Raw genomic sequence first — 57,671 nt, 5'->3', positions numbered from 1 at the left:
TAACTTTTGCATCTTATGCAGTAACTGAACCACAAGCTGGATCTGATGTTAGTGGTATTCAAACTACAGCAAAACTTATTGGGAGTGAATATATTATTAACGGTTCAAAACAATGGATTACAGGAGCAAGTGTTGCAAAATGGTTTTATGTTTTAGCAAAAACTGACATGTCTAAAGGACACAAAGGGGTAAGTGCTTTTATAGTAGATGCAGATACTACTGGTATTAAAATTGGTAAAAAAGAAGACATGATGGGGCAAAGAGCTTCTGCTACCCATGCTATTACTTTTGAAGATGTTAAAGTACCTAAGTTTAATCTTTTAGGACAAGAAGGTGATGGTTTTAAGATTGCAATGAAAGCTTTTGATTATACAAGGCCTGGAATTGCAGCAAATGCTGTTGGTGTTGCCAGAAGAGCTATGGAACACGCAATAGAATACTCAAAAACAAGAATCTCATTTGGGGTACCTATTGCAATGCATGAAGGTATTAATTTTCTCATAGCAGACATGGCTTCTGAGATTGAAGCTGCAAGGCTACTTACATGGCAAGCAGCATGGGCACATGACAATAATATTAGAAATACAAAGTTAGCATCTTTTGCAAAAAGATTTGCTGCAGATACTGTTATGAAAGTTACAACTGATGCAGTACAAATCCTTGGTGGTTACGGATACTCAAACGAATATCCTGTTAGTAAACTTATGAGGGATGCAAAAATATTTCAAATCTATGAAGGTACTTCTCAAATACAAAGACTCATTATTGCTAAAGAAATATTTTTAAGGTAATTTTCGCCAGTTCGCCAGTTCGTTCTCTACTAAGTTTGGCTCAAGTAGCTTCAGCAACCAAGTCTTTTTCTTCTTCAATTTTCACCTTGTCATGAATAATTTTTGTAGTCCCGTCAAGGTTATATAGTTCTGGATTATCTAATCTAAACTTTCTTCCAAGCAAAACTTACTTTTTTCACCTAGTTCAAAATTAACTTCTAGCTAGCTCGCACAAGCTCTGAGAACAGTATTATACTGGTGAATACTTTTTTCTTTTAATTCTGTCATATAAGCTGCATCTCTAGCCTGTGCAAACAAATTATCTAAACGATCATCAACAGGAAAATGTTTCCAACATTCTTCCACAACAGTGCTGCTTATTTTTCCTTCTCTGCAAGCAGACATAATGGATTCCCAGTTAATTATTCCTTCTTCAGCAGCTTCGACTGCATCTACCATTGTAATAACCGCATCATCTATTGGAGTACCTACTGTATCCTCCTGTGGGATTTTCCCTTGTAAAAGTTCTACTACCTTTGGTGTTTTTGCTATGTCAAAAGTAACTTTCATTAAATCATCATTTCTTTCTACTACTTGATTAGATGTATTTTCTGTATCTTGAGCAACTTCTACTACTTTTGGAACAAACTTTAGTATAACTGCCTGTTATTCTTCATTATTAACCAGCGAGAGAGGTTCGTTCTCTGAGCTTTCTATAATCAGCGGGCCACCCTGTTCTTTGACCCAACAATTCCATTCTTAGAGCCTGATAAATTATCCAATCAGGTACGTCAATTTCTTCTGCAGTTCTTTTAATTTCTGTTTTAATATCTGCACGATCAGCTATTTCAGGAATCACATCACCCGGGTAATTTTCTTGAATCAGCCTTACAATACCAGGATCACTTTGTTGCAATCCACCTTGAAATTCTATCTCATATTTAAGAGCTTCTTTCAACTGATCCGGGTTTACTCCACTTGTTTTTGCTAGTTCAACCAGATTAAAATCAACTTTCATACTTTCTCCATTCTTTCTTTCTATTTCATCTCTCTTATTTTTTGCATATTCAACAAAGCTAAGTATAACTGGTTCTTCTTCTTCTTCAACTTGTGTTGCAGTATGTTGTTCATGAATTGATATATCTTCACGAACCTCCTTCTGTATTTCTTGTTGATTACTTTCAACTTTCTTAAATAAATTTAATATTGGATGTCGTATACACCAGCTTGCAATTGTCGGATGTAATCTTTCTAATATTCCTTCCCACTTGAATACTTTTTCAGATAGCTCATGAAGCCCTACAAGTTCAAGTAAACTAGATGTCCACGAAAGTCCTGGTATCACTATTTGAAATACTTTTGCGCTTTTTTCTTGTGTAGCTCTTAGTGTTTTATCAACTTTTGCAGCAGCTCCTTCTAAATCTGGATTTAAAGGTTCTAAATCTCCACCATATTCTGAACCATCTTCTTCTTTAGATTTCTTTTTCTTTAATTCCCCAAATCTACAAGCCCATGTTCCATATGAAAACTTTCCAAATGCATTGATGCTTCTTTGTAACCCTTCACCTAATTCTCCCCCAAATAGTTTCACAGTATCTAATCCTCTTGCAATAACATTTGGAATAAAAAGTACTGCATCAAGAAACTCCATTTTTTCTTTAACGCCAGTTTGTTCTTGGTCTACTTTGGCTGGCAATTGTTCACTGCTGTTATTAAACTTTCTTGACAAAAGTTTTTCTAGGTTCATAGAACCAAATATCTGATTTTGATTAAACATTCCTGTTGAATAAACTTTTGCTGATTTGTCAAAGAAGTTATCATCTCCTGTAATTGCTCCCCATAACATTCCAGATGCTCCACCACCATAAAGTGCACTAACTACTGTTCCCATCCCAACTCTAAAATGCTCATTTAAGTTGTATGCTTCTTTTACAAGTGGTGTAGCTTTATTGCCACCTAAAGTTTTTCTATCAGGAGTAAAAGGTCTAAGAGAGGTATAAACAATTGACCAACACACCCCATAAAATGCTTTTGCTAATTTTTGAAATCTTTCACTAAATAAACCAATAATTTGTAGGGGAAGATGCAAACTCCAAATAGATTTTGTAGTATTTAAAATAAGACCATTTGTTTTTATAAAAAGATTTGAATAGCCTTTTTGCTTAGCCTCTTCTGGATTAAATTTTCCATTCATCCACTTGAAGAAGTCATTGAATCCTGGGTGAACTAAGTTGACTGCAAGATTAGAATTATTATTTATCGGGTTAACCCTTGTTGCCATACTTGCTTCCTACCCAGGTTAAGAAGCTTATTATCCGTATAACAATTTCATGAAAATAAATTTTTTCTAAGATTGGACGTAATGAATAGTTAAGGAGCACCAAGGGCTACGTTATTCTCTGAACAAATAGGGGTCAGATCCATGGATCTGACCCCTATGCTATTACTAAAACTTTCTTGTCATCTCCCAATAAAAATAATTTCCTCTTCTTCCTTGATATGTAGTTTTTACAACATCCTTACCAATTACATGTCCAAAGTAAAAAGTAAAATTTAAAAACTTAGTAATTTCATAATCTAAACTTAAATCAAGTAAGTTTATAAAATCACTTTTTTCTCCACTTGGTAATCCACCGTATCCAAAAACACTATTTCTAAATGCTCCCCCACCAAAATACCAAAGATCCTTTGGCTTATTTAAATCAATTTTATGAAAATCAATACGAGTAGTAATTTTTTTTCTTGGATTAAAAACAAGCTGAATAAACTTATCATCTGTATTCATTAAATTAAAAATTGGAGTTCGTGCATAGGTTCTTGGTGTAGGAAGTAACTGAAAAAAAGTATTATGTGTTCCATTTGTTGGATTATTATCGCCAGAAGTAATTGTCCATCCAGCTCTTAGCCAAGGATTCCATGGTAACTTAGGAGGTTTAAAACCACCTTCAGCATCCCATGCATATGCTCTGTGTTTTTGTACTCCCCAGTCCCCACCCTGAAGAGCTCCCCAACTAAGTAAATCAAAAGGACCAAACTTCCGTATATAATGTCCACCTAATGTATGGATATAAAGATCCTGATCATCTAAAGTTCTTACAGGTATTGGACGATTATCAACTTTGAGCACATCATTGCGAGCATCATTATAAAAAATATAATAAAGTCTTCCTTCTGATTTTTCAGACTTATCTTTTTTAGTTAAACCAGTGTACAAAACTCTAACTTTAGGAATATCCTTATGTCCTTGTAAATCAAATATACCTTGAGTTGGAAAAGCTCCAAAAACTGTGGCATTTAAATTAGGATTATCAAATTTTGTTTCAAAGCCATCAAAACTTCTTTGTATGTGAGTAAATCCAAAATTCCCAATTAATCTTTCGTTTATCCGATTTTTCTTAAGCCAATCTAAAGTTTTATCACTGACTTGAACTTCACTGCCATCTCCAAATTCAAACCTGCCAAGCTTTAAGCTAGTATGCTTTTCTGGTATACCTTTAAATTTTACATATGCTTGTTTAAGAAATATATTTGTAAAATTACCCTGGTTTATTCCTCTGTAAATAGCACCTTGTCCTAGAGGACCAAAAGGTGGAAGTCCTGCTGCATTGTTTGGAAGAGCTATAAAATAAGGGATAGAAAACTCAAGAGCAGTATCAGTATATTTTTTTTCATTTAGTGCTTTAATCCTAAATAAATTTCCATTGAAGACATATTTATTATTTCCCCCACTTGTTAATTTCCCAGGATCAAAATAATCCCAATCTTCAATACGACTCCTCCAAGAACCACTCAAAATCCAGCCTTCAGAATTTTTTTGAGTATCTTTATTAACAGCTTGAGTTTGAGCATTAACTTTAGTTGCACTGAATAACCAAAAGATTAAAACAATTATAATAAGTCTTTTCATCTTGTTATATTATAAACAAACAGAGGGCAGATATATAGATCTGACCCTTGTTCTATGTTACGTTAGATAGGCAGCAACATAAATTGTATATTGATTTAACAAATGAACATTGCTTAATTGCAAATTCAGCAAAAGATTTTGCTAGAAGAGAAATCTATCCAAAAATAAAAGAATATGATGAAAACGAAAGTCTAGATCTAAACATAATTAAAAAAATGGGAGCTGCTGGTTTCCTAGGTATATGCATCCCACAAGAATATAATGGACAAGGATTAGATTATATTTCTCTTGGACTTGTTTGTCTTGAGTTTGAAAAAATAGATACTTCTTGTCGTTTTATTTTAACAGCTCATTTAGCACTTAATTCAATTCCACTTCTTATATGGGGAAATGAAAATCAAAAAAGAAAATATCTTATCCCACAAGTAAAAGGTGACAAGATTGCTACCTTTGCAATGGCTGAACCAAATGCAGGTTCTGACATAAATGGTATTCAAATGAGGGCAGAATATAAAAATAATTTTTATATTTTAAATGGAGAAAAAACCTGGATAACACTTGCTAATGTTGCTCATCATTTTTTAATTTTTGCAAAAATAAATAAAGGAATATCAGCTTTTATTGTAGAAAGAAATTTTCCTGGAGTAACAACAAGCACAATTTATGGAAAACTTGGTATAAGAGCTTTAAATACAGGCAGCATTTCATTGCAAGATGTAAAAGTACCTAAGGAAAATTTATTAGGAGAAGAAGGAGAAGGACTTAAAGTTGCAATGAGTGCACTTAATAATGGTTTGTATACAATTGGCTCTGGTTCAGTTGGAATAATTGAAGCATGTTTAGAAGCTAGCATCAAATATGCACACGAGAGGGAAACTTTTGGAAAAGAAATTGGAAGACATGAACTTGTGAAGCAAATGATTGCAAAAATGGTAGCAGCCAGGGATATTGGACGACTACTTATTTACAATACTGGATATCTTAAAAACACAGGAAAAGCAAACACAAGAGAATCATTTTTAACAAAATGGATTAACAGTAACAATGCATTTGAATCAGCTAATGATGCTCTTCAAATTTTAGGAGCTTATGGTTACTGTAATGAGTTTGATATTGAAAGATACTTTCGAAATGCAAGAGGAGCTCTTATTTATGGACTTACAAGAGAGATCCACACATTAATTCAAGCTGAGTATATTTTAGGATATAGAACAAACCAATTAATCTAAACTAACCCAAACACTTTTGACCTGAGTATAAAGGTCTAAAGCATCTTTCCCGCATTCACGGCCATATCCGCTTTGTTTACAGCCACCAAATGGTGAAGCTACATCAAAAGCACAGTAACAATTTATCCAAACAGTTCCTGCTTTTAATGCATTAGCTACTTTGTGAGCTTTTTTAATGTCCTGAGTCCATAAGCCTGCTGCAAGACCATACACAGTGTCATTTCCTTGAGATACTACATCATCTATATTTTCAAATGGAATTGCACAAATTACAGGACCAAAAATTTCTTCCCTGGCAACTCTCATTTTGTTATTAGTATTAGAAAAAATTGTTGGCTCAACAAAATATCCTTTTTCTAGTCCAGGACCTTTTGCTTTATTACCTCCATATGCTACTTTTGCTCCTTCTTTTTTACCAATCTCAAAGTAATTTGTAACTTTTTCAAATTGTTCTTTACTTACAATAGCACCCATGTCTACTTCAGGATCTAAGCCAGGTCCAACCTTCATCTTACTAACAATATCAGTAAGCTTGTCTACAAACTTTTCATATACTGGTTTTTCTATAAAAAGTCTTGAACCAGCACAACACACTTGACCTTGATTAAAAAACACACCACCAAAAGCTCCTTGAACAGCTTTGTCTATATCAGCATCACTAAAAACAATATTTGGTGATTTACCACCAAGCTCAAGTGAAACTTTTTTTAAGTTTCCTGCTGAAGCTTTTACAATCTCACGGCCTGTTGAAGTTTCTCCAGTAAATGCAACTTTATCCACATCTAAATGAGCTGCTAATGCAGCACCTGCAGTAGGTCCATATCCTGGGCAAATATTTATAACTCCAGCTGGAAATCCTGCTTCCATAATAAGTTCACCAAGTCTCAGAGCAGTAAGTGGTGTTTGTTCTGCAGGTTTTAACACAACACAACATCCACATGCAATTGCTGCTGCAATTTTCCAGGCTGACATAATTAACGGAAAATTCCAGGGGATAATTTGACCAACTACACCAACAGGTTCCCGTAAAGTATAACTAAAATAATTTCCACAAGAAACTGGAATTGTCTCACCATGAATTTTTGTAGCCCAGCCAGCATAATATCGAATATGCTCAACTGTAAAAGGAATATCTAAAGCTCTAGCTTCTTTAATTGCTTTTCCATTGTTTAATGATTCAAGCTGTGCAAATTCTTCTCCATTTTTTTCAATTAAATCTGCCAGTTTTAATAAAAGCTGTTGCCTTTGATACGGACTTACTTTTTTCCAAGGACCTTCAAAAGCAGCTCTTGCTGCTTTAACAGCAAGGTCAATATCTTCTTTACAAGCTTCATATACTTTGACAAGAAGCTCTCCAGTTGCTGGATTTATAGTATCTAATGTTTTTTTCGAAATACTTTCTACAAACTTCCCGTTAATTAACATTTTTTTGGGTGCATTGGATAAAAATTTCACTACTTCATGGTTTAGTTCAAGTTGTTTTACTGCCATTATTTTTCTCCTCTAATCTCTAACCTCTTATAGTATACTACTATAATTATTGATGGATTTTGAATTAACAAAAGAGCATTTATTAATTGCAAACTCAGCTAGAGAATTTGCAAAAAGAGAAATTTATCCAGGATTAAAAGAACGCGACAAGAAGGCAGAGCCTGATTACAATGTTTTAAAAAAAATGGGAGAAGGAGGTTTCTTGGGAATTTGTATTCCTAAAAAATACGGCGGACTTGGAATGGATTATATTTCATTAGGTCTCATTTGTTTAGAGTTTGAGAAAATTGATTCTTCTGCACGTGTAGTACTATCTGTTCACACTGGACTAAATTCACTTACTTTACTTCAATGGGGAAATGAAGAACAAAAAATTAAGTATCTTACTCCTCAAGCAATTGGTAAAAAGACAGGAGCCTTTGGACTTACAGAACCTAATGCTGGTTCAGACGTTAGTGGGATTCAAACAACAGCTAAGCTACAAGGCAACTATTATATTTTAAATGGTGAGAAAACATGGATTTCACTTGCAGACATTGCTGATAACTTTTTAATTTTTGCATACACAAATAAAGACAAAGGATACAAAGGGATTTCTGCTTTTATAGTTGAAAGAAACTTACCTGGTATTGTTACAAGTACTATTTGTGGCAAACTTGGTGTTAGAACAGGAAACACAGGAAATATTTCATTACAAGATGTAAAAGTACCCAAAGAAAATCTTCTTGGAAAAGAAGGTGATGGTTTTAAGATTGCAATGAGTGCATTAGACAATGGGCGTTATACTGTAGCAGCTGGAGCTCTTGGGATAATAGAAGCTTGCCTTGAAACAAGTGTTAAATACGCACATGAGAGAGAAACCTTTGGAAAAGAAATTGGGAAACATGAACTTGTTCAACAAATGATTGCAAAAATGGTTAGTGCTCGTGATATTGGACGCTTATTAATTTATAATTCAGGCTATCTTAAAAATCAAGGAAAAAGAAACACCAGAGAGACATCATTAGCTAAATGGATTAATTGTAATAATGCTTTTGAGTCAGCAAATGATGCTATGCAAATTTTAGGAGCATATGGCTACTCAAATGAATTTGATATTGAAAGACATTTTCGTAATTCAAGAGGTGCACTGATTTATGAAGGTACACGTGAAATACATACAATTTTACAAGCTGAATATGCATTAGGCTATAGAGTTGATAAGTCTCTTGAAAAGAACTTACCATCTTGGCCATTTGATGAAGATTAAGCGGACTAAAGAATTAAAAACAAATTTATTTTTTAAGGTATAATTTAATAGTCTAAACAACAAGGAAGACGAAGAAAAAGAGGAAGAAATGGTGGTAGAAAGCATCGCAGAATATTTTAGTAGAGATCATGGTAGATTAGATAACCTTTTTAAAGGTTTTCTAAATTTTAAAAAAAGTGATTTTTCACAAGCAAAAGAACTTTTTAAAGAATTTAAAACTAGTTTACAAAGACACATAGTATGGGAAGAAGATCTTTTATTTCCAGCTTTTGAGAAAAAGACAGGTATGACTAATGCTGGCCCTACAGCAGTAATGAGATCTGAACATATAGAAATAGGTGGATTCTTAGAACAAATACATGAAAAAATTAAAGAGAATAATTTAAATTCTGATTCTGAAGAAAGAAATCTTTTATCTGCTTTATCTCATCATAATTTAAAAGAAGAAAAGATTCTTTATCCGTCCATTGATGGACTACTTAAGGAAAGTGAAAGAAAAGAAATATTTGAAGCAATGAAAAACATTCCGAAAGAACGTTATAAGTGTTGCTGCCAAATAAGTAACCCTTCATGAAAATAAAAAACATATTTGCTATAAAAACCAAAAAGAAGCTATTAGTTTATCTTATTAAACCTTCCAAATATGACGATGATGGTTATGTACTTAGACACTGGAAAGGTATATTGCCAAGCAATACACTAGCATGCTTGTCTGGTTTAACCGAGGATGTTCGTAAGCGAGAAGTATTAGGAAAAGATTTGAAGTGGAAAATTATACTAATTGATGAAAGTGTTCAAAAAGTAGAAGTTAATAAAATTATTAAAGAAAGTAAAAAAAATGACAATAAAGTTATTGTATGTTTAGTTGGAGTTCAATCAAACCAGTTTCCAAGAGCTTCAGATCTAGCACTTGAGTTTAGAAAAGGCAAGGTTGATGTATTAATTGGCGGGTTTCATGTAAGTGGTTCTGTTAGCATGATCCCTGTTCTTCCTCCTGAAATAAAAACATTAATTGATGCTGGTGTAACTATAATTGCAGGTGAAGCTGAAGGAAAGTGGGAATCAATTTTAAATGATGCTCTTCAAAATAATCTAAAACCAATCTACAACTTTCTTTGTACACCTCCAGACATTCGTTTTGCTCCAATGCCTCATGTAAATAAAGAATATTTAAACCGTTTTATTTCTTCTAACTATACAACACTTGACTGTGGCCGTGGCTGCCCATTTGATTGTTCCTTTTGTACAGTAGTTAATGTCCACGGTCGTATGATGCGTTGTCGTGATGTAAATAAAATCATGGACTTGCTCAGGGAAAATTATTACAAGCATAAAATACTTTTTTATTTCTTTACAGATGACAATTTTTCCAGGAATAAAAACTGGGAAGCAATTTTTAATGGATTAATTCAGCTTCGTGAGCAAGAAAAAATCCCAATAGAATTTATGATTCAAGTAGACACTCAATCAGATAAAATCCCACATTTTATAGAAAAGGCAAGGCAAGCTGGCTGTAAACATGTCTTCATTGGAATGGAAAGTTTAAATCCTAATAATCTTCAGTCAGCAGGAAAAAAACATAATCATGTGGAAGAATTTAAAAATTTAATTTCTGCATATAGAAAACATGAGATTGATACACACATTGCATATATTATTGGTTTTCCTTTTGATACTACTGAATCTATTCGCGAAGATGTTGAACGTTTAAAAAATGAATTAGGTCCTGAACAAGCATCCTTTTTTATCATGACTCCTCTTCCAGGATCAAAAGATCACAATCAGTTTAAAAAAGATGAAGTACCAATTGATCCAGACTTAAATAAATATGATTCTTTTCATGTTACCTTAAAGCATCCAAATATGACTAGTGATGAAATAATGGCTGCATATAATAATGCATGGACTTCTTTTTATTCCCTTGAAAACATGGTGGAAATTTTAAAACGTGTCCCTAAGAAAAATTACTGGGAAGTTTTTATGAAATGTCTCTTTTACAAGAATTCTGTCTTTATAGAAAATGGACATCCAATGTTAGAAGGGATTTTTAGATTTAAAGATAGATTACAACGTCGGCCTGGCTGCCAGATTGAACCACCCTTGAAGCATTTTATTAGAAGATTAAAAGATATTTATAGAAACATAAATCTGTGGATAAAACTTGCTCTTGAAATGGAAGAGGTTTGGTTACGTACAAGGCCTAGGAGTAACCTGGAAGAATGCGTAATTAAAGAATTACAAAAACGTTATGCATACACAAAGCAATGGCGTGAACTTAAAATAGAAGAATTAAAATCTGCTTACTGTAGTGCTATTCTTAGTCTCTTAAAAACAAATCCAATTTCAAGTGAATGGAAAAAATTAACTACTTCGCTAAATCTCTGGTTTAAAAAACAAAATATTTTTTCTCAGTCATTAACATATTCCCGTAAGTCATTTGAGGAATTTTGGAAAGAAACAAGAAAACAAATTACAAATGGCAATGTTCTTTACATCAATATAACTAAATTAATCTCTACAACAATTCAAGAGAGCATGCTTTTTGTTCACTTCTCATATTCTTTTCTTATATGGTTAATCCCACATTTATTTCGTGGTCACTTTGTTCTTAGAAAAGAAAAAGCACTGGCAACATCTTTAACTAATTAATGTTTTTAAGGAGAAGATGAAGTGCAGAACATTAAAGCAACAGAGATAGCAACAATAAAAATCCATGTGCTTTTTTTTGCGTCTCTGAAAGATCTTTTTAAAAAAGAGAAAATTGAATTAGTAGTAAAAGAAGGTTCAACAATTAAAACCATTAGAGATCAATTGTTTAATAATATTGAAGGCGTTGAAAAAGCTGAAAAAAAATCACAAGCAACTTTATATGCAATAAATCATAATTATGCTTCACTTGAAGATAAAGTAAAAGAAGGAGATGAAGTTGCTTTCTTTCCTTTTGTATCAGGTGGTTAAATGATAGAGCTTACAGAAAATAAAATTCCTGTTCAAGTATTGTCAGAGAAACTTTATGATGAAACTTGTGGTGGTATTGTAACTTTTGAAGGTCGTATCAGGAAATCTAATCATGGTAAAGAAATAAGCAAAGTTATTTATGAGTGTTATTATCCAATGGCTTTAAAAGTTATGGATGAGATTAAAGCCAGTGCTTTTAAAAAGTGGAATGTAAAACATATAATTGTAGTTCATCGCATTGGAGACGTACCAATTGGAGAAGTTGCTATCTGGATTGGTGTAACTTCTACTCATAGAAAAGAAGCCTTTGAAGCATGTAAGTTTTTAATTGATGAAATTAAATCTAAGGCACCGATCTGGAAAAAAGAAAGTGATTAAGTTTTTTCTCTTTTAGTCTTTAATTTTCCAAATAATAATTTTGGCAACAAGAATTTTTGATTTAAAGCCATTGAAACTTCATCACTTGCAGTAGCTACTTTCTTTACTGCAATATTTGCATTTTTTGTAACATCTTGAATATTTTGACCAACTGTTTTTGAATCAATTTGATTTAAAATCTGACCAACTTTTTCAAGAGACTGAAATGCATCAAATGCAGGTTCACCAAGAACCACCTCTCCATCCATAATGTAAACTTTTGACATTCCTAGAACTATATCTAAATATTTATCACCAACATAACCACTTGTTCTTATATAAACCTTTGAGTCTTTTGGAATATTAACTTTTGGGATTTGAATTCTAGCATCAATCAATACCTTATTATTTTCTGTATCAAGGGTTAATTTATCAACCCGGCCAACTCTTAGTCCATTTATTCTTACAAAAGATCCTTTAGTTAAACCAACAACATCATCATAAACTACTGTAAATTTTTGTTGTACCTGAACTGAAAATTCTCTTAAAAAGGCCCAGCCAAAAACAAGCAAAATAAGACCCGTTATTGCAAATACACCGATTTTTATTTCACTGATATGTCTCATTTTACCTTTATAACAAGCTATTATTCTAGCAAGCTATTAAGTAAAGGACCTTTTACTTCTGCTTTTACAAATTGAGCCACATATGAATCATCTGAGTTTAGAAAGTCTTTTGAAGAACCCTCCCAAACAATCTTTCCTTTATAAAGCATAATAACTCTTTGAGCTGTTCTTTTTATTGTAGAGAGTTGGTGAGTTACTATTAAGTTTGCAACTTTAAATTCATTCGACAACTGATTTATATAATCTTCAATTAAAGTAGAAAGTATTGGATCTAATCCTGAAGTTGGTTCATCATAAAGAATGACTTCTGGATCTGCTGCAAGTGCTCTTGCAAAACCAATTCTTTTTTTTTGACCACCAGACAATTGATCAGGGAAATAATCTATATATCTTTCTAATCCTACCAAACGTAATTTTTCAATTATTTTATTATGTTGTTCTTCCTTACTTAGTTTACCGTTATGAAGTGCTAAAGATATATTTTCACCAACAGTATAAGAATTTAACAAAGCACTATATTGAAAAACCATACTTATTTTTTCAGTATTAAGAGTAACTTTGCCAACATCTGGAATGTCTAATCCAGAAATGATTCTAAGTAAAGTAGATTTTCCTACTCCAGACGGCCCAACAATTGCAACACTTTCACCAGAACTTACTATCAGGGAAATATTACTCAACACATTTAAGTCATCAAAAGACTTACTTACATTTTGCACTTTAATGAGGTGGGTCATTTTACAAATGCTGGATCCAATACTTTACCAACAGAGTATACACTATTTGTAATTAAGAAATTAAATAAAAATATTCCAAGCATTGCCCATACAACAGATTTTGTAGTAGTCTGACCTACACCAGCAGCACCACCAGCTGCTTCCATTCCAAAACTACAACTCAACGTAGCAACTAATGCACCATTTACAAGAGCTTTTAACAAAGCAATTACTATGTCTCTATTTCCAACTACTGATCTAAAAGAATCAAAAAACATATAAGGATCTAACTGAACATATACAATAGCAATAATCATTCCGCCCAAGCTACCAATATAAATTGCAAACACAGTAAGAAGTGGTGTCATTATCATAGATGCAAGTAAGCGTGGTGCAAAAAGAAAGCTTATTGGGTTTAATTTCATAATTCTTAAAGCATCAATTTGTTCAGTTACACTCATTGTTGCAATTTCTGCTGCCATTGCACCACCAATTCGAGCTGCAATCATTACGCCAGCAACAACTGGCCCAATTTCTCTAACTATTGAAACTGCAACAGATGTACCAAGTGAGCTTGTATTTCCAATACCCATAAGTTGTTTTGAAATTTGAAGTGTTAAAGCAAGTCCAATAAAAAAACTTACAACTGCCACTACAGGCAAAGTATCAAACCCAAACTTACTTGCTTGACGAATAAACTCTTTCTTTGAGAACTTATTAGTAAAAATTAAGCCCAAAGCAATTATAAAGAACTTAAACGATTCTCCTAACTCAACAAGCCACATAAGTGGTTCTTTGCCTAATTTTGTAAGTGATTCCATAATTGTTACTGCTTACCTAGAGTAACATTTCAAAGTAAACTATTTACACAGTAAGATTTTATCCCAAAAGTTATAAAAAACTCGGTAAAATCTGAATTGTGTTAGGTATAAGCATACCGAGAGCACTTTGCAAAGCCTGACAAGCGAGGAATGAGCGAGGAAGGCGGTAGGTAAAAACCCATAATTTTTTAAGAAGAGGTTAAGTAAATATTATAAGTGATTTTTTTAACTTAAATTACATACCAGCAAAATATTTGTACTAATCATAACTTTATTTTAATAGTGCTCACATATACTTGATGCTGTCCCTAAAAAAGTAATTAGTACTTTAAAACAAAGGAGAAAAAATTATGTTTATTTTAAATATAAATGGTGCGCAATCTGCTGCCGATGCTATGATAGATACAAAGGTACGAGAAACCTTACAGAAACAGCTTGATGAAGGAATAAAACAAGCAAACATTAAGCAATTCCAGGCTTCGCTCGGTACACTAAGAGCAGTCTAAAGCTGAAATCTTAAAGGTCTATTGAAAACTAAGTCTCGTAGGTCATGTCGACCTTTAATTGACTCTTTCAGTAGATCTGAGTTAAATCCAAGAGCTCGGAATATTAATACTAAAGCCTCTTTAAGATGACAGCATCTTAAAGAGGCTTTAACTTAGTTAAATCTTTTTCAATTCAACTACACATATAAGCTTTTAAATATTTAACCATATAATAACCTCTCAGAATATTTATTTAAAATAACAGAGAAATATAACTATCAAAAAAAGTGTACAAGATGCTTTTTATTTATAGATCAAACTAATATTTAAGAATAAGAAGGAAAATATAATATGGATGGACAATCAATAGCTAACACAGGAAGAGCACTTTTCAATATGGCTTCTCATGAGTTAGTTAATATACAACAAAAGAAATTAAATAAAACAGCAACTCCTCAAGATATGGAAAGAGAGGGTGAGCTTATTTATCAAGCTTTAGAAGGTCAGAAATTAGCTGACTTAGGTGCAGCATTAACTGCAGCTGACATTAAAATCTTTAAGAGCAAGCTACAAACACTAGCAAGTGTTTAAAAAATCTAAAGAAGGTTTACCTAGCTGCTCGTGTACTATCAACGCTTTCCTTCAATTTCTTTGTATTCTCTTTTATTAAAATGTTCCACATGTCAAACATTTGCGAGAAAAAAGCAACTGCACTAACTGCCATAGATACTAAAGGATTTGCAATGTTCAAATTTTGTATTGTTGCAGCTTTCTTGGCTGCATTAGCCGCTTTTCCATATGCAGCTGCTGCCTGCCGTGCTGATGAATGAACATTACTGCCACCACCTGACACTGTTACTGTTTGCGAAATACTACTAAGCTCTGCTTGTACTTCAGCAGCTATCCTTCTATCATCACTATCAGAAGATTGTGATGATGTACCAGCTCTTCCTGCTTGAGAGGAGAGACTAAATTGTGCTGTATCAAGAATCCCATCACCATTCAAATCTCCTTGAATTCCACTTGGTAATCCTAGAATGAAATTATTAACTCTATCTATTTCTAAAATAAACATAGCAAGTTCCTTCTTTTACTTAAATCTCATGGCATTTTCCCCGGCTTCTTTTTGCTGAGAAAGAGCTACACCTGCTTTTAACTGCTGATCAAGCTTTTCAACTTCTTTATCTGCTTTAAGTCTGGCTAACATACTATATGCTGCTGCCTTCATCATACGAACATCTAAACGATTATCATTTTTTATATCCTTTTGTAGTTCTGTTATTTGTGTTAATTTATCTTGAATACCCTTTATCTTTTCTAGAATTCTATCAACCTGGTCTCGTAAATTTTCTTGTTCTTTTCCATAAACTTCTGCTTGTCTTTCTAATTTCTTAGCTATTTCTATAATCTGAGCAGCAGTTAATCCTTTTGGGATAACTATTTTAGCTTCAACCTTATCCTTTATTGTTGGATTAATTGGTTCAAGCGGAGTAATTTCTTTATCTGTATCATTAACGACTTTATTATTTTGTTCTAATTTTTGTGCATAGGCTCTAAGCGCTGCTGCTGCAGCTCTATAGTACTGCTCTAAAAGTTGTGCTTCTTCAGCTTTTTTCTTCTTTTCTTCTGCTTCTTTAAGAAGCTCTTCTTCCTCCTTTTTAAGTTCTTTAGTAGCTTCTTCTAAAGACTCTGCTTCTTTTAACTTATCTTTAGCTTCTACTTCACTAGCTTTTGGAGTTGCTTGTAAAGAAGGAACACTATAATTATTTCCTATTCCATCTAATTCACTCATTGTTATTGCCTCTCTTTTATAAAACAAATCTGAATGCTTTTACATTCAGTAAAGGTATTCAAGCAGAACTTAGTTAAGAAAAAGTTATAAGAAAAAATTATTAGCTGGTTTTTGTTAAGAGCTCCTTAAGTTGAGGTAACCATTCTAAGAGGTACCCTTTGGGATATTTGAGATTCATTAATTCTTACGCCACGTGATAAAGCTACTCTGCCAGTTCTTGCAATTTCTTTAATACCAAACTTACTTAACAAATGAACAATTGCATTTATTTTTCCTTGCTCACCAGTTACTTCTACAATTAAAATATCTTCAGCTACATCAACAATATGACCTCTAAATAAATCTGCTATTTGAATAATTTCTGATCTTGTAGTTGCTGTAGATGAAACTTTTATTAAAGCTAATTCACGATCAACAAAACTAGTTTCAGTAAGATCAGTTATTTTTATGACATTTATAAGTTTATGAAGTTGTTTGGTTATTTGTTCTATTGCAAAGTTACTTGCATTAACTGTAATTGTCATTCTTGCATATGCTGGATTTTCTGTTGGTCCTACAGTTAATGATTCAATATTAAAACCACGTCTTGAAAATAAACCAGCTATTCTAGTTAAAACGCCAGATTCATTTTCTACTAAAACTGATAAGACTCGTTGCATAGATATTATTTTACACTAAATAAATATTAATTCTTAATTAACATTAGCTTTAACCAAATAAAATCTCATTTAAAATTGACACATTAAAAGGAAAAATATGTTAGAAACTACCAAAATCCTTGAAGTTGATAAAAAGTGCAAAGAAAAAAAAGAAGTAATTGAAAATGCAGTTCGTGAAATACTAAAAGTAATTGATAACAAACCCGAAAGAACAGAAATTCTTCTTACTCCAGATAGAGTAGCAAAAATGTATTTAGAATTGTTTTCTGGTGTAAATAAAGATCCAAAAGATGAAATTACAATAACTTATACAGAAAATCATGATGAGATAATTCTTGTTAGAGATATAAACTTTTACAGCATGTGTGAACACCACTTAATTCCTTTTTTTGGAGCTGCTCATGTAGCATACTTACCAAATAAAGGACTTATTACAGGTTTAAGCAAGTTAGCAAGAGTAGTTGAAGTAACAGCAAGAAGACCACAACTCCAAGAAAGAATGACTACTCAAATAGCAGATGCAATTGTAGAAAAACTAAATCCAATGGGAGTTGCTGTAGTAATTGAAGCAGAACATTTATGCATGTCAATGAGAGGGATTAAAAAACCAGGAAGTAAAACAGTAACTTCTGTTTTACGTGGAATATTTAAAACCAATCAGGCATCAAGATCTGAAGTGCTATCACTTATTAGAAAATAGACTATAGACAACAGACTATAGACTATAGACCTTCTTGTAGTCTATGGTCTATGGTCTATGGTCTTTGGTCTTTGGTCTAATAATCAATTTTTCCGCCAACTTAATTGCACTAACTAAACTAAGATTAGATGCTTTACTTTTAAAAGCAATATCAAATGCAGTCCCATGACAAGGAGAAACTCTTAAAAATGGTGCTCCAAGAGTTACATTAACACCACAAAATCCACATACTGCCTTAAAAAGAGGAAGAGCTTGATCATGATAAAAAGAAACATACACATTATATTTTTGTCTTTTGTTATGTAAATAATTTTGCCCGGCTTGTGCTAAAGTTCCATCTGGCGATAAAGGACCAAACAGATTTAAACCAAAAGACTTTAGTTTATTAATTACTGGTGTAATTATTTTCTTTTCTTCCTTCCCAAACATTCCATCTTCACTGGCATGTGGATTTAAACCTAATATAGCTATTTTAGGATATTTTATATGAAACCATTTTTTTAATTCTTTATTTAGTAAAAGCAAAAAACTTAAAAGTTTTTTCTTTGTAATTTTTTTGCTTACATCTTTTAAAGCAACATGCCTTGTAAATAAAGCAATTTTAAAATCGCCTGCAACAAAAAGCATGATTACTTTATCAGGATGAATCTTACAGCTTTTTGCAATTTCTTCAGTTTGGCCTTTAAATTTGCTTTTTGACAAGTTAATTAATTTTTTTGATACCGGCCCTGTAATAAGAGCAGACATTTTTTTATCTTTAGCCAAACTAATTGCTTGTTTTAAGCATCTGTAGGCTATTAAACCAGAATGTTTCGAGGGCTTTTGTTTTTTGCACTTAGGTAAAACATCGGATTCATCAATAATAAGTGGAGTAGGTTTAAACTTTCTTTTTTTCCATTCACCTAATGTTTTACAAAGTATTTCAGGCCCAATACCAGCAGGATCACCATAAGTTATACCTACATATTTTTCTTTAACCACAAAACCAATTTACCATGTAAAATATATAAGTAGGCAAACAAATGAAAATATCTATTGAAGGAAAAAACATTGAACTTACAAAAGCACTTAAAGATTATGTAACAGACAAATTAAAAAGACTAGAAAAACACTATGAATCAATTATAAAAGGACACGAGGTAAAAGTTAAGCTTAGCGTAGCAAAAAACCCAAGAATTACAAATGATAACGTAATTGAAGTAACTATCTTTTTGGATGGAAAAATCATCCGATCAGAACAAGCTAGTGAAGGTATGTATGCAAGCATAGATCTTATTGAAGATAAGCTGGAAAGACAACTTCAAAAATATAAATCCAAAGTTTACAGAAGCTATCAACATAATGAAAGACCACTACCAAATTTAGAATTACCAGAAACTATTCAAAGTAAAACCTTCTCTAATAATAATCAACTTCAGGAAGGCAAAATAATAAAATCAAAAAAATTTCACATCCACCCAATGACTCCTGAAGAAGCTATAACACACCTTGATCTTATAAGCCACGATTTCTACGTATTTATTAACTCAAACACAAATCAAATAAACACAATATATAAAAGAAAAGATGGCAATTATGGCTTAATAGAACCCGTTATATGACTTATTCGAGTTTTGATTTGCGATCTTGTTTCTTGGATAGTACCAGAGTTATTAATAACAAAACTTGCTAACTTGGATTTTTTATTTTGTGGTAATTGTGCTTTTAGTCTTAGATTTATTTCTCTTATTGAAAAACCTTTTTTTATAAGCCGCTTATATTGATTTTTCCTGTCACATACAACACACCATGTTTCATCATAATCATTTTGCTGCTTAGTTTCAAACAAAAGCGGAATTAACATTGCAATGATTTTTTTGTTTGTATTTTTTTTTAACTTAAAAATCTCTTTTCTTACTTCCGGATGAATAATCAACTCAAGTTTTTTTCTTCTAGCCGAGTTATTAAAAACTAGTTTGCCAAGGGTTTTTCTATCTATATATTTACTTTTATTCTTTCCGTTTAGGATCTTTTCACCAAAGATACCTACTATTTTTTTTGTTGTCTTATTTTTTGTTTTTAAAATATTTCTTACTAATTCGTCTGTATCAACAACAGCCACATTAAGCTCCTTTAATATTTTCCCAACAAGACTTTTACCAACACCAAAATTCCCTGTAACAGCAATAAAGTAAGGTTTAGGCTTTTTCATTTCTTTTTACTTATAGGACTTATAGAGAATTTACTTTTGGACTCATCTGGTTTATCTTTAAATGATAGCTGAAGAGGTAAAAGAAATAAAAAAAAGAAATCATTAAAAGAAACAACATTGGATTTAGTCTCATTGAAACGATGGCAGTTATTGCTGTCATTGCTATAGTACTAGGCTTGCTGTATGCATACTCTGATCAAGGCTGGAGATTATTTTACCAAAGTTATGGAAGAGGTTTACTACAAGTAAAAGCAAAAGTTGCAATTAAAGCTATCAGTGAAGAGCTAAGAGAAGCAAATAAAAAAAGAATTGCTATTAACTCAGGCTCTTCTTTTGGTGTGCCTTTACCTGATGATGCAAAAGACAGCTCTCCTTATATTTACTTTACAAAACCAGTAATATTTGAACCTAGCGGAGATGTAATTAGCTATAACTACATACTTTATTATTTTGCAAAACCAAAAAGGTTACAAGAAGACATTATAAAAGGAATTCAACAAGAAGAAAAATATTTAATTTTAAAATCAATTAAGTTTTTAAATCAAAGCAAACATTACACAGAAGATGAAGAAAAAAGCTGGCCATTTCTTCCACCAATTCTAGAAATCCAAAAGTCTTCATTACCTGAAGATAAAGAATTCATAGATTCTCTTAAGCAGGATTTTGCTAATCCTAAAGAAGAAACAACAGTCAATGAAAGTGAAGATGAACTTTTTATAGATCATTTTGCAAAATTAAAAAAAGAAAGTAGAAATATCCCAATTAGTGGAAATTTTCTTGCAAACTCACTTACTGATCCATTTACTACTAATGAAGTAAATATTTATTTTGGTAAAGAATATAAAACTGACAAACCAATAAAAATAAAAGTTTCATTGGAAGAATCATCTGTATTATTTGGCTTAATGGGAGCAATGTCTGAATTTGAAGTAGAAATAACCCCACGAAACTAGTAAAGGCGAGGTTACCTCGCCTTTATTTTTGCCCAATTAATTTATGTACCTGAGGAAGAATCCGAATATAAGAATAATGTTCTAGTAATTTTAAGTGGATGTTTAAAAGATCTTTTTTGCTTGGTGGTTGTGAGCCATTGATTTGAGTTACTGGCTGTAAAATAATTTCAATATTTTTGCCAGCTGTACTTAAAGATTTAACAATATTAATAGATTGAATCAGTTCACCAAAAGAAGTTTCATTAGTTAAAACAATTTTTACCCAGATGTTTTGTAAATTTTTAGCACTTAATGAGATTTTTAAAAACTCTTTATGTTCTTTCCATAAAGTTCTAGTTTTAGAAGAACTAGGTAATTTAAAATCCATTGAAACATAATCAATATAATTAATTATTTCTTTTAATTCATTCACTCTATGTCCTCCGGTTTCCAGATAGACAGGCAAATTTATTTGTTGTTTAACATTTGGTAAAAACAAGCTTAAGAATTTACTTTGTAAAAGCGGTTCTCCACCAGTCAGTGAAATGCTCTGATGAAGAGCTGGAGATAATTTTTCTATAAAAGAAATTAACTGAGGCTTACTTACTGGGTTTTGAACTTTTTCAAAAGATCTACTGCCAGCACCGTTTTCAACTTGGCAAGAATCTGTTTTAACCAAGCTTTCAGGTGTATCACACCAAACACATCTTAAATCACAAGCACTAAATCTAATAAATATCTGACGTACTCCTACTAAAGGTCCTTCACCTTGAATAGCAGAATATATTTCGCTTAAGTAACAGCATTCATTACTTTCCATAGCACAAATAATTCTATCAATCTTCAGCCTTCTATAAGCTATAATTAAAATTCATGAAATCTAAAATTGGAATTATAGGAGCTACTGGTTATACTGGCGTAGTTTTAACAAGACTACTACTAAACCATCCAGAAGTTGAGATTAGTTATTTATCTTCTGAACAACATGCAGGAAAATCTTATTGTGAAACTTATCCAATTTTTTTTAATTTTATTAAACATAAATGTAAATCTATTAATTTAAAAGAAATAGCAAGAGATTGTAATTTTGTATTCTTTGCTACTCCAAATGAGCTTTCAAAAAACCTTATACCTAAACTTTTAAATATAAAAAATGATATTAAAGTAATAGACTTAAGTGCTGATCTTAGATTAGAAAAAAAAATTAAAGTCTCTAAAAATAAATTTATTAACGTAACATATGGATTATCAGAAATTTATAGAGAAGAAATTAAAAACTCTCAAATTATTGCAAATCCTGGGTGCTACCCAACATCAGTAATTCTTGCTTTAGCACCACTCGTAAAAAATAATATTATTGATTTAAATTCAATAATCATTGACTCAAAATCCGGTATTAGTGGTGCAGGAAGACATGCAAAAACTGAATTACAGTTTTGTGAAATTAATGAATCTTTTTCACCTTATAAGCTTGCTGGAAAACACAGACATATTCCTGAAATAGAATTTGAATTATCTAAAATGACTCTTAAAAAACAAAAAATAAAAATTACTTTTTCACCACATTTACTACCTGTAAGCCGCGGAATTTTATCTACTATTTATACTAATTTAAAAGAAGATAATCTAAATCAAAGTCAAATTCAAAAACTATTTTCAAATTATTATAAAAATGAAAGATTTGTTAAAGTCTTACCTACAGAGCTATACGCTAATACAAAAAATGTAAAATATACAAACACTTGTCATATTTCAGTATTAAAAGACAAGAGAACAAAAAAATTAATTGTAGTAAGTGCTATTGACAATATGGTTAAAGGAGCTTCTGGTCAAGCAATTCAAAATATGAATATAATGCTTGGATTTAAAGAAGATTTAGCTCTTGATTGTATTGGACAGATACCGTAGGCTAGAGGATCAGAGAATTAGAGAATCAGGGAATTTGAAGTGATTAAAAATTTTCAAGAAATAATAGAACAATTAAAAAGCCAGGTACCAATTCAGGAATTAATTTCTGAATTTATTCCTGTAAAAAAATCAGGGAGAGGATTTGTTGCACTATGTCCTTTTCATGACGATCACCATCCTTCATTACAAATACATCCTCAAAAAGGAATATTTAAATGCTTTTCATGTGGAACTGGAGGAGATCTAATTACTTTCTATGCACTTATAAATAAAAAAAAGTGGTCTGAAGTTATACCTGAATTAGCACTTAAATATAATTTAAAAATTGAATATGGAAATGAAAACACCTCTGAAACCCAAGTCAAGAATAAACTTTTTGAATTAAACAAAATAGTATCAGACTTTTTTAAAAAGAACTTGTTTGATAACTTAAACAAAGAAGCACTTAACTACTTATTAGGAAAACGAAAATTATCTATTGAAACTATAGAAAAATATGAAATTGGATTTGCTAAAAACAGTTGGGATTCACTTCTTAATTACTTAACTAAAGAAATGCAATATTCCAATGAATTAATAATTGCATCCGGGCTGTTTATAATCAAAGAAAACCAACAAGGTTACTACGATAGATTTAGAAATAGAATTATTTTCCCAATATATAATGAAGCAAATAATATTACTGGATTTGGAGGCAGAGCACTGTCAAATGATGATGTTAAATATATAAATTCTCCAGAAACACTAATCTTTAATAAAGGTCAGGGTTTATATGGTTTAAACTTTGCAAAAGATGAAATTAAAAAATTAGACTATGTAATTTTAACTGAAGGATATTTAGATGTAATCACTGCTCATCAAAATAATTTACTAAATACAGTAGCTCCTTTAGGTACAGCACTTACTACCTGGCAAGCCAGACTCCTTACAAAATATACAGACTCAAAGAAGGTTTATTTATGTTTAGATTCTGACATAGCAGGTAAAAAAGCAGTTGAAAACATTTTTAGACTTACCCAGGAAATAACAAAATTTGTAAATTTGGATTTAAGAGTTACTTCTAACTTGCCAGGAAAAGATTTAGATGAATCATTAAATCAAGAAGACACTAATTCAATTAGAAAAAAAATTGAAAGCAGTGGAAAACTTACACATTTTATATTTGACAGACTTTCCAAAGAATATTTTAATGCAACAAATGAGATATCTAAGAAAAATATTTTTAATGAAATAACAGAAATAATAATTTCAATTAAGGATCTAATGGAACAAAATGAGAATATAAAATACATTTCACAAAAATTAAGTATAAACGAAGAATTAATAAATTTAAAATTAAAAGACAAGCTAAGAATAAAAAAACAAAAAAAAAGTCCAGATGAGGATATGTTTAAGATGCATACCATTGAAAGATTTCAGCATGCAGAAACAGAACTATTAGCTCTTTACATTAGCTTGTTTCCAGATATAGAAGAAATTAAAAAAGAACTAAGTCAAATTGAATTTATAGATGAAAAACATAAACTCATTAAAGAGTTTTTAGATAGTATGGTTCAAACCAATATTAAGCCACATGAGGTTATTAATCAGTTAATAATACAATTTAATGAATATAAGCATTTAATGAATGTTATTTCTGATTTAGCATTAAAAATTGAAACTGAAGAACAAACTAGTGGATATTTTAAAAATAAAAAACGTATTTTAACTGAAGCAAAAGAATGGATTAAATGGTGGATTACAAACAAACAAAAATTAAAATCATTGGCAAGTCAATTAAAAGAATGTAAGAACAAAGACGAAGAAACAAAAATACTTTCTGAAATGATTAGTTTAGTTAAAACTACAAATAAATAAAACCTATGTACTTTGCAGTATTATTTCCAGGACAAGGTTCTCAAAAAGCAGGGATGGGGCTTGACTTATATGAACATACTGAAATTGCAAAAGATATATTTAATAAAGTAAACTTACAAGCAAATAGAAATATAAGCAATGTTTTCTTATACGGCCCACAAGAAGAATTAAATCAAACTAAAAACACACAAATTTCAATTGTTGCAGTATCTGTTGCATTAACTTTATTATTAACTGAAGAACTAAAAAAAAGAAGTTTGCCTTTTAAGCCATATGCAGCTTGCGGCCATAGCCTTGGAGAATTAACTGCTCTTTGGTTTGCAAACTTTATTACACTTGAAGATTTAATAAAACTTGTTTTAGTCAGGGGGAATCTAATGCAAAATGCTCCAGGTGGGAAAATGGCTGCAATTTTAAATTTAACAAGTGAAAAGATAGAAAAAGAAATACTAGATAAAAACAACTTAGTTATTGCAAATTATAATTCTCCTACCCAGCTTGTTATTTCAGGAAAAAAAGAAGCTTTTGAAAATATTGAAGAAAAAGTTAAACTACTTGGTGGTAAAACAATTATCTTACCTGTAAGTGGTGCATTTCATTCATCTCTCATGGAAGATTCTTCTAAGAAATTTGTTCTAGAGATAGATAAATTACTTGAATTACCTGTAAATAATCAAACAGTCCCTGTCTTTCAAAATATTGATGGTTTATCAAATAAAGATTTTAAATCAATTAAAGAAAAATTAAAAAGACAAATGATCTCACCTGTTTTATGGACACAAACTATAAACAATCTCGTCAATGAAAACGTTAGAGCAGTTATTGAAATAGGGCCTGGAAAAATTTTAACAGGGCTTGTAAAAAAAATAAATCCTGGTATTGACTGCTATAACGTAAATGACCTCAACTCTTTACAAGAATTTATAAATATCTATGAGCTTAAATTACTCAAACACCAATCCTAAAAGATTACATAGTCCTCTTTTAGAAGGAAAATTTAATCAGAAAAAACAAAACGAAAACAAAGGTAAACGAACTTACTATAGCCCTTCTAATGAAGAAAGTATCGATCACACTTTAGACTCAACATTGTTTCCACTAAAAGAAAAGTTTAATTTGTCTACTGAAAAAAATTTTATAAATCATGAGGCTATTAATTCTCTTGAAACATTATTTAAAATTGCAAGTGTTTTAATATTAGCCACTGGCTTAATACTAAGCATTCTTGAACTTATAAATATAATAAGATCAGTTAGTGCTGGGAATTTTAACTGTACAAACAGCATACTAGTTTTTTTTGTTGTGTTTATTGGTACCCTGCTGGCAAACATCATGTGTCTTGGTTTTATACATTTAATAAAAACCACTAAGTATATTTATTTATTTATTTCTAAATTTGCTTTTTCTAATAACATTTTAGCCGGATAATAATTAGGTAAAAGTAAAAGTGCATTATTAAACATTGGAATAGCTGCATAAGGTAAGTTCTTTGCTAAATATATCTGACCTAATACAAAATAAACTTCTCCATCATACGGATTTCTTTTAATTACGTTCATTAGGATTTTAATTGCTTGTTCATGATCACCATAATGAAAATAAGCACTACCAATTAGTTTTTCACTATCTAAGTTAATTTCCATTAATTTATTTAATTTACTTGTAAACAGATCTACATACTTGAAATTATTAGTTAGAAGCAATTCATAAACTGTAAATTCTATAAAATGCCTAATTACAAAAAAGGCAGGCCAATGTTTAATTTTTGAATTAGAAAATAAATCAATTAAAAAATCACACCAGCATTTTGCTGGCGATTCAGATGCATTTGACAATACTTTACTTGCTTCATCTAAGGAGCCTTGTAAAATTAGTGTAAATGCAATGCCAGCTAAATTATCTGTTTTATAGTATGCATTTAAAGCTAAATCTAGCTTACCCATTGAAAGGTAAATGTCAGCTATATATTGCCAATGATGGGAATTAAGTTTATTAATATAATTATTATTGTTTAAAACAGATTCTACTACTTCTTGTACATCTTGATATTTATCTTCACTTACAAGAGTTAATGCTTTAAACAATAATTCATCAATTTCTTTTATGACATTCATTGTATGATACAAACAATAATACAATCAGAAGTAAAAGACAAATCAATCTTTGTAAATCATATGTTTGCAAAGATTGCTTATAAGTATGATCTTTTAAATAACTTAATGACTTTTGGGATGCATAAAGCATGGAAAGAAAAAACTATAAAACTAGCTTTAAAAGAAAAAAAGGATTTTAAAAACGCTATTGACCTATGTTCTGGTACAGGTAATTTAGCAATGATATTAAACAAATACTGTCCACAGGCAAATATTACATGCATTGATAATTGTAATGAAATGTTAGATATTACAAAAAACAAGCTAAACAAATTAAAACTAAAAAATATTTCATTAAAATTATTAGACATTGAAAAAGATGATTTAAAAAATCATTCTGCTGACTTAATTACAATTGGATTTGGACTTAGGAATTTAGTAAACAAAGAAAGGTGTATTGAAATTATTTATAAAATACTTTCTAAAGGCGGAGTGTTGGCTTGTATAGATCTTGGACATCCAACAAATCGTATTTTAGAAAAAGTTTTTTATTATTATTTTTTTAAAATTATTCCAAAGCTTGGTGAAATCTTTGCAAAAGACAAAGATGCTTACACATATCTCCCTACTTCACTTTTAAGCTGGTACAAACAAGAAGAATTAAAAGATTTATTGTTACAAAAAGGATTTAAAAAATGTTTTTATAAAAATGTTTTTGGTGGAATTATTGCAATTCATATTGCTGTTAAATAACAATTAACGACTAAAACATTTATTTTGATAGGATTTATAATTATCAAGCAATTCATTCATACTATCACCACCAAATTTCCCTAAGAGAGCATCTGATAAAACATAAGCTAACATTGATTCTAAAACAACACCTGTAACAGGCACCGCACAAATATCAGATCTTTCGAAATGAGCCTGAGCATTGGTTTTTGATTTTATGTCAACCGAATCAAGAGGTTTAATTAAAGTAGGAATTGGCTTTGTAGCAACTGTACAAACAATAGGTTCACCATTTGATATGCCACCTTCTATACCACCTGCATTATTTGTTTTTCTTTTATAACGAAGTTTGTCATTTTTCCATTCTGGATCTATATAAATTTGATCATGCGCTTGTGAACCATATAGTTTTGATACTTCTTTTCCAAGCCCAATTTCAACAGATTTAACTGTATGAACTGACATTAGTGCATATGCAATTCTTCCATTTAAACGTTTATCCCATTGAATATAAGAGCCTAATCCTACAGGTACACCAACTGCAATAACTTGAATTAAACCACCTAAAGTATCACCTTTTAATTTTGCTTCATCAATTGCTTTTTTCATAAGCTCTGAAGTTTTTACATCCGGGCATCTAACTTCTGATGATTCAGCTTTTTTAAATAGTTCTTTATAATTTGTTCCTAAAGAATTTAACTCAACACTAACACTTCCAATTCTTAAAACATAACTTACAACCTGAATATCTAAATCTTTTAAAAGTTTTTTACAAATTGAACCTGCTACAACCCTGCTTGTTGTTTCACGAGCACTTGATCTTTCAAGCACATTTCTAACATCTTCATGTCCGTATTTTATTGCACCTGCTAAATCTGCATGTCCTGGCCTGACTTTTGAGATATATGTTGAATTTATTTTTTCTTTTATTTCAGGATTATTTATATCCTGCGGAAAAGGGGACATTGAAATTTCCCAGTTCTTAAAATCATTATTTAAAATTCTTACTGAAACAGGTCCACCAATTGTTTTTCCAAGTCTTACACCACCAGTAAAAATAACTTTATCTTTTTCAATTTTCATTCTTCCACTACGGCCATAACCACTCTGGCGGCGATGCAAGTCTTTATTTATATCTTCTGCTAATAGCTCAAGTCCAGCTGGTACACCATCAACAATAATGTTTAGTTCAGGACCATGTGATTCACCAGCTGTAAGAAACCTAATTGACATACTCTTAATTACTTTGTTGAAACCCACCTAAGAATATGTTTCCATCCGTTTAAAAATAATATCCTACGTTCCAGCGCTTCTTCAAAAAATAATCTTTCCTGAACTGAAAGATTTGGATTACGCAGTCTTTGTCTTAATGAGGATACTCGTTTAGAATCACTTGATATTTGTCTTTCAACATATCTATAGTTAAAACCTCTTCGTTTTCTTTGTTCAGGAACTTCTACTTCTTCAACTTCAGCTTCAATTATAGAGCTAATTTCTTCTTCAGGGATTTTTTCTTTTTCTTCTTCTATCTTTTGTTCTAATGCTTCTTTTGTTAAAGCATCATTTTCTTTTTCTTTTAATGATTGACTTTCAACTTCATCTAAAATATTTTTTGAAGGTTCCTGGCTCTTTAATTCTTTTATTTCCTGAATAGACAAACCATTTGCTCTTAATTTTGTAATTTCTTGAAGTGCTTGAAATGTATCTTGTGAAACTACAGTCTTATTTCCACTCCCAGAGCTTTTTTCAGTTTCTAAATTAAAATCTTTTAAATACTTTTTTACAGTTGACTCAGAAATTCCAAGCTTACTAGAAGCATTTTTTAAAGTTAGCTCATTGTCAGAGTTGCTGCTTTTTTCTAAGTTCTTGTTACTGTTTTTATTATTTCTACCAAAAATCATAACATTCATTATCCACGGTTTATAATGATAGGTCAACTAGTCAAAATGACAAAAAGAAAAAATACATTAGAAACCTTTCCAAACCGTTATCCTAAAAGAGATTACAACATTGTTATCACATGTCCCGAGTACACATCAGTATGTCCTAAAACAGGCCTGCCAGATTTTGGAACAATAGTTATTGAGTACATCCCGGATAAAGTCTGCGTTGAACTTAAGTCGCTAAAATATTATCTTTTAAAATACAGAAACCAGGGAATATTTTATGAATATGCAGTAAATAAGATACTTGATGATCTTATAAAAGTTTTAAAACCAAAACAAATTACTGTAACTGGAAATTTTACTTCAAGGGGTGGAATAAGTACATCGGTAGTTGCTAAGCATGCTAAACACTAAGGTGTTTTTAAATCAATAAAGCCTTCACTTGAAGGAAAGATATCTTCAAACACAATTTTTGCATCTGATATTCCATAGCCTTGTGCTTGTAACTGGTTTACTACAACATCTCTTACTTTATACTCAGCTAATTTATTAATTTTTTCAACAAGACTCTTTTCAGGAGCATCACCATTCAATATTTTTCTTAGCTCAGCATTAATTTGGCTTTTATTTCCTTTTAACCCAAGCCCAGTTATAAGAGCAGATCTTACAAGTACAACTTTCCTTGCTTTTTCATTATCCAGAGTTTGTTCTTCTTCAGCTTTGAAGACATAGTCTATCGAACACTTCAGTATTCTTAAATAATTATGAGCATTAACATAATTTTTAAGTTTTGATTCTGGATCTCTACCTGGAACACTTACCTCTGAAACAACATTCTGAAAAATAGTTTGAATATTAGTATCAGATTTCAATACTTCTTTAAAGTTTCTTGCTGCCATATAAACTAAATTAAACTCATGAGGAAGTAAGTGAGAGAATTTACAACCTTTTGTTGGATCAATAAGATCAGAATATTTTAATTTTGTACCGGTAATATTAGTTAGGAAAGTATCATCAGATCTACCTGCCATAATATATCCAATCAAGACTGCTAGTCTGTCTCTATACTCATCATCTGTAAGTTCAGAAGCCGAACCACCTTTTGGACTTGAAAAAGCTATCTTACCTGGGCCCCTAAAGCCACATACTCCTTCATCCTTTGTCCACAATTTATATAATTTCTCTGCATCAACTTTTCGATTATTATTAGCAACATCAACAATGTCACGAGAAAAAGAAAAAACAGGATCTTGATTTATTGAACTTAATGTAGCAGTAGTAGTACTTAGCTCATCTATTTCACTATCACTTAAATTTACTTCATACTTAGCTTCACTAGTGTTATTGCTTACTTCTTGTTTATTCCCGCTAATCCACATTTTTACAAGACCATATATGGCAAGAATTCCACCTACAATCATTCCAAAAACTGAAAATTTATCTGCTGCTGTATTATCAGGCAGTAAAGACTTTGCAAAACCACTTGTAACAAGTGCTGCAGTCCCAGTACCAACACATATTGCCCCAAGACCAAATCCAGGAGCTCTTCTTATAAACTCGCTTCCACTTTCTTGGACTACTTGAACAGTCCTCCCGAGCGAACTAGAACTACTAGATGCTTCTCCAAAATATTTACTTATTGCAAGTGATGATGTCATAAAATACTAATATCAAATAAAATTATAAAAATAAAAAATTATTTATTAAGGATGAAATTTTTATCCTTAAATCTTACTTATCATCCTCCTTTTAAATTTTTAATTACTGCTTACCAGCAGGAGCAGGTGTTGATTTTTGTTCTAAATCAACTCCAAATATTTTTGCAATTTGTGGAACTCTAGCAATAAGTGCCCCGCCAAGTAAAAGTGAACCTGCTCCAGTAGCAAAACCCCATGGAGCAGAATTCTCATCACTAGCTAGTTTTGCTACACCAACCCCGCCAGCTACAAGCCCTAATGCACCAAGTCCCCACCCTAAATAATCTTGCCATGTCCATTCACCACTTGGGGCATCTGGTTTTTTGGGGATAAGAACATTCCCTGTTAACTTTGAGGTATCAACTCCAGGAGGATTTCCTGTTGTTTCAAATGTAAAATTTGCTCTTTTATCAAAAGTAGTTCCATCCCATTTATACTTAAATATAAGTTTTTTGTCTTCTACTTTAAGGCTACCATCAACCAAGCTAATTCCACAACCATCTTGGAAAACTGGTTTTGCATCAGTTTTAAATTTATAGTCTGCATCAGTAGGTATATTATGAACATATTCATATACAGTATCTTTGGATTTTTTAACATCGACATCCAATTGTTTTAAAGTATGTGGTTGCACTTTTGTCTCTTCAACGTCTAACTTATTACCATTTACTACTTCTACTAAAGCTCTATAGAAGTCATCTGTCAAGGCAGTCTTATGAACACCTTTTTTCTCAAGCTTAGCAATCTCAGCGTCAACAACAGGCTTTACTTCTTCGACTTTATGATCTTTTTTATCAGTTGCAAATTGTCCATTTAGTAATGCATGTGCTATATCTACAGCATCTTTAGTTGCTTGATTAACTCTCATCTTTCTATCTCCTATTCTTTAAAAAATATTTCTAAAGACATTTTTTTATTTAGCCTGCTGTCTTGTTTTCTTTAATACTTCTTTTTTATATTATTCTTCAATACTTTACAAGTCAGATTGCTATATACTTACACTTTACTAAATCTTAACTTTACGAGTCAAGGGAAAAAAGAAAAACTTTCTTAAATCTTTCTAAAAAAAATTACTAAACAGCATTTATAGATTAAAAAGATTTAATAGAATTAAAAGGTTAAAAGAATTTACCTTAAGAGTCTTAACCAAAATACGTCTAACCATTTATGAAACAAATTGCTTTTTTAGGTATTGGCACTAACAAAGGTGATAGAGAAAAAAATATTTTAATTGCTTTAAAACTTTTATCAAACAATAAAGAAATTAAAATACTTAAAGTTTCAAAGATGTTAAAAAATCCTCCACAAGAAGGAGTTAAGAGTGGTTACTTTTTAAATGGGGCAATCAAGCTTTTAACATCACTTACTCCTTTTGAACTTCTTAGACTTTGTAAGAAGATTGAAAGAAGACTTGGAAGGAAGGATACGGCGAGACGGCAAAGAAAAAAGTCACGAATAATTGATCTGGATATTTTATTTTATGGAAATAAAATTATTAAAACAAATGAATTAACTATTCCACATCCAATGATTCATAAAAGATATTTTGTTCTAATTCCGCTTATGGAGATAGAAAAAGATTTTAAACATCCTATACTTAATAAAACCATTGAAGAACTGTACTATTTCACTCCAACAAGCATTAAAAACTGGGCAAGCGCAGTATGAAGACTTGAATAAAGGGCGGGGTGAAGCTTGGGCAATCTAAACCTTTTATGAATTTCAATTCTTATTGTAGGAACTGAAAGATCTTCAAACAATAAATGAGAGATGGTTTTTGTATTGTTTAATGTTATTTCCGGGATATCAAAACCAATTTCTTTAAAATCTTTTACTTTTAACATGCTTGCTAATAAGTTCAGGTACTCTGTCTTACTAATAAGAGAACTTTTATTCCAGCTAGTAAGAATAACTTCATTTGGATTATTCCAATCTTCAATGCCATGTAAAATTAAAACCAATTTCATGTTAACTTTTTTAATTAACTGGCTTAAAAAATTAACATAAGGCGAGCTTAAATAATAAACAGGATCAACAACCATACAGTAAGAATTTATAAGTGCATGACATCCTGTAAGTTTATGAAGTAAAACAGCAAGCGAACCAGTATATGACTCCGATGAATATAAATTTCCTTCTTTAAAAAAGTGAGTTGCATGTGGAGCTAGAACTAGTATAGGAATAGATCCGCCATAATATTCAAAATCAAGTTCACCATAAGGAGGATATTGTTCTGATTTTTTATTTAACCCGGATTCAAATTGAGTAGACCATGTAATAGTATCAAGACCGCTGTTTTGATTAACTAAATAATCCAGTGCTTCTTTTAATTTTTTAAACCTTGCTTCTGAATGAAATAAAACCCATGGATTAAAAGGCTCATTCCCAATTACTACTACTTGTTTTCCTTGCCTGTAAGCATAAAACATTTCCATAGTTGTTGATTCAGTTACCTGGAGTAAATTTGCCAGCAATGAATCTGCTTTATCTATTAAATTCAATGAATATTTAACTGTACTATTTGCTTCTTCAATGCTTTTTATAAAACCAGACAAGTCTAATTCTATAGGGTTAGCCACAGTAATTCCTGACTTTAAAAAAGTACTTGCAGCATATACTTTCCAGTCAGTGGATATTGGCAATGATGGATCATTAATTGTTGTTGCTGGTCCTGCTAAATATATTGTAGTTGCCATGATTCTTTAATTCTTTAATTCTTTAATTCCTTAATCCTCTAATCGACCTATTTATTTTTATATATACCACTTTTTACAGATTTTTGGGAATGAAAAGAGAGAAGACGCGGAAAAGTTAAAGATTAGATTAAGGAAATGGCAAATTACTTTCAAAAAAGAACATATTACAGCTGGCAAGACATTGATACAAAAACATTGCTAAGCGGACTGATTTTACTGAAAGAAAAAATAGCAGATTTAGATCCTGAGATTGAAGATTTTTCACTAACAGGAAATTTGCTTATTGATTTATACGAAGTATCTGAAGAGTTAGAAAAGAGATTATTGTTATAATTTACCTGTTGTGCAGGTTTTATTACAAGAACAAGATAAATTATTTAAGACTACTGTCCAAAATTTTACAAGCAATTATTTTAAAGAAAATAAACAAATTAATTTAAAAAACTTCTGGCAATCCTTATATAAGGAATCATTTATTTCAAAAGAAAACTCTCTCTTAAAAAATGTTTTATTAATACAAGCCATATGCAAAGTCAATCCAGGAATTGGATTATTCTTTTTAACCCAATTTAACTCTTGTGAAATAATTAAAAAGTTCGCAAATGATAATTTAAAAAATAAATATTTAAACAAATTAATTTCTGGAGAAATGATTGCTTGTTTTTCAATTACTGAACCAAATGCAGGTTCAGATGTAAGCATGATTGAAACCAGTGCAAAAAAAGAAAACAATTCATGGATTCTTAATGGACACAAGATTTGGGCAAGCAATGCATCTATATCTGATTTAATAATTACTTTTGCCCAGACAAAATCTTATAGAGATAAAACAGGAGTTACATGTTTTATAATTCCATCAAAGACTAAAGAAATAGAAATCTTAAAAGATACTCCTAAGCTTGGAGTAAAAATTACACCTTCAAATGAAGTATTAATTAAAAACTTAGAAATCTCAAGCGAAAACCAGATAGGGGATATTGGAGATGGAATTAAAATTGCACTTTCTACAATTACGTTTGGAAGAATTTATTGCACTGCACAAGCAGTTGGTTTATTAGAAGGTATCCTTGAAGAATCAATCAAACACAGTATAAAACGAAACCAATTTGGAAAACCAATCTCTGAAAACCAAGCAATCCAATGGTATATTGCAGATATGGCTAAAGATTTAGATGCAAGTAAATTACTATTATATAAAGCTGCTTGGGTAAAAGAAAATCAGGTACAAGATTTAAACAAACTTTCAAGTATGGCAAAATATTTTTCTACCAGTGCTTGCCAGAAACACTCAACAATTGCAGTTCAAATTCTAGGAGGACAAGGATTATATGAAAATTCATATGTAGCTAATGCCTACAAAGATTCAAAAGTGTTAGAAATTTATGAAGGAACAAATGAAATACAAAAGTTGGTCATTGCAAAAGAAATCCTGTAGTGGCACATGGCAATACGCCACTACCTTAAAAGATTTCATAAGACAAATTGATGTAAATAAAAGAAAGTTTAAAAAGATTGGAGCATTAATGCATGGTTCATTTACAAGTTCAACTCGTGGAGTTGGTTTTGACTTTAATGAAATCAGAGAATATGTCATTGGAGATGACCTAAGACATATAAGCTGGAATGCTACAGCTAAAACCAGTACATTACAAACCAAGGAATATTTTGCAGAAAAAGAAATCAGAACATTCTTTTTAATTGATATTAGTAATTCAATGCTTTGTGGGAGTAAGTCAGAGACCTTTATTCAACTGTTTGCTTTTTTATTAAATCTGGCTTCTGATTTTAGTGAAAAAATTGGTGGTGCGTTTTTTTCTGGTGATATTAATTATTTTTTTCCGCTAGCAAGTGCTTATAATCAGTCAAACATTATGTTTCAAACTTTTTTTAGCTTCTTTAATAATTTAAAAGAAAAAATCATACCTGAGCCTACAAATACAAATATTACAAAAGCTCTTGAATTTGCAAGAAAGTATTTTTGTAAAAAAGGACTTTTAATTATAATTAGTGATTTTATAAATTTAAAAGGATGGGAAAAACAAATTTATGAAGTATCTCAAAACCAAAATATTTTTTCATTTCAAATCTATGATCCAATTGATTATAAGCTACCAAAAGCTGGATATACCACTATAATTGATCCTGAAACAAAGCAACATTTTACTGTTAATACTGATAGCAGAATAGTTCAAGAAGCTTATAAAAACCTAATGTCTCAAAAACAAGAAAAGCTAAACTCCCTCTTACAAACAATTGGTATAAATCATATAATTATTGAAAGAAACGATTTTAAATGATAACTAACAATCAATATAAGGAATACGACATAGTAATAATTGGCGGAGGGCCGGCAGGCTTAGCAGCTGGACTTTATGCTTCTCGTGGAAATATGAAAACTGTTATTTTAGAAAAACTAATTCCAGGTGGTCAGTTAAATAACACAACAGATGTTGAAAACTATCCTGGAATGAATCACATAACAGGCCCTCAAATAGCCCAGGCAATGGAAGAACAAACAAAACGTTTTGGCTGCGAAATAATATCAAACTGTGAAATATTTAACATAGATCTTGCTAGTGAGGAAAAAATTGTTGAATCAGACAAAGGGATCTTTAAGTCAAAAGTTTTAATAATTGCCACTGGTTCTGAATACAGAAAACTTGGAGTAAAAGGAGAAAAAGAATATAGTGGAAAAGGAGTAAGTTATTGTGCAGTGTGCGACGGAGCATTCTTTAAAGATAAGGAACTTGTTGTTGTTGGTGGTGGTGATTCAGCGGTAGAAGAAGGAATATTTTTAACAAAGTTTGCAAGTAAAGTAACTATTGTACACAGAAGGGATAAATTTAGAGCAGAAAAAATAATTCAGGACAGAGCTTTTAAAAATTCAAAAATCAATGTAATCTGGAATACAACAGTACCTGAAATAAAAGGTGATGGTAACACAGTAACAAGTGTAAGATTAAAAAATGTAGTCACAAATGAAGAAAAAGACTTTAAATGTGATGGGGTATTCATATACATTGGTTTAGATCCAAACACAGAGCTTTTTAAAGGTAAAGTAAAAATGGATGAAGGTGGAAAAATTATAACTAATGAAAGAATGGAAACCAATGTTCCTGGAGTATATGCAGCTGGTGATGTACGCGAAACACCATTAAAACAAGCTGTTACAGCAGCATCAGATGGTTCATTAGCAAGTACAATGGCTATTGGCTATATAGAAAGGTTACATGATAAGATAGCTATAAAGTAGGGGAGTAAAAGATTAAAAAAGCAAAGAAAGTATGTATAACAGAGCACATCCTAAAAGAAGACAAAGCCAGAGATCCTACAATCGAAGAAGTCTTCCACAGACTGCTTTAATTACTCCAAAAAAAAATCTGGATTTAAATTGTAATGTAGGACAAGGATTTGGGATTTATCAAAATACTTATGAAGAAAAAATACTGCCATATGTAACATCTATAAACATAGCTTGTGGAGCTCATGCTGGAGATCCACTAACAATGGCTAAAATAATTAACATAGCTAGCGATTATAATTTAAGTATTGGTGCACTTATTGGATATAATGACTTCACAGGCAATGGTCAAAGAGAAATTTACATTGGTGTAGATGAATTAAGAGCATTAGTACTTTACCAACTTGGAGCATTATATGCTTTATTACATGCAAAAGGACTTGAGATTAGGCATGTCAGAGCTCATGGCTTTTTATATAAACAACTTTACACAGATCCATTAATTACTGAAACTGTTGCAAAAGCAATAGCAGAATTTAGCAAGTGGATAACTTTAGTTGGTTTAAGCGGTCCTGTTTTAAGTGGTGCTTGTACAGCAGCAAATATAAAAATGGGACAAGAAGTTTTAGTACACAGAAGATACAGAAAAGATGGCACAGTTTTACCTCACAGAGCTAATTTAGATGCTAAAAACTTTTTAAGTGATTCAGCTAAAAGAGCAAGAGAAATCATTCAAAGTGGAACTATAAGCTGTGAAGATAGAACAAAAATCAGAGTAAATGTTGACACAATTCATATACCTTCTGAGAATAGCGAGTCTATTGAACTAGCTAGAACAGTAAGAGCAATGATATCTGATCCAAAGCCATTACATCTTGATAAGTATGAAAAGTACTTTTCTGATTTATCTGCCCTGGTCTAACTAAAATGAAAAAGTTAATTGGACAAATTGTTTCAGGTTCTTTTTCAAAAGGACTTTTATTAAAGCTATCAAATGATTTTGATATTGAAGAACTTCGGATTGGAAAGTTTGTAATTATTGAAGGAGAAAAAACAAAATATTTTTCTATGGTTACTGATATCCAGCTTGAAACAAGCAATAACAAACTATTTAACTTTATTCCATCTCCAAAAGAAAACTTTATTAAAGATGTTTTAAAAGGAACTTCTGTATATGGATTAGTTCATTTAACACCTTACTTAATGACAGATTTAAATACACATGAAGAGTCAATTCCAAAAGTAAAAACAATTCCTCCTCATTTTTCATGTGTTTATGAAGCAACTGAAAAAGATATAGAACAAATATTTGGCAGGGAAGAAAAGTTAAACAATGATTTTCACATTGGATATCCAGCTGAAATGGAAATTCCACTCTGTATTAATTTAGATAAGTTTGTACAAAGATCAAATGCAGTATTTGGCAAATCAGGTACAGGAAAATCTTTCTTAAGCCGAATCTTACTTTCTGGCATCTTAAAAAAAGACACAGCAAGTATTCTTATTTTTGATATGCATAATGAATACGGCTGGCAAGGTACAAATGAAGAGTTAGTAGCAGCTAAAGGATTAAAACAATTATTTAATGACAAGGTTGAAGTTTTTACACTTGATCCAGAAAATAAAAGCTATACATTTAAAGATGCAATTGATTTAACTATTAGTTATAACCAAGTTGAAATAGAAGATTTAGAACTGTTACAAGGAGAGCTTGGGCTTTCAGAAGCTGCAATTGATCATGCAAGGTTAGTACAAAGAGAACATGATAAAAACTGGTTTTCAAAAATATGTGGAATGTCTGTTGGAGAAATTGAAGAGTTTTGTCAAAGAAATGGTGCAAACATAGGATCAGTCTTAGCACTTCAAAGAAAATTAAATACACTTGTAGATTCAGTTAAATATTTAAAACCAGTTACAAGTTATGATGGTGTAAAAAAGATTTTAAACTTTTTAATAAGCGGAAAAAGTATAGTCTTACAATTTGGTCGCTTAAATAATTTAAAAAGTTATATTCTAGCTGCAAACATTATTACAAGACAAATTCATGCTGCATATGTAGATATGATGGAGCAATATCTTTTAAACAGAACAAAATACCAGCCACCTAAGAGGTTAGTAATCACTATTGAAGAAGCACATAAGTTTTTATCTTCTCAAGTATCTAAGTTTTCAACTTTTGGAACAATTGCAAGAGAACTTAGAAAATACAATGTAACTTTATTAATTATTGATCAAAGGCCATCAGGAATTGACAGCGAAGTACTTTCACAAATTGGTACAAGAGCAACATTACTTTTAAATGATGAAAATGATATAAATGCAGTATTTGTAGGTGAATCAGGCAGTGAAAATTTAAAAACAATACTTTCACAACTAAATCCAAAACAAGAAGTTTTAATGTTTGGCTATGCAATGCCCATGCCAATAGTTGTCCGCACAAGAAGATATGACTCTGAGTTTTATAAATCAATCAGCCAAGAAGAAAAACTTACAAAAGAAGAAATTATAAGACGCGGAGAACTTGCAGCAGCAGAGTTGTAGATCAGCCTACTTTTCTTTTATTAGCTTTTAAGATTGCTTTATTTTTTATATACCTAACACGCTCTTCATTAGTAGGCAAGCTCAAGAGTTTTTTACTGATCTTTTTTCGTACTTGCCTTATCCATTTTAAAGAATTTTCTTCTTTTTTCATGAGACCTCCTATTTTTAGCCACCTACAAATTCTTTCGGTGAAACAATTTCTATCAAATCATGCCCTTCTTTCTGATTAATTAAATGCACACCACGTATAATCTTAGCACTAACCATATGCTTATAATTACATGAAACAAGGAATTCACAACCACTAACTGTTGCAACAGCAATATGAACTGCATCACCAAAACTATTCCTGGGAATTACATTATTTGAAAGATATTTATCTGAAAGAATAAAGACCTCTTCAGTAATTTCCAAATTCTCTGCTTTATAATACATTAGAAGATTTTTCAAATCTCTCATCCTTGCTTCATGAGCTTCATTTACTTCTCCATAGACTAGATCTGATATAAAAAACTTATAATTATCTTTTGTACCAAAATCATTCAAAAATTTATGCACAAGCAAACTCTCTTCCCCTCTTGTTTCAAGTGCAAAATTCCAGACTGAAGTATCAATGTAAATTTTTATTTTCTCAGGCATTTATTAAAGTATTATATCTTCCTTTTAAAAAACTTTATTGTTGTAACTCACCAAACAAGCTTAACTGCCCAGATTCTATTTGTGATTTAATTGATTCTTTTTTAACTACTGACCTAGCTTTGTTATACATTGTATTCATAATAGTTTGAGCACGAGTTAAAAGTTCTTTAGGTAAGCCTGCCATTTTTGCAACTTCTATTCCATAACTTCTGTCTGCCCCACCTGGAACTACTTTTCTTAAAAATATTACATGCCCTTCTTCTTCTTTTACGGTAACTTGGTAATTAGAAATAGAAGAATAAAAATCAGCAAGCCCGTTTAGCTCATGAAAGTGAGTTGCAAAAATAGTTCTAGGTTTTTTTTCTTTAACAAGATATTCTGCCAATGCCCATGCAATTGCTACTCCATCATAAGTACTTGTTCCCCTGCCAACTTCATCAAGTAAAATTAAACTTTTTCCTGTCATTTTATTTAAAATTGCACTTGTTTCAGTCATCTCAACCATAAATGTAGATTGACCTTCAGCAATATCATCAGTAGCGCCTACTCTTGTAAATATTTGATCAACTACTCCAATTCTTGCATAATTACAAGGTACATAAGATCCGATTTGTGCAAGAATTACATTTAATGCAATTTGTCTCATGTAAGTACTTTTACCTGCCATGTTTGGGCCAGTTAATATCACAAGCTGATTTGTAACATTCTTGGGTGCATTGCCATGTACTCCTACAAGAAAACAATCATTTGGGACAAAATTATTAAATCCAACTTTTTTTTCTACTACAGGATGCCTTGATGCTTTTAGTTCTATTACTCCTGAATCATCAAGAACAGGTTTTTTAAAACTATTTATAACTGCAGCCTGGGCTAAGGAAAATAAAACGTCTAAGACCGAAACATTATATGCAAGTTCTCTTAACACAGATGAGTAAGTTCTTACTTGTTCTCTAACTTGACAAAATATTTCATACTCTAACGAGATTATTTTTTGATCTGCATTTAATGCTTTTTGTTCAAATTCTTTTAACTCACTTGTAATAAATCTAGATGAGTTTGTCATTGTTTGCCTGCAAATGTAATCGGATGGAACTAATGACAAATTTCCTTTAGTTACTTCTATAAAATATCCAAATGATCTGTTAAATCCAACTTTTAAATTTTTTATATTAGTTCTTTGCCTTTCAATTATTTCATATGAGCTAAGCCAGCTATGACCGTTTTGAATGATTTCTTTTAATTTTTTTAACTCTAAATTAAACTCTGGCTTAATAAGATTTCCTTCAGTTAAAATATTTGAAGGAAAACTTAAGATTGCACTTTCAATAATCTCAACTACTTTCTCAATTTCTTTTGGATAATTTATTATCTTCTGGAAAAACAGTGATTTAAAATCTTTTAGTTTTAATGCTAGTGATGGTATTTCCTGAAGTGAATCTTTTAAGGCATTAAGCTCACGGGCATTTACAGCACTTGCTTGTAGTCTTGAACAAATTCTTTCAAGATCAAATATTTTTTCAAGTATTAAATTAAGATCAGAAAAAACATGTTTATTATTTATTAACTCCTCAACACAGTTTAACCTTTCATTTATTTGATTTATATCCAGTAAAGGCTGTTCAATCCATGTTCTTAGTCTTCTTTTTCCCATTTGTGTTTTAGTAAAATCAATAGACCATAATAATGAACCATTGTATGATTTGTCTTTTGTAGTTTCAGTTAATTCTAGATTTTTTCTTGTTGATTTATCTAAACTTAAAAATGAATCAATATTATAAGATATTATTTTTTCAAACTTTGGTTTTTCCTGTAATTGGGTTTTATCTATGTATGAAAGTATTGCACCACTTGTAATAATTCCTAAATTTAAATCAGCCCCTAGACTATCCAATGAATGAATTTGCAATTCATCTTTAATTCTTTTACTTGCATAGTCTTCATTAAAATACTCACTATCTAAGCCAGTGCAAAACCAATTTTCTTTTATATACAAATCTATATTTAATTTTTTTTCTTTTACTACTTGATGTTGATCTTTCTCATACACAGTCTGGATTATAAGTTCAGAAGGATTTATTCTATTAAGCTCTGATAATAGTTCATCATAACTGCATTCTGTAAAATAAAATTCTCCACAAGATACATCTGCATATGCAAATCCATATTTTTCTTTTTTCTTGTCTTTATAAACCGAAGCAATAAAATTGTTTCTAGATTTTGGTAACCAATCTGTTTCTAAAAGTGTCCCTGGAGTTAAAAGTTTTGTTACTTCTCTTTTAACTACACCTTTAGCTAATGCAGGATCTTCCATTTGTTCACAAATAGCTACTTTATAACCCTTATCTAAAAGTTTTGAAACATAATTAATAACTGCTTTTGCAGGTACTCCTGCCATTGGTATTCTACCTGTTGGATAACTTGTTTCAGATCTTCCTGTTAAAGTAAGTTCTAACTCTCTTGAAGTAATTTTTGCATCTTCAAAAAATGTCTCATAAAAATCCCCAACTCTAAAAAAAAGTAATACGTCTAAGTCATATTTATATTTAATTTCAAGAAACTGCCTCATAAGTGGTGTAAACTGATCTAAGTTACGAGGCCAGCCAGACTCATCTTTAGTAATTTGTTTTTCTTCTAAATTAATAGCATTCATATGGAGAAATTAATATATCTAACGATTTTACTCTGTACTTATAATAGAGCAAAACTATTAAAACCTCTACTCTTAGAATTAATTAAACAAGTAAATATTCAAGAGAATAAAGACAACATTGAAATACTTTTAATAAATAACAATTCAACTGATGAAACAAAAGAAATAATTTTAGAGCTTCAAAAAAATCATAGCTTTATAGAATATTGTTTTGAACCTAAACAAGGTTTAGCAATTTCAAGAAATAAAGGACTTTCTTTAGCAAAAGGAAATGTAATTGTATTTATTGATGATGATATAGTGCTTGATAAAAATTGGTTAAAAGAAATTAATGACTCCTTACAAAAGTATCCATATAAAGCATTTGGCGGGAAAGTAATTCCACTTTGGGAAAAAGAAAAACCTTCTTACATAAATCTAAGTGGATTTTTTTCATTAAGTCAAAAAATATTTCCTGCTCATGACAATGGTGACACTGAAAAACTTTATCCATTTTCAAAAGAAGAAACAAATCCAATTGGTGCAAATATGTGGATTAACAAAGAATTATTTCAAAAATACGGAAAGTTTAGAGAAGACTTAGGAAGAGTTGGATATGGTGGCATTCCTTGTGAAGATACAGAGTTTTGTTCAAGACTTTTAAGAGGTAGTGAAAAAATTTTTTATTACCCAAAAGCAATTGTTTTTCATCCTGTTTCAGCTTACAGAATGAGTAAAGAGTTTATAAAAAGCTGGCATTATAGAAATGGAATATCAACAATTCGTAAAGGAGGAAGAAACTTTCCAGTGCTTGATCTTTTTAGATTTCTTACAAGAGTTTTTATTTTAATCCCTTACTACTTACTTTTCTTTCTTATTGGAAAGATTTTATTAAATGACAAGATTTCTTCCTGGGGGCAATTTAAGTTAATTAGAATACTTGGCCAAATACGAGAGTTTTTAAGAATTTGGTTTAAGATACCACTAAAGGATCCAGTATTTTAGAACTATATAGGTTGTATTGATTTATCACTATTATCTTCATTTTCTAAAGATCTACCAGCTATTCAAAATCGTAAGGTTTATTTTCTTGTTCTCTTGATCATGTATTCAACACTTGGTGAAGCATTAATTGTTTCTGTTTTGATTTCAGGGTAATTGGATTTGAATACTCTGAATATTTCATCAGCAAAGCCCTGACCTATTCCTGTTACTCCTTTAAAATCTAATACTATCCTTTTAAACTTTTCAAGTCCAAACAAAAGTCTCTTTGCTTCTGAACGGGAAACATGTTTATTATGCTTCTGAGACAGGTGGACAGTTACTTTTGTTTTGTCAAATTCATAATCATCACTTTCAAATTGTGCAAACAAATCCCTAAGATTTTTTCTTGATCTTTGTTTTATTGAAAAGATTACTCTTGTACCTCTATGAAACATTTTAAGATCATCCAAATACACTTCATTTTCAGTGTTATTAATGGTTAAGTTTAAATAAGCACTTTCTAAAACAAACAAATCAGCGATTTTAGAAGTAAAAAATATACCTTGCCCAGAATGTTTTGAAGGAAGTGTTGTTTGTTTACCTTTTAATAAATGTTCAACAGCTTCAAAATGATCTTTTAATTTAAACTTCTTACGTATATTTTCATATACACCAATACCTTTATCATCAACTTGAAAATCAAATATTCCATTTAAACATCGTATTAAAATTTTTACTTTTCTTGATCTTGAATGATCAATCACATTATTCAGCATTTCAGTAAAGGCAAATTGAGCAATTTTATAAACATTATCTGAGAGTTTCTTTTGTAATTTCATCTTCATTGATGCTTCTAGAAAGACTCTATCTTCTTGAAGATCTTTATTAAGGTATATTGCTGAAAAAACAGATTCTTTGGAATTTTTAAGATGTAAACTTTTGCTTTTTGTATACTGTATGTATTTTGCATTATGAGTGGAACCAAATTTAATAAGTCTTTTTTTTGATATAAGTTCTCTAAAATACTGAGCTATTGTTTGTCTGGATATACCAGTTAGTTTAACAATTTCTGAACTAGTAACAAATCCCTTTGATTTGACTTTTTTTAGAATTAATTTCCTTGTGTTCATAAAATTTTCAATTGTAAGGTTAATTGTAAGGGGAAGTAGGGTATAAATTGTAAGGTAGTATAATAACATACAACCTTATTTACCTAACAATCTCTCCACACTAATCAACCCGAGACTATACAAAAGTTCAGCTTGTGCATTGTTATGTTCAATAATTGAATTAACTTTATAAGCTAAAGAATCTACATATTGTTTTTCTGCATTGAGGAGTTCAGTATTTATTCCTATTCCATTTGTTATTCTTGCTTTTGCTATTTTTAATGCTTCAGTTGTTGCACTTACTCTTGCTTCTGAAACTTCTAAAAGTTGCTTTGTAGCTTGAACATTTAAATATGAAGTTCTGACTTGCTTTTCAACCTCTTGATTTAAGATATCAAAATCTGTCACTAGCAATTTGGCTTTATTTCTTGACTCATTGATTTTAGAAACAGTTGTAACACCAAGTCCCATTGCAATATCCCAATCAACTTGTACTCCATAGTTTTTGTTTGCCCTTAGTGAATCATCAGTAACAAAAGAACTTGGTCCTCCACCTCCTCTAATTACATTAGATACATTTGTAATATTACTTAAATCTTGCACTGGTTCAAATGCTTGAAATAATTCTCTTTTTCTTGTAATCATGGTTGCAACTGGACTTCCAGTATCATCTAATGCAATTGCATCAGGTACAAAACCTTTTCTTTTTGTTCTGTGAAATAGCACATTTCCAGTTCCCCCATACTGACTAAAAATATTTGCTTTTGGCAAAAACTCTGAAGTTGCTACACCTATAAGATTTTTTCCAGCTCCATACTCTAATTTAGCAGCTCTAACTTCTGGACGATTTTTAACTGCTAAATTAATTATTTCAGTTATTGGTTTATTAATATCAAATAAGTCTTTAACTTTTAAATCATTTTCATTTGGTTTTATGTGTGTACCTTGTTCTAAGTTTAATAAAGTAGCTAATTTTATTGATGCTTCACGAAGCTTTGCTTGTTGAATTATATAAGCTTGCTCTTGTTCTGCAAGTTGAGATTTTGATTGTAAGACATCAAACCTTGTTCCAACTCCTTGAGCTTCAAGATTTGTATTAAGTTCTACTTCTGATTTTGCTTCTTCAACTGCCTTTGTCAAAACATCCAGCTGAGCTTGTTCTTTTAAAAGATTGTTATAAGCTCTTGTAACCTCAAGTAGTATATTGTTTTGCGATGCTAATAAATTTTCTTTAGATGCCTTATAAACTTTTCTAGCTGCAAGTGTATTAAAAAATCCTTTTCCACCTTCAAAAAATCTATAATCAAATCTCATAAAAGCGTTTACACTGCTTGTAAGAGTCATGACTGGGAAAACACCACCAACTAAAAAACTGCCATCATACCTTTGAGCTGAAAGACCTAACTTATAATCTGGCAGCCAATTCCCAATGTTTTCCCAATATTTCCACCTGTCAATTTCTTTTTGACTTTTTGCTTTAGCTATGTCTAAGTTTTGTAAAATAGCAATGTTTAATGCTTTTTCTAAACTAAGTTCTAATGGAACATCAATTCTTGCCTCTAATTTCATTGGTCCAAATAATTTTTCACCCTCTTGTGAACAAACCGGCAAAATACTTAAATTATGTAAAACAAATAAGGCCAAAAGAAATATAATTTGTTTGTGTGAATACATCAAAGTTACAGACGAATATAAGAAGATGTAGTTCTTTATGAAACAGCTACCTCTTAAAAAAGTCTAAATAATCATGCAATCTATATTTCAAAGAATACTAAAAATATGGCCAATTGTCTTGCTTGGATTTATTGCTTGGTTTTCTTATAACTTTTGGCTAAACTATTCTTCTACAAAATTAATCCTGTCAAACAGCATTGAAGCTAAAGACATAAAAGTAAGTTCAAAAGTAACAGGCAGAATATCTAAAATCTTTATAAAGGAAGGAGACAAAGTAAACCAAGAACAAAAATTACTTGAGCTTGAAGGAGATGAAATACATGCTCAATTAGATCAAGCAAAAGCATCTCTTCAAAAAGCACAGTTTGATTTAAGTGATTTAGTAATGGGAGCACGTCCTCAAGAAATTAATGAGACAGTTGCTGAAAGAGTAAAATTTCAAGCATTAGTAGAAGAAGCAAAAAGCAAATATCAAAACGAAGAAGCTGATTACAAAAGGATGGAAGAATTATATAAAGAAGGTGGCATTTCAAAACAAAAGCTGGATGAGTCTAAAACACAAAAAGATGTTGCCAAGGAAGAATTAAACAGCTTTGAACAACAGCTCATTAAAGCAAAAGAAAATGAAGACCTTATTAAAGAAGGTCCAAGAAAAGATCAAGTTAAAGCCCTACTAGCACAAGTTGACTACTACAAAGCAAACGTAAAAGAATTAGAAAAATATGTTTCAGAACTAACTGTAATTGCACCAGAGTTTGGTGAGATTAGTAGTTTTGATTTAAAAGTAGGTGAGGTTATTAAAGCTAATCAACCATTACTGACAATTACTGATCTAAGCGACATGTATGTAAGAGTATATGTACCAGGAAATAAGCTGTCAAAAGCAAAAATAAATCAAAAAGTAAAAATTAAAGCAGATAGTTTTCCGGATGAATTATTTGATGGTTACATAAGTTATATTGGTGCACAAGCCGAATACACACCAAGAAATATTCAAACACCTGAAGAAAGAACAAAATTAGTTTATCCAGTAAAAATTCAAATTACAAATCAAGAAAATAAATTACGAGATGGGATGTACGTTACAGTCAAACTATAAACTTTATGACTACAGAAATTGTAATTAAAACAAACTTACTTACTAAAGAATTTAATAAAAAAAAAGCAGTAGATAATTTAAATATTGAAATTAAAAGAGGTGAAATCTTTGGTTTTCTTGGCCCAAATGGATCTGGAAAATCAACAACAATAAAACTTTTATGCGGACTTATTACACCCACTTCAGGAGATGCAACTGTAAACAATTACAGCGTTTTAACTGAAGGAGAAAAGATTAGAAAAGAAATTGGTTACATGTCTCAGAAATTTAGTCTTTATGAAGACTTAACAATAAAACAAAATTTAAAATTTTACAGCATTCTTTATAGAATTACACCAAATGAAGAACAAGAGGAAAGAATAAATGAAGTTATGAAATTAACGCATATTGATGAGGAAGAAAACAAACAAGTCGCAAAACTGTCAGGAGGATTTAAACAAAGACTTGCATTTGCATGTGCTTTACTTCATAAACCAAAAATTATATTTTTAGATGAACCAACTGCAGGTATTGATCCTGTAGCAAGAAAAGAAATGTGGGATTTATTTTTTAAACTTGCGAGTGACAATCTTACACTTTTTATAACAACCCATTACATGGATGAAGCAGAAAGATGTACAAAGCTAGGTTATATACACGAAGGAAAACTTATTGTTTATGGCATAACATCTGAACTTGCAAGCTCAAAACAAGGACTAGAAGAATTGTTTGTAAGTATTACAAAAACAAAAGGATCAAATGTTAAATAATTTTTTTAAAGACAATTCTTTCTTTTGGGGCTTTAAAGCTATTGTTTTTAAAGAAATAATTCATATTATAAATGACAGACTTACTCTTTCCTTATCTTTATTAATACCTGCTATTCAATTAACAATATATGGCTTTGCAATTGATATGGATATAAAAAATATTAGAAGTGCGGTATTAGATTTTGATAAAACAAATTATTCGAAATTAATTTTAGAGAAGCTTCAAAATTCCAGATACTTTAACATTAAATATTTTCCTGACGGTGAAGAAGAGTTAATAAACAACATTGTAGAAGGTAAGGTTAAAGCAGGTTTTGTAATTCCAAAAAACTTTCAAGCAAATGTTTTATCAAATAAACCAACTTCAATTCAAATCTTAGTGGACGGTTCTGATTCAACAGTTGCACAACAAGCTTCAAATACTGCAAGTCTTATAATTCAAAGTTTTGGTTTAAAAATAACAGAAGATTTTTATGAAATAAATACTAGATTAATAGAACCCAGAACAAGGGTCTTATTTAACCCTGATTTAAAAAGTGTTAATTTTATGATCCCGGGACTTCTTGGAGTTATCATGCAAATAATTACAACATTTTTAACAGCTTTGTCAATAGTAAAAGAAAAAGAAAAAGGCACACTTGAACAACTTATGGTAACTCCTATTGGTCAAGGAGGGTTATTAATTGGGAAGTTAGTACCTTATGCAATGATTGGGTTTATGCAGTTTTTTATAGTTACAATGGTCATGGTTTTTTTATTTAAGGTACCAATTCATGGAAGTATTGTTTTGCTTTTTATTTTATCTACAATATTTTTATTTTCTAGCTTATCTCTTGGATTATTAATTTCAACTGCAGCTGAAAATCATGCTCAAGCAACTCAACTGCTTCAGCTTGTAATTATTCCATCTATTTTACTTAGTGGCTTTATTTTTTCAAGAGAAAATATGCCACCAGTCATGAGTGCAATTGGTTATTTTATTCCACTAACTTACTTTTTAGAAATATTGCGTGGAATTATTTTACGTGGGGCAACTTTCATTCAACTAATACATGACATAATTCCTTTACTTTTATATGGAATTATAATTCTCTACTATGCAATAAAAAGATTTAAAAAACAGATTGCGTAACAAGAGATTACATGGACTCTAATCCTAATTTCTTAAATAATTCTCTATCACTATTAAACTCAGGGTTTTTTGTTGTAAGTAATTTCTCACCAGTAAAAATACTATTTGCACCTGCTAAGAAACAAAGTGTCTGCATTTCATGATTCATTTCAAGCCTGCCTGCTGAAAGCCTAACTTTAGCTTTCGGAATAAATATTCTTGAGATTGCAATTGTCCTGATTACTTCAAAAGAATCTATTTCAGGATTTTTATAAAGCGGTATCCCTTTTATTCTTACTAAAACATTTATAGGAACTGATTCTGGCTGAGGGTTCAGATTAGCTAAAGTTTTTATTAACTCAATTCTGTCTTCTTTACTTTCTCCAAGTCCAAGAATACCTCCACAACATAACCGAATACCAGCATTTGAAATGTATTGAATTGTTTGTAGTCTATCTTGATATTTTCTTGTTGTAGTAATTTCTTTGTAAAAATTTTCAGATGTATCTAAATTATGATTGTATGCAGTTAGACCTGCCTCTTTTAATTTATAAGCTTGCTCTTGAGTAAGCATTCCAAGCGTACAACAAACTTCAATATTTAATTTTGCAACCCCTGTAACTAATTCAAGTACTTTATCAAACTCAAAATCATTAGGAATACTACGCCATGCAGCTCCCATGCAAAATCTTTTTACTCCATTTTGCTTTGCAAGTTTTGCTTGTCTTAAAACTTCTTCCTTATCTAAGAGATTATATTTTTCAATGTCTGTATTGTGTCTTGAGCTTTGTGAGCAATATTTACAATCTTCAGGACAATTTCCACTTTTAATATTACTTAAGGTACATAACTGTACTTTATTAATTGGTTGATATTCTCTATGAACAGATTGTGCTTTAAAGATAAGTCCTAAAAGAGGCAAATTATAAATCTCAGTTATATCACTTACTGAATATTGTTCTTTACTACTAGCGACCGTTTTCATACATTTATTTTATTTAATAATTTATAATCCAGAAAACTAACATGTAAAAGTTCTTCAAAGCATTTTTTTAAATTCTTAGCTGCTGTATTAAAAGAAACATCTTTCCCGGATAAATCTCTTATAATATCTAATCTAATTGAACCATGTTGTAAAATATATTTATCTTTTTTACATTGTGCACTTCCTATAATTTTTATATCATTTACTACAATATCAGCAACAGTCTTAGTATTAAAACAATTAAAATCATTTGTATAATTTTTACTTGAATAACCAAAGTGTGCATTTAAACTATATTGCTTTAAAAACAAAATTAAAACCTCACCTATTTCTAAATATATTTTTTTTATTCCACAACTCGTATTTAAAACAATACTGTAAGTTAGCTCATCATCACACAAACCATGATAAACAGCTTGTCCACCAGATATCCGTTTAACAATCGTATAAAAACTAGTATTTAATTCAGAGAAGGATTGATTCAAACCAATTGAAATAGTTGGTTTACTCCATCTATAAACTCTTAAAACAGGAAACTTAAGTTCACCATTAATTAAACTTTCTAACAAATAACTATCACAAGCCATATTAAAGTAACCATCATTAGAGCCAGTGTCTAAAAAATACCAATTTATTTCTTTTTTAATCAAAGCTTTTCTAGTTCTTGTTTACACAAACTTGCTAGAGCAGTTTCAGGAGCTAGTTCAAGTACCTTCTTAAAATTACTCTTAGCACTTTTTTTATGTTTTTCTATTACATCAATCATACCTAAGTGATAATAAGCATCTGCTAACTTTTTATCTAAGTCAACAGCCCTTTGAAAATTCTTTCTTGCAAGTTTAAGATCTTTCTTCTTTTCATAGACTAATCCAATATGATAAAAAGCTTCATGGAACTCGGGCGCTAGTTTTAGAATTTGTTGAAACTCACTGGTAGAATTTTCAAGATCACCTTTAACATAATAAATAATTCCAAGCCCATTATGGACAAAAATTAAATTTTCTTTTTTATCAGGCTCACTTCCAGGCTGCTTTTCAATATCATTAACTAAACCATTTAATATAGAAATAGCTTCATCATATTTAGCAGTATCAAGGTATATTGCTGCTAAATTAAATCTTGCAAGAAATAAACTACTATCTAAAGAAATTACTTCTTTGTATAGTTCTTCAGCTCTTTCAAGGTTTTTAGCTTTTTGTTCTTTTACTGCCCTGTTGTAAAGTTCTGCAGCTCTTAAAGTTATAACTACATCAGCTGGAAGTAGCAATATTTTTACAGCATTATCCTTCTTTGAAGCTAGTTTAGGTAAAAACTTTTGGCCAGGTTTTAAATTAAGTTCTACTAAAATTTTTTGATTAGCACTGTCACTTACTGAAATATCACTTACAAAAGAAAGCATGGACAGTACTTGCTCTCTAACAAAATCATCAAACTTAAAAGAGTCATGGTACTTACTGTTTAAAAGCTCAATTACAATTTTGTCAGGGTTTTCTTCTTTTAAGAAGTTAATATCAGGATATTTCTTAGCTACATCAATTATTAATAAAGCATTTTCAGACCTTATCTGAAGAATCTCTGAAAGGGTTTCAGGAGTTTCAACTTCTGCCAGTACATAAAAACCTGAAATTAAAAAACAAAACAATAACGACAATAAAAATCTCATTCTTTCTTTCTCCTTTTTCTCTTCTTACACTAACTCACTTAATCTAGCATCTAATTTCTTTAGTTCTGTATTCATATTAATTGATTCAATGGGTTTACATAAATAAAAGTTCTTGTTTAATATTAAAGATTTTAACAAATCACAAATCTCAAATGCATATGCCATGCTTGACATAGGAGCTGATAGGGTTGGTTTTTTATTAATAATGACTGTGCTTGTTCTTAATTCAGCATATGTACACTGGCCAAAAGTTGGTTTTGCCCGCCTTGGTATTGAAAAATCAACTATTGTTGTATGTATATTGTCATCTGTAATTTTAATTTGCTCAGCAATTTCTTTATTTAATATTGGAATTGGTACACCAACACCTACATAAAGAACAGGCCCGAATGATTTCAGGAATCCTCCTCTAACCCACTTAGAATTCATTGAATTTAAATCAGCAATTGCTGACAATGTTATGCCAGGTCCTATTGGAATACCATATTCATTCCTTTTCTGCAAAGGATTATGATTAGATCCATAACCAATAACATATCCACTTCCTCCACCAATCCAAATCCTGCTTCCTGTACCTATGGTTTTACAGTAAGGATCATTTACAAGCGGGTTTAAATAACTTGAAGAATTAAAAGTTGAGTTTTCAAGATGTGCAATAAGAGTTCCCATATGTGAATTAATATCTTTATCTCCTGCATTAGTTGCAACAATATTGTTTTGATTAATTACTTGATTTAATAACAATCTTGCTTGATTTACCTTTTTTAAATTAAACCAGGTTTCAAATTCTTTGTTTGGAAATACTTCTAAGTTTTTTCCTATTGCTTTTAAATATACATCTTTGCCTTTTACTAAATCCTCAACAACATGAGCGCCACCGTATTGAAAGTTATCCTTTGATACTTCAACACAAGACAAAGCCACATCTGTTGGACTTGCAGGATAAGCAAAAACATTATTGATATAAGCTTCCAAAAAGTAAATCAATGGATCAGTTTGCCCAAAGTTTAAATATAAAAGAGCATTTGTATTCATTTCAAAACTAGCAAAAATAACAACATCAACATTATTAAAAAAATAATCTACACCTTTTTCTTTTATTAACTCTTTAGCTTCAACTGCTGTTAAAACCTCTACTTTACTGGTTTTGATTTTTTCATTTATTTCATCATAGGTTCTTTGCATGTTAGTCATTGTATCAAGATGTAGGGGCAGGTCGCGACCCGCCCAAAAGAAGTTACAATATTAAGAATGAGAATTAATAAAAATACCAGAATTGGTGTTGTATGTGGTGGCATTTCTAATGAAAGAGAAATATCACTTAAATCAGGCAAGAATTGTTTTGATGCACTAATCAGACTTGGTTATAAAAATACTTTTCTTATTGATATAAAAAAAACAGATGACTTATTTAATTTAAAAAAGAAACAAATTGAAGTTGCATTTTTAATTACACATGGAAAGTTTGGAGAAGACGGGGCAATTCAAGGAATACTAGAATGGCTACAGATTCCTTACACAGGCTCTTCTATCCTAGGAAGCGCTATTGCAATGGATAAACTAATTACAAAACAAATAGCACAAAATCTCAGTATTTTAACTCCACCATATTATTTAGTTAGTAAATCAAATCTACAAAAAATAAACTTAAAAACTATCTGGGAAAAACTTGTCAAAAAAAATAAAGCTATTTTTTTAAAACCCAGAGAAGAAGGCTCCAGCATAAATACATTTAAGATAAAAAGTTTTTTAGAATTAGAAAAAATTATAGACAAATTAGACTTCAATCACTGTGATTATCTAATTGAAGAATTTATTCCAGGCAGAGAAATTACAGTTAGCATTATTGAAATTAATAATAAACCAAAAGTCTTACCAATTTTAGAACTAAAGCCTAAAAATGAATTTTATGATTATCAAGCTAAATACATTAAAGGATTAACCGAATTTTTATTACCAGCAAAAATAAGAAAAGATATTGTAAAAAAAATAAAATCAGATTCATTAAAAGTATTTTATGCCATCGGTTGTTCTTCTTTTGGAAGAGTTGATTTTATATTGAGTGACAACAATAAACCTTACTTACTTGAAATAAATTCTTTACCTGGAATGACTGATCTAAGTGATTTACCAGCACAAGCAAAAGCAGCAGACATAAACTATGATGAGCTTGTTGAAATTATTTTAAAAACAGCAAAGTTACATAAATAATTTACACAAACGTCCTTGCAGGATTTCTGAATTTTGTAATGTTTGGTTGGAATAATAATGTTAGTTTTCCTGTAGGGCCATTTCTTTGCTTAGCTATAATAACTTCTGCTTCACCTTTACTAGAAGTCTCAGGATTATAATATTCATCTCTGTAAATAAACATAACTATATCTGCATCTTGCTCTATTGAACCACTTTCACGTAAGTCAGATAACATTGGTTTTTTGTTTTGTCTTGCTTCAACTGCTCTTGAGAGCTGACTAATAGCAAGAACTGGAACTTTAAGTTCTCTAGCAAAAGCTTTTAATCCTCTTGAAATGTCAGAGATTTCCTGTACTCTGTTATCAGATCTTTGTCCTTCTATTAATTGCAAGTAGTCAACTATAATTAAATCAATTTGTCCAAGCTCAGATATTAATCTTCTTGCTTTTGCTTTCATTTCAATTACTGTTGATATAGGAGTGTCATCAATATAAATTGGTGCATCGCCAAGTTCTCCAAATGCAACTCCTAGTTTTGTCCAATCGTCTTGTTGCAGCTGCCCAAATCTCATTTTATTTGCATCTATACTTGCTCTACTACAAACCATTCTTTGAATAACTTGTTCTTTTGACATTTCTAAACTAAAAATTGCAACAACTTTTTTAAGTGCAACTCCAACATGTTCTGCAATATTTAAACAAACTGCTGTTTTACCCATACTAGTTCGTGCTGCTATAACTATTAAATCTGATTTTTGTAAACCAGAAGTCAGTGCATTTAAGTCATAGAACCCAGTATCCAAGCCTAATAGTTCTCCTTTTTTTTGCTCTCTTTGTTCAAGTCTTTCCCATGTATCATTAACAAGACTACTAATTGGGGTCAGAGCTTGGCTTGTTTGTTTTTGAATTAAATTAAAAAGTAATTTTTCTGATCTTTCAATAGCACTGCTTGCTTGTGTTTCTTCATATCCAACTTTTGAAATTTGATTGCCAGCAAAAATAATTTCTCTCAGTATTGATTTTTCAAGAACTATCTGAGCATATCTTTCAGCATTAACAGCAAGTGGTGCATGAGACAATAAAAGTCCTAAGTAATATCTGCCTCCTACTTCTTCAAGCTCATTATTGTTTTGAAGATATTCTGAAACAGTTAAAGGATCAATAGCTTCATTCTTGTCATAAAGTTTTAAAATCGCACTGTAAATCACTTGATGAGCTGGTCTATAAAAAGATTTGGGATTAGATATTATTTCAATTATTCTATTTAAGCAATCACTTTGAGCAAAAATTGCTCCAAGCACTGCTTGTTCAGCTTCTTGAGATTGAGGCAAAAGAAGATAATTATCTTCATTCTCCCCAAATGCAATAATATTTTTCTTATCTTTTTTAAGATACTCTTCTTGATTTTTCATATAAACTCCTGTTTGTAAAATATTAGCTTATTAATAACTCTAACTCTAGTTAGTATACGCTTTGACCTCTCTTAACAAAAAGTGTAAAAAAGATGTAAAATTGAAAGGTTAAAAATGGATATTATTGACGAAGCAAAAAACATTGTACTTATAGGACTTATGGGTTCAGGTAAATCAGCAGTAGGCAGAACTATTGCAAGAAAACTTGGCAGAAGATTTATTGATACAGATAGGCTTATTGAAAGAAAAACAGGAAAAACAATTCCTGAAATTTTTGAAAAAGAAGGAGAAAATACTTTTAGAAAACTAGAAAAGGAAATCATTAAGAAAGTATCACAATATGTTGGAATAGTAATTGCAACCGGTGGTGGTGCAATACAAGACATTGAAAGCTTTAAATATCTTAAAGAAGCTAGTTGGATAATTGCTCTTTATGCATCTCCAGAAACATTATATGAAAGAATTGCAGGTAAAAGAATAAGACCGTTGCTTTTAGATAATGAAGAGCCTGTAAAAAAACTTGAGGAAATTCTTAATGAAAGAAAATATATTTATGCACAAGCTGATTTTCAAATAAGTACAGAAAATAAAAACATTAATGAAATTGCAGATGAAATTATTAACCTTTTAGATGCTAACAAAAAAATCAATTTTTAAACTATGAGAGAAGAAATTATTAAAGTTAACTTGAAAGAAAAAAGTTATAACATCTACATAAAACAAAATCTATTAGCAGATTCTGGGGACTATGTTCAAAAACTATTCACAGGAAAAAAGATTTTAATTATAACTCAAGACAAAGTACCTAAAATATTTTTAAAACAAGTTAAAACAAGCCTTAAAAAAGCTGGCTTTAATGTTTTTACTTTAGTACTGCCTTCAGGTGAACAATTTAAGAATTTAAATTCCCTTCTAAGAATTATTAACTATGCAATAAGAAATAAGTTTGAAAGGGACGATACATTTTGTGCACTTGGTGGTGGTGTAATTAGTGATCTTACTGGATTTGCTGCATCAATATATTACAGAGGGATTAATTTTATTTGTATGCCAACTACTTTATTAGGTATGGTTGATGCTTCAATCGGAGGTAAAACATCTATCAATATTAAAGAAGGGAAGAACTTACTTGGAACATTTTATCAACCAAAAATTATTTTAATTGATCCAAATTGTCTTAAAACTCTTTCGGAAAAAGAATTTTTAGTTGGCATGGGAGAAGTAATTAAGTATGCACTTTTAGACAAAGGAGATTTTTTTAATTTTCTAACAAAAAACAAAAAAAATATTTTAAGAAGAAATATGAATTCACTTTTAAAAATAATTATTCATTCATGTAAAGTTAAAGCAAAGATAGTTAGTAAAGATGAGAAGGAATCAAGCTTAAGAGCAATTTTAAATTTAGGACATACCTTTGCTCATGGGATTGAACAAGCTTACAACTATAAAAAATACACACATGGTGAAGCAGTTAGCATTGGCATGTGTTTAGCAAGTAAATTAGCTTTCAAGCATAATATGATTTCAGAAAACAAGATGAATTCAATAATAAAGTTAATTAAAAACTATGGCTTGCCAACTAAAATCTCTTCAAAGAAAAAAATACATCAAATTACTCAATCCATGCTGCTTGATAAAAAAATTAAAGGTGGAAAACTTAGGTTCCTATTGCCTTCACAAGACATTGGAAAAGTAAAAATTGTAAGTGGAATATCTATTAATGAAATAAAACCACTTTTTTAATTTTAAGTTAACGCAACTTTGAAAATTAATCTCGAGAAAAGGCGTAATTCTTGAAAATATTAAAGTTTAAACAAAAATAGATGGCCTACATATTAATTCCTGGCATTGGTAGTTGTAATTGCTTAAAGGCATACTCTGTTCCACCAAC

The 57,671-nt window shown here is 30.7% G+C and carries 61 protein-coding genes (1 of these 61 running past the window's edge); 32 read left to right on the top strand and 29 right to left on the bottom strand.

The genetic code is table 11. From position 1 onward, the window contains the following. Positions 1-791, top strand: partial view of an acyl-CoA dehydrogenase family protein gene (locus HYY52_07815; protein ID MBI2996590.1) — the 3' portion only. Its footprint begins 349 nt before the window's first position; only the last 791 of its 1,140 coding nucleotides appear in the window; the start codon falls outside the window, past its left edge; it ends in the stop codon at positions 789-791. Positions 792-992: 201 nt separating this feature from the next. Here HYY52_07815 and HYY52_07810 read toward each other — a convergent pair whose 3' ends face one another. The 3 genes from HYY52_07810 to HYY52_07800 all read right to left on the bottom strand — a co-directional run bounded on the left by HYY52_07810 (position 993) and on the right by HYY52_07800 (position 4,677). Beyond that, entirely contained in the window at positions 993-1,340 is a 348-nt protein-coding gene (locus HYY52_07810) for a hypothetical protein (protein MBI2996589.1), read from the bottom strand. Positions 1,341-1,449: 109 nt separating this feature from the next. Then, entirely contained in the window at positions 1,450-3,051 is a 1,602-nt protein-coding gene (locus tag HYY52_07805) for a hypothetical protein (GenBank protein ID MBI2996588.1), read from the bottom strand. A 165-nt stretch (positions 3,052-3,216) separates the two neighbouring features. Beyond that, positions 3,217-4,677 carry an alginate export family protein gene (locus tag HYY52_07800; GenBank protein ID MBI2996587.1) on the bottom strand — a complete coding sequence of 487 codons (1,461 nt, stop codon included), beginning with the start codon at positions 4,675-4,677 and terminating at the stop codon, positions 3,217-3,219. 83 nt (positions 4,678-4,760) lie between these two features. On the opposite strand from HYY52_07800, the gene HYY52_07795 reads away from it, so the two are divergent. Beyond that, positions 4,761-5,906, top strand: a complete 1,146-nt coding sequence (locus HYY52_07795; protein ID MBI2996586.1) for an acyl-CoA dehydrogenase family protein — start codon at positions 4,761-4,763, stop codon at positions 5,904-5,906. On the opposite strand, the gene HYY52_07790 is transcribed toward HYY52_07795, so the two are convergent. Further along, the gene (locus HYY52_07790; protein ID MBI2996585.1) at positions 5,898-7,397 is read right to left on the bottom strand and encodes an aldehyde dehydrogenase family protein; all 1,500 of its coding nucleotides are present in this window, start codon (positions 7,395-7,397) and stop codon (positions 5,898-5,900) included. The two genes, HYY52_07795 and HYY52_07790, sit on opposite strands and share 9 nt — an antisense overlap. Positions 7,398-7,449: 52 nt before the next feature. Here HYY52_07790 and HYY52_07785 point away from each other — a divergent pair, with 52 nt between their 5' ends. The 5 genes from HYY52_07785 to HYY52_07765 all read left to right on the top strand — a co-directional run bounded on the left by HYY52_07785 (position 7,450) and on the right by HYY52_07765 (position 11,982). Continuing rightward, a complete protein-coding gene (locus HYY52_07785) occupies positions 7,450-8,646 on the top strand; it encodes an acyl-CoA dehydrogenase family protein (protein MBI2996584.1) in 1,197 nt (398 codons plus the stop codon). Positions 8,647-8,737: 91 nt separating this feature from the next. Beyond that, complete coding sequence (locus tag HYY52_07780) at positions 8,738-9,220, top strand: hemerythrin domain-containing protein (GenBank protein MBI2996583.1); 483 nt, start codon at positions 8,738-8,740, stop codon at positions 9,218-9,220. After that, positions 9,217-11,295, top strand: a complete 2,079-nt coding sequence (locus HYY52_07775; GenBank protein MBI2996582.1) for a radical SAM protein — start codon at positions 9,217-9,219, stop codon at positions 11,293-11,295. Before HYY52_07780 ends, HYY52_07775 begins: the two co-directional genes overlap by 4 nt. 21 nt (positions 11,296-11,316) lie before the next feature. Beyond that, the gene (locus tag HYY52_07770; protein ID MBI2996581.1) at positions 11,317-11,604 is read left to right on the top strand and encodes a MoaD/ThiS family protein; all 288 of its coding nucleotides are present in this window, start codon (positions 11,317-11,319) and stop codon (positions 11,602-11,604) included. Continuing rightward, complete coding sequence (locus HYY52_07765) at positions 11,605-11,982, top strand: molybdenum cofactor biosynthesis protein MoaE (GenBank protein ID MBI2996580.1); 378 nt, start codon at positions 11,605-11,607, stop codon at positions 11,980-11,982. Here HYY52_07765 and HYY52_07760 read toward each other — a convergent pair. From HYY52_07760 to HYY52_07750, 3 genes are read right to left on the bottom strand one after another with little or no spacing between them, the layout of a single operon-like run. Beyond that, entirely contained in the window at positions 11,979-12,587 is a 609-nt protein-coding gene (locus HYY52_07760; protein MBI2996579.1) for an MCE family protein, read from the bottom strand. The two genes, HYY52_07765 and HYY52_07760, sit on opposite strands and share 4 nt — an antisense overlap. A 20-nt stretch (positions 12,588-12,607) precedes the next feature. After that, positions 12,608-13,324: an ATP-binding cassette domain-containing protein gene (locus tag HYY52_07755; protein ID MBI2996578.1), complete on the bottom strand. Its 717-nt coding sequence runs from the start codon at positions 13,322-13,324 to the stop codon at positions 12,608-12,610. Then, positions 13,321-14,124: an ABC transporter permease gene (locus HYY52_07750; protein ID MBI2996577.1), complete on the bottom strand. Its 804-nt coding sequence runs from the start codon at positions 14,122-14,124 to the stop codon at positions 13,321-13,323. Before HYY52_07750 ends, HYY52_07755 begins: the two co-directional genes overlap by 4 nt. A 350-nt stretch (positions 14,125-14,474) precedes the next feature. Between HYY52_07750 and HYY52_07745 the strand changes: the two genes are divergently transcribed. Beyond that, a complete protein-coding gene (locus tag HYY52_07745; GenBank protein ID MBI2996576.1) occupies positions 14,475-14,630 on the top strand; it encodes a hypothetical protein in 156 nt (51 codons plus the stop codon). Positions 14,631-14,960: 330 nt separating this feature from the next. After that, a complete protein-coding gene (locus tag HYY52_07740; GenBank protein ID MBI2996575.1) occupies positions 14,961-15,200 on the top strand; it encodes a hypothetical protein in 240 nt (79 codons plus the stop codon). Between the two features lie 16 nt (positions 15,201-15,216). Here HYY52_07740 and HYY52_07735 read toward each other — a convergent pair whose 3' ends face one another. The 3 genes from HYY52_07735 to ilvN form a co-directional block, all read right to left on the bottom strand. After that, positions 15,217-15,684: a hypothetical protein gene (locus tag HYY52_07735; GenBank protein ID MBI2996574.1), complete on the bottom strand. Its 468-nt coding sequence runs from the start codon at positions 15,682-15,684 to the stop codon at positions 15,217-15,219. Between the two features lie 15 nt (positions 15,685-15,699). Continuing rightward, a complete protein-coding gene (locus HYY52_07730) occupies positions 15,700-16,401 on the bottom strand; it encodes a hypothetical protein (GenBank protein ID MBI2996573.1) in 702 nt (233 codons plus the stop codon). A 125-nt stretch (positions 16,402-16,526) separates the two neighbouring features. Beyond that, positions 16,527-17,060 (bottom strand): acetolactate synthase small subunit, encoded by a 534-nt coding sequence (gene ilvN / locus HYY52_07725; protein ID MBI2996572.1) that lies wholly within the window; start codon positions 17,058-17,060, stop codon positions 16,527-16,529. Positions 17,061-17,157: 97 nt separating this feature from the next. Between ilvN and folE the strand changes: the two genes are divergently transcribed. After that, complete coding sequence (gene folE / locus HYY52_07720) at positions 17,158-17,760, top strand: GTP cyclohydrolase I FolE (GenBank protein ID MBI2996571.1); 603 nt, start codon at positions 17,158-17,160, stop codon at positions 17,758-17,760. A 48-nt stretch (positions 17,761-17,808) separates the two neighbouring features. Here folE and HYY52_07715 read toward each other — a convergent pair whose 3' ends face one another. After that, positions 17,809-18,741, bottom strand: a complete 933-nt coding sequence (locus tag HYY52_07715; GenBank protein MBI2996570.1) for a 4-hydroxythreonine-4-phosphate dehydrogenase PdxA — start codon at positions 18,739-18,741, stop codon at positions 17,809-17,811. Positions 18,742-18,782: 41 nt separating this feature from the next. Between HYY52_07715 and raiA the strand changes: the two genes are divergently transcribed. Continuing rightward, a complete protein-coding gene (gene raiA / locus HYY52_07710; protein MBI2996569.1) occupies positions 18,783-19,361 on the top strand; it encodes a ribosome-associated translation inhibitor RaiA in 579 nt (192 codons plus the stop codon). On the opposite strand, the gene HYY52_07705 is transcribed toward raiA, so the two are convergent. Beyond that, on the bottom strand, positions 19,334-19,951 hold the full coding sequence (locus HYY52_07705) for a dephospho-CoA kinase (protein MBI2996568.1): 618 nt from the start codon (positions 19,949-19,951) through the stop codon (positions 19,334-19,336). The two genes, raiA and HYY52_07705, sit on opposite strands and share 28 nt — an antisense overlap. A 140-nt stretch (positions 19,952-20,091) precedes the next feature. On the opposite strand from HYY52_07705, the gene HYY52_07700 reads away from it, so the two are divergent. Beyond that, positions 20,092-20,904, top strand: coding sequence for a hypothetical protein (locus HYY52_07700; protein MBI2996567.1), 813 nt, complete (start codon positions 20,092-20,094; stop codon positions 20,902-20,904). Between the two features lie 22 nt (positions 20,905-20,926). Here the strand turns inward: HYY52_07700 and HYY52_07695 are convergent, their stop codons facing one another. Further along, complete coding sequence (locus HYY52_07695; protein MBI2996566.1) at positions 20,927-21,703, bottom strand: 7-carboxy-7-deazaguanine synthase QueE; 777 nt, start codon at positions 21,701-21,703, stop codon at positions 20,927-20,929. Between the two features lie 53 nt (positions 21,704-21,756). Between HYY52_07695 and HYY52_07690 the strand changes: the two genes are divergently transcribed. From HYY52_07690 to HYY52_07675, 4 genes are read left to right on the top strand one after another with little or no spacing between them, the layout of a single operon-like run. Beyond that, positions 21,757-22,791, top strand: coding sequence for an N-acetyl-gamma-glutamyl-phosphate reductase (locus tag HYY52_07690; GenBank protein MBI2996565.1), 1,035 nt, complete (start codon positions 21,757-21,759; stop codon positions 22,789-22,791). A gap of 39 nt (positions 22,792-22,830) precedes the next feature. Beyond that, a complete protein-coding gene (locus tag HYY52_07685) occupies positions 22,831-24,648 on the top strand; it encodes a DNA primase (protein MBI2996564.1) in 1,818 nt (605 codons plus the stop codon). A gap of 5 nt (positions 24,649-24,653) precedes the next feature. After that, positions 24,654-25,613, top strand: coding sequence for an ACP S-malonyltransferase (locus tag HYY52_07680; GenBank protein MBI2996563.1), 960 nt, complete (start codon positions 24,654-24,656; stop codon positions 25,611-25,613). Then, positions 25,582-26,076, top strand: a complete 495-nt coding sequence (locus HYY52_07675; protein ID MBI2996562.1) for a hypothetical protein — start codon at positions 25,582-25,584, stop codon at positions 26,074-26,076. The genes HYY52_07680 and HYY52_07675 overlap by 32 nt, the downstream gene beginning before the upstream one ends. Here HYY52_07675 and HYY52_07670 read toward each other — a convergent pair. Further along, entirely contained in the window at positions 26,025-26,762 is a 738-nt protein-coding gene (locus HYY52_07670) for a hypothetical protein (GenBank protein ID MBI2996561.1), read from the bottom strand. The two genes, HYY52_07675 and HYY52_07670, sit on opposite strands and share 52 nt — an antisense overlap. 3 nt (positions 26,763-26,765) lie before the next feature. Here HYY52_07670 and HYY52_07665 point away from each other — a divergent pair, with 3 nt between their 5' ends. Beyond that, positions 26,766-27,494, top strand: coding sequence for a ubiquinone/menaquinone biosynthesis methyltransferase (locus HYY52_07665; protein MBI2996560.1), 729 nt, complete (start codon positions 26,766-26,768; stop codon positions 27,492-27,494). A gap of 3 nt (positions 27,495-27,497) precedes the next feature. Here HYY52_07665 and aroC read toward each other — a convergent pair whose 3' ends face one another. Next, entirely contained in the window at positions 27,498-28,700 is a 1,203-nt protein-coding gene (gene aroC, locus HYY52_07660) for a chorismate synthase (protein ID MBI2996559.1), read from the bottom strand. A gap of 14 nt (positions 28,701-28,714) precedes the next feature. Beyond that, positions 28,715-29,383: a MerR family transcriptional regulator gene (locus HYY52_07655; protein MBI2996558.1), complete on the bottom strand. Its 669-nt coding sequence runs from the start codon at positions 29,381-29,383 to the stop codon at positions 28,715-28,717. A 36-nt stretch (positions 29,384-29,419) separates the two neighbouring features. Between HYY52_07655 and queF the strand changes: the two genes are divergently transcribed. After that, on the top strand, positions 29,420-29,773 hold the full coding sequence (queF, locus tag HYY52_07650; protein ID MBI2996557.1) for an NADPH-dependent 7-cyano-7-deazaguanine reductase QueF: 354 nt from the start codon (positions 29,420-29,422) through the stop codon (positions 29,771-29,773). Here the strand turns inward: queF and HYY52_07645 are convergent. Both HYY52_07645 and HYY52_07640 read right to left on the bottom strand, forming a co-directional pair. Beyond that, positions 29,770-31,017, bottom strand: a complete 1,248-nt coding sequence (locus tag HYY52_07645) for a hypothetical protein (protein ID MBI2996556.1) — start codon at positions 31,015-31,017, stop codon at positions 29,770-29,772. The two genes, queF and HYY52_07645, sit on opposite strands and share 4 nt — an antisense overlap. 103 nt (positions 31,018-31,120) lie before the next feature. Beyond that, entirely contained in the window at positions 31,121-31,924 is an 804-nt protein-coding gene (locus tag HYY52_07640) for a hypothetical protein (GenBank protein ID MBI2996555.1), read from the bottom strand. Between the two features lie 299 nt (positions 31,925-32,223). On the opposite strand from HYY52_07640, the gene folK reads away from it, so the two are divergent. Continuing rightward, positions 32,224-32,724 (top strand): 2-amino-4-hydroxy-6-hydroxymethyldihydropteridine diphosphokinase, encoded by a 501-nt coding sequence (gene folK, locus HYY52_07635; protein MBI2996554.1) that lies wholly within the window; start codon positions 32,224-32,226, stop codon positions 32,722-32,724. Here the strand turns inward: folK and HYY52_07630 are convergent. Beyond that, positions 32,679-33,752 carry a hypothetical protein gene (locus HYY52_07630; protein ID MBI2996553.1) on the bottom strand — a complete coding sequence of 358 codons (1,074 nt, stop codon included), beginning with the start codon at positions 33,750-33,752 and terminating at the stop codon, positions 32,679-32,681. The genes folK and HYY52_07630 overlap by 46 nt on opposite strands. Before the next feature lie 135 nt (positions 33,753-33,887). On the opposite strand from HYY52_07630, the gene HYY52_07625 reads away from it, so the two are divergent. Genes HYY52_07625 through HYY52_07600 form a run of 6 tightly spaced genes read left to right on the top strand, consistent with a single transcriptional unit; the run spans position 33,888 to position 39,534 of the window. Continuing rightward, the gene (locus HYY52_07625; GenBank protein ID MBI2996552.1) at positions 33,888-34,085 is read left to right on the top strand and encodes a hypothetical protein; all 198 of its coding nucleotides are present in this window, start codon (positions 33,888-33,890) and stop codon (positions 34,083-34,085) included. A gap of 10 nt (positions 34,086-34,095) precedes the next feature. Continuing rightward, entirely contained in the window at positions 34,096-35,187 is a 1,092-nt protein-coding gene (locus HYY52_07620) for an acyl-CoA dehydrogenase family protein (GenBank protein ID MBI2996551.1), read from the top strand. Further along, a complete protein-coding gene (locus HYY52_07615; GenBank protein MBI2996550.1) occupies positions 35,147-36,049 on the top strand; it encodes a DUF58 domain-containing protein in 903 nt (300 codons plus the stop codon). Before HYY52_07620 ends, HYY52_07615 begins: the two co-directional genes overlap by 41 nt. Further along, positions 36,046-37,005 carry a thioredoxin-disulfide reductase gene (gene trxB / locus HYY52_07610; protein MBI2996549.1) on the top strand — a complete coding sequence of 320 codons (960 nt, stop codon included), beginning with the start codon at positions 36,046-36,048 and terminating at the stop codon, positions 37,003-37,005. The genes HYY52_07615 and trxB overlap by 4 nt, the downstream gene beginning before the upstream one ends. Positions 37,006-37,036: 31 nt before the next feature. Further along, positions 37,037-37,915: a LamB/YcsF family protein gene (locus HYY52_07605; protein ID MBI2996548.1), complete on the top strand. Its 879-nt coding sequence runs from the start codon at positions 37,037-37,039 to the stop codon at positions 37,913-37,915. 5 nt (positions 37,916-37,920) lie between these two features. Beyond that, a complete protein-coding gene (locus tag HYY52_07600; protein MBI2996547.1) occupies positions 37,921-39,534 on the top strand; it encodes an ATP-binding protein in 1,614 nt (537 codons plus the stop codon). A 1-nt stretch (position 39,535) separates the two neighbouring features. On the opposite strand, the gene HYY52_07595 is transcribed toward HYY52_07600, so the two are convergent. From HYY52_07595 to mutS, 3 genes are read right to left on the bottom strand one after another with little or no spacing between them, the layout of a single operon-like run. Further along, positions 39,536-39,685 (bottom strand): hypothetical protein, encoded by a 150-nt coding sequence (locus tag HYY52_07595; GenBank protein ID MBI2996546.1) that lies wholly within the window; start codon positions 39,683-39,685, stop codon positions 39,536-39,538. Between the two features lie 14 nt (positions 39,686-39,699). Then, a complete protein-coding gene (locus tag HYY52_07590) occupies positions 39,700-40,173 on the bottom strand; it encodes a PIN domain-containing protein (protein ID MBI2996545.1) in 474 nt (157 codons plus the stop codon). Between the two features lie 34 nt (positions 40,174-40,207). Further along, positions 40,208-42,823, bottom strand: coding sequence for a DNA mismatch repair protein MutS (gene mutS, locus HYY52_07585; GenBank protein MBI2996544.1), 2,616 nt, complete (start codon positions 42,821-42,823; stop codon positions 40,208-40,210). Between mutS and HYY52_07580 the strand changes: the two genes are divergently transcribed. Continuing rightward, positions 42,824-43,807, top strand: a complete 984-nt coding sequence (locus HYY52_07580; protein ID MBI2996543.1) for a glycosyltransferase family 2 protein — start codon at positions 42,824-42,826, stop codon at positions 43,805-43,807. It abuts the gene before it with no gap. Positions 43,808-43,884: 77 nt separating this feature from the next. Here HYY52_07580 and HYY52_07575 read toward each other — a convergent pair whose 3' ends face one another. Both HYY52_07575 and HYY52_07570 read right to left on the bottom strand, forming a co-directional pair. Beyond that, complete coding sequence (locus tag HYY52_07575; GenBank protein MBI2996542.1) at positions 43,885-44,916, bottom strand: DUF4325 domain-containing protein; 1,032 nt, start codon at positions 44,914-44,916, stop codon at positions 43,885-43,887. Between the two features lie 75 nt (positions 44,917-44,991). Further along, complete coding sequence (locus HYY52_07570) at positions 44,992-46,539, bottom strand: TolC family protein (GenBank protein MBI2996541.1); 1,548 nt, start codon at positions 46,537-46,539, stop codon at positions 44,992-44,994. Between the two features lie 103 nt (positions 46,540-46,642). On the opposite strand from HYY52_07570, the gene HYY52_07565 reads away from it, so the two are divergent. From HYY52_07565 to HYY52_07555, 3 genes are read left to right on the top strand one after another with little or no spacing between them, the layout of a single operon-like run. Continuing rightward, positions 46,643-47,668: an efflux RND transporter periplasmic adaptor subunit gene (locus tag HYY52_07565; GenBank protein MBI2996540.1), complete on the top strand. Its 1,026-nt coding sequence runs from the start codon at positions 46,643-46,645 to the stop codon at positions 47,666-47,668. Positions 47,669-47,673: 5 nt separating this feature from the next. Then, positions 47,674-48,417: an ABC transporter ATP-binding protein gene (locus HYY52_07560; protein MBI2996539.1), complete on the top strand. Its 744-nt coding sequence runs from the start codon at positions 47,674-47,676 to the stop codon at positions 48,415-48,417. Next, positions 48,407-49,549 (top strand): ABC transporter permease, encoded by a 1,143-nt coding sequence (locus HYY52_07555; GenBank protein MBI2996538.1) that lies wholly within the window; start codon positions 48,407-48,409, stop codon positions 49,547-49,549. The genes HYY52_07560 and HYY52_07555 overlap by 11 nt, the downstream gene beginning before the upstream one ends. 7 nt (positions 49,550-49,556) lie before the next feature. Here HYY52_07555 and bioB read toward each other — a convergent pair whose 3' ends face one another. Genes bioB through HYY52_07535 form a run of 4 tightly spaced genes read right to left on the bottom strand, consistent with a single transcriptional unit; the run spans position 49,557 to position 53,370 of the window. Continuing rightward, positions 49,557-50,513: a biotin synthase BioB gene (bioB, locus tag HYY52_07550; GenBank protein MBI2996537.1), complete on the bottom strand. Its 957-nt coding sequence runs from the start codon at positions 50,511-50,513 to the stop codon at positions 49,557-49,559. Beyond that, on the bottom strand, positions 50,510-51,163 hold the full coding sequence (locus HYY52_07545) for a hypothetical protein (protein MBI2996536.1): 654 nt from the start codon (positions 51,161-51,163) through the stop codon (positions 50,510-50,512). The genes bioB and HYY52_07545 overlap by 4 nt, the downstream gene beginning before the upstream one ends. Next, a complete protein-coding gene (locus tag HYY52_07540) occupies positions 51,160-52,176 on the bottom strand; it encodes a tetratricopeptide repeat protein (protein ID MBI2996535.1) in 1,017 nt (338 codons plus the stop codon). Before HYY52_07540 ends, HYY52_07545 begins: the two co-directional genes overlap by 4 nt. Before the next feature lie 24 nt (positions 52,177-52,200). Further along, the gene (locus HYY52_07535) at positions 52,201-53,370 is read right to left on the bottom strand and encodes a homocysteine biosynthesis protein (GenBank protein ID MBI2996534.1); all 1,170 of its coding nucleotides are present in this window, start codon (positions 53,368-53,370) and stop codon (positions 52,201-52,203) included. 57 nt (positions 53,371-53,427) lie between these two features. On the opposite strand from HYY52_07535, the gene HYY52_07530 reads away from it, so the two are divergent. Further along, positions 53,428-54,387 carry a D-alanine--D-alanine ligase gene (locus HYY52_07530; GenBank protein ID MBI2996533.1) on the top strand — a complete coding sequence of 320 codons (960 nt, stop codon included), beginning with the start codon at positions 53,428-53,430 and terminating at the stop codon, positions 54,385-54,387. Between the two features lies 1 nt (position 54,388). On the opposite strand, the gene dnaB is transcribed toward HYY52_07530, so the two are convergent. Further along, positions 54,389-55,780, bottom strand: a complete 1,392-nt coding sequence (gene dnaB / locus HYY52_07525; protein MBI2996532.1) for a replicative DNA helicase — start codon at positions 55,778-55,780, stop codon at positions 54,389-54,391. 114 nt (positions 55,781-55,894) lie between these two features. Between dnaB and HYY52_07520 the strand changes: the two genes are divergently transcribed. Together HYY52_07520 and aroB are read left to right on the top strand one after the other, a co-directional pair. Beyond that, positions 55,895-56,437 (top strand): shikimate kinase, encoded by a 543-nt coding sequence (locus tag HYY52_07520; protein ID MBI2996531.1) that lies wholly within the window; start codon positions 55,895-55,897, stop codon positions 56,435-56,437. Between the two features lie 3 nt (positions 56,438-56,440). Further along, a complete protein-coding gene (aroB, locus tag HYY52_07515) occupies positions 56,441-57,523 on the top strand; it encodes a 3-dehydroquinate synthase (protein ID MBI2996530.1) in 1,083 nt (360 codons plus the stop codon). The last annotated feature ends 148 nt before the right edge of the window (positions 57,524-57,671 follow it).

The sequence above is a fragment of the Candidatus Melainabacteria bacterium genome, from assembly GCA_016193285.1.
GTDB lineage: Bacteria > Cyanobacteriota > Vampirovibrionia > 2-02-FULL-35-15 > 2-02-FULL-35-15 > JACPSL01.
This window is presented reverse-complemented; position numbering and strand designations above follow the sequence as displayed.

Bases quoted from the DNA above. Each gene is read 5' to 3' on its own strand.
- HYY52_07810 (MBI2996589.1), bottom strand. From the start codon at position 1,340: ATGAAAGTTACTTTTGACATAGCAAAAACACCAAAGGTAGTAGAACTT.
- HYY52_07805 (MBI2996588.1), bottom strand. From the start codon at position 3,051: ATGGCAACAAGGGTTAACCCGATAAATAATAATTCTAATCTTGCAGTC.
- HYY52_07800 (MBI2996587.1), bottom strand. From the start codon at position 4,677: ATGAAAAGACTTATTATAATTGTTTTAATCTTTTGGTTATTCAGTGCA.
- HYY52_07790 (MBI2996585.1), bottom strand. From the start codon at position 7,397: ATGGCAGTAAAACAACTTGAACTAAACCATGAAGTAGTGAAATTTTTA.
- HYY52_07785 (MBI2996584.1), top strand. From the start codon at position 7,450: ATGGATTTTGAATTAACAAAAGAGCATTTATTAATTGCAAACTCAGCT.
- HYY52_07775 (MBI2996582.1), top strand. From the start codon at position 9,217: ATGAAAATAAAAAACATATTTGCTATAAAAACCAAAAAGAAGCTATTA.
- HYY52_07765 (MBI2996580.1), top strand. From the start codon at position 11,605: ATGATAGAGCTTACAGAAAATAAAATTCCTGTTCAAGTATTGTCAGAG.
- HYY52_07760 (MBI2996579.1), bottom strand. From the start codon at position 12,587: ATGAGACATATCAGTGAAATAAAAATCGGTGTATTTGCAATAACGGGT.
- HYY52_07755 (MBI2996578.1), bottom strand. From the start codon at position 13,324: ATGACCCACCTCATTAAAGTGCAAAATGTAAGTAAGTCTTTTGATGAC.
- HYY52_07750 (MBI2996577.1), bottom strand. From the start codon at position 14,124: ATGGAATCACTTACAAAATTAGGCAAAGAACCACTTATGTGGCTTGTT.
- HYY52_07745 (MBI2996576.1), top strand. From the start codon at position 14,475: ATGTTTATTTTAAATATAAATGGTGCGCAATCTGCTGCCGATGCTATG.
- HYY52_07740 (MBI2996575.1), top strand. From the start codon at position 14,961: ATGGATGGACAATCAATAGCTAACACAGGAAGAGCACTTTTCAATATG.
- HYY52_07735 (MBI2996574.1), bottom strand. From the start codon at position 15,684: ATGTTTATTTTAGAAATAGATAGAGTTAATAATTTCATTCTAGGATTA.
- HYY52_07730 (MBI2996573.1), bottom strand. From the start codon at position 16,401: ATGAGTGAATTAGATGGAATAGGAAATAATTATAGTGTTCCTTCTTTA.
- ilvN (MBI2996572.1), bottom strand. From the start codon at position 17,060: ATGCAACGAGTCTTATCAGTTTTAGTAGAAAATGAATCTGGCGTTTTA.
- folE (MBI2996571.1), top strand. From the start codon at position 17,158: ATGTTAGAAACTACCAAAATCCTTGAAGTTGATAAAAAGTGCAAAGAA.
- raiA (MBI2996569.1), top strand. From the start codon at position 18,783: ATGAAAATATCTATTGAAGGAAAAAACATTGAACTTACAAAAGCACTT.
- HYY52_07705 (MBI2996568.1), bottom strand. From the start codon at position 19,951: ATGAAAAAGCCTAAACCTTACTTTATTGCTGTTACAGGGAATTTTGGT.
- HYY52_07700 (MBI2996567.1), top strand. From the start codon at position 20,092: ATGGCAGTTATTGCTGTCATTGCTATAGTACTAGGCTTGCTGTATGCA.
- HYY52_07695 (MBI2996566.1), bottom strand. From the start codon at position 21,703: ATGGAAAGTAATGAATGCTGTTACTTAAGCGAAATATATTCTGCTATT.
- HYY52_07690 (MBI2996565.1), top strand. From the start codon at position 21,757: ATGAAATCTAAAATTGGAATTATAGGAGCTACTGGTTATACTGGCGTA.
- HYY52_07680 (MBI2996563.1), top strand. From the start codon at position 24,654: ATGTACTTTGCAGTATTATTTCCAGGACAAGGTTCTCAAAAAGCAGGG.
- HYY52_07675 (MBI2996562.1), top strand. From the start codon at position 25,582: ATGAGCTTAAATTACTCAAACACCAATCCTAAAAGATTACATAGTCCT.
- HYY52_07670 (MBI2996561.1), bottom strand. From the start codon at position 26,762: ATGAATGTCATAAAAGAAATTGATGAATTATTGTTTAAAGCATTAACT.
- HYY52_07665 (MBI2996560.1), top strand. From the start codon at position 26,766: ATGATACAAACAATAATACAATCAGAAGTAAAAGACAAATCAATCTTT.
- HYY52_07655 (MBI2996558.1), bottom strand. From the start codon at position 29,383: ATGAATGTTATGATTTTTGGTAGAAATAATAAAAACAGTAACAAGAAC.
- queF (MBI2996557.1), top strand. From the start codon at position 29,420: ATGACAAAAAGAAAAAATACATTAGAAACCTTTCCAAACCGTTATCCT.
- HYY52_07645 (MBI2996556.1), bottom strand. From the start codon at position 31,017: ATGACATCATCACTTGCAATAAGTAAATATTTTGGAGAAGCATCTAGT.
- HYY52_07640 (MBI2996555.1), bottom strand. From the start codon at position 31,924: ATGAGAGTTAATCAAGCAACTAAAGATGCTGTAGATATAGCACATGCA.
- folK (MBI2996554.1), top strand. From the start codon at position 32,224: ATGAAACAAATTGCTTTTTTAGGTATTGGCACTAACAAAGGTGATAGA.
- HYY52_07630 (MBI2996553.1), bottom strand. From the start codon at position 33,752: ATGGCAACTACAATATATTTAGCAGGACCAGCAACAACAATTAATGAT.
- HYY52_07625 (MBI2996552.1), top strand. From the start codon at position 33,888: ATGGCAAATTACTTTCAAAAAAGAACATATTACAGCTGGCAAGACATT.
- HYY52_07615 (MBI2996550.1), top strand. From the start codon at position 35,147: ATGAAATACAAAAGTTGGTCATTGCAAAAGAAATCCTGTAGTGGCACA.
- trxB (MBI2996549.1), top strand. From the start codon at position 36,046: ATGATAACTAACAATCAATATAAGGAATACGACATAGTAATAATTGGC.
- HYY52_07605 (MBI2996548.1), top strand. From the start codon at position 37,037: ATGTATAACAGAGCACATCCTAAAAGAAGACAAAGCCAGAGATCCTAC.
- HYY52_07600 (MBI2996547.1), top strand. From the start codon at position 37,921: ATGAAAAAGTTAATTGGACAAATTGTTTCAGGTTCTTTTTCAAAAGGA.
- HYY52_07595 (MBI2996546.1), bottom strand. From the start codon at position 39,685: ATGAAAAAAGAAGAAAATTCTTTAAAATGGATAAGGCAAGTACGAAAA.
- HYY52_07590 (MBI2996545.1), bottom strand. From the start codon at position 40,173: ATGCCTGAGAAAATAAAAATTTACATTGATACTTCAGTCTGGAATTTT.
- mutS (MBI2996544.1), bottom strand. From the start codon at position 42,823: ATGAATGCTATTAATTTAGAAGAAAAACAAATTACTAAAGATGAGTCT.
- HYY52_07580 (MBI2996543.1), top strand. From the start codon at position 42,824: ATGGAGAAATTAATATATCTAACGATTTTACTCTGTACTTATAATAGA.
- HYY52_07575 (MBI2996542.1), bottom strand. From the start codon at position 44,916: ATGAACACAAGGAAATTAATTCTAAAAAAAGTCAAATCAAAGGGATTT.
- HYY52_07565 (MBI2996540.1), top strand. From the start codon at position 46,643: ATGCAATCTATATTTCAAAGAATACTAAAAATATGGCCAATTGTCTTG.
- HYY52_07560 (MBI2996539.1), top strand. From the start codon at position 47,674: ATGACTACAGAAATTGTAATTAAAACAAACTTACTTACTAAAGAATTT.
- HYY52_07555 (MBI2996538.1), top strand. From the start codon at position 48,407: ATGTTAAATAATTTTTTTAAAGACAATTCTTTCTTTTGGGGCTTTAAA.
- bioB (MBI2996537.1), bottom strand. From the start codon at position 50,513: ATGAAAACGGTCGCTAGTAGTAAAGAACAATATTCAGTAAGTGATATA.
- HYY52_07540 (MBI2996535.1), bottom strand. From the start codon at position 52,176: ATGAGATTTTTATTGTCGTTATTGTTTTGTTTTTTAATTTCAGGTTTT.
- HYY52_07535 (MBI2996534.1), bottom strand. From the start codon at position 53,370: ATGACTAACATGCAAAGAACCTATGATGAAATAAATGAAAAAATCAAA.
- HYY52_07530 (MBI2996533.1), top strand. From the start codon at position 53,428: ATGAGAATTAATAAAAATACCAGAATTGGTGTTGTATGTGGTGGCATT.
- dnaB (MBI2996532.1), bottom strand. From the start codon at position 55,780: ATGAAAAATCAAGAAGAGTATCTTAAAAAAGATAAGAAAAATATTATT.
- HYY52_07520 (MBI2996531.1), top strand. From the start codon at position 55,895: ATGGATATTATTGACGAAGCAAAAAACATTGTACTTATAGGACTTATG.
- aroB (MBI2996530.1), top strand. From the start codon at position 56,441: ATGAGAGAAGAAATTATTAAAGTTAACTTGAAAGAAAAAAGTTATAAC.